Annotated in this window: 52 protein-coding genes (1 of these 52 only partly in view); 16 read left to right on the top strand and 36 right to left on the bottom strand. The window is 67.0% G+C overall.

Going from position 1 to position 56,748, the window contains the following annotated elements; all coding sequences use genetic code 11:
• Positions 1–352 carry the end of a cupin domain-containing protein gene (locus U4Y91_RS12945; protein ID WP_321805380.1) on the top strand. The gene continues 869 nt to the left of window position 1, outside the view, so 352 of the gene's 1,221 nt are visible here — the last part of the coding sequence; its start codon lies beyond the left edge, outside the window; its stop codon occupies positions 350–352.
• A 54-nt stretch (positions 353–406) separates the two neighbouring features.
• Positions 407–652 carry a hypothetical protein gene (locus U4Y91_RS36760; protein WP_011657350.1) on the top strand — a complete coding sequence of 82 codons (246 nt, stop codon included), beginning with the start codon at positions 407–409 and terminating at the stop codon, positions 650–652.
• 20 nt (positions 653–672) lie between these two features.
• On the opposite strand, the gene U4Y91_RS12940 is transcribed toward U4Y91_RS36760, so the two are convergent.
• The 11 genes from U4Y91_RS12940 to U4Y91_RS12890 all read right to left on the bottom strand — a co-directional run bounded on the left by U4Y91_RS12940 (position 673) and on the right by U4Y91_RS12890 (position 10,089).
• Positions 673–855 (bottom strand): hypothetical protein, encoded by a 183-nt coding sequence (locus U4Y91_RS12940; RefSeq protein ID WP_162499716.1) that lies wholly within the window; start codon positions 853–855, stop codon positions 673–675.
• A gap of 122 nt (positions 856–977) precedes the next feature.
• On the bottom strand, positions 978–1,754 hold the full coding sequence (locus tag U4Y91_RS12935; protein WP_321805379.1) for an MBL fold metallo-hydrolase: 777 nt from the start codon (positions 1,752–1,754) through the stop codon (positions 978–980).
• Positions 1,755–1,758: 4 nt separating this feature from the next.
• Positions 1,759–2,904 (bottom strand): outer membrane protein assembly factor BamC, encoded by a 1,146-nt coding sequence (bamC, locus tag U4Y91_RS12930; RefSeq protein WP_321805378.1) that lies wholly within the window; start codon positions 2,902–2,904, stop codon positions 1,759–1,761.
• 111 nt (positions 2,905–3,015) lie between these two features.
• Complete coding sequence (gene dapA, locus U4Y91_RS12925; RefSeq protein WP_044847991.1) at positions 3,016–3,921, bottom strand: 4-hydroxy-tetrahydrodipicolinate synthase; 906 nt, start codon at positions 3,919–3,921, stop codon at positions 3,016–3,018.
• 47 nt (positions 3,922–3,968) lie between these two features.
• Entirely contained in the window at positions 3,969–4,571 is a 603-nt protein-coding gene (locus tag U4Y91_RS12920) for a class I SAM-dependent methyltransferase (protein WP_321805377.1), read from the bottom strand.
• A 9-nt stretch (positions 4,572–4,580) separates the two neighbouring features.
• The gene (locus U4Y91_RS12915; protein WP_257771721.1) at positions 4,581–5,783 is read right to left on the bottom strand and encodes a tryptophan--tRNA ligase; all 1,203 of its coding nucleotides are present in this window, start codon (positions 5,781–5,783) and stop codon (positions 4,581–4,583) included.
• A gap of 8 nt (positions 5,784–5,791) precedes the next feature.
• Positions 5,792–6,454: a site-2 protease family protein gene (locus U4Y91_RS12910; protein WP_321805376.1), complete on the bottom strand. Its 663-nt coding sequence runs from the start codon at positions 6,452–6,454 to the stop codon at positions 5,792–5,794.
• 45 nt (positions 6,455–6,499) lie between these two features.
• A complete protein-coding gene (locus U4Y91_RS12905) occupies positions 6,500–7,132 on the bottom strand; it encodes an L-threonylcarbamoyladenylate synthase (RefSeq protein WP_321805375.1) in 633 nt (210 codons plus the stop codon).
• Positions 7,133–7,211: 79 nt separating this feature from the next.
• Positions 7,212–8,042, bottom strand: coding sequence for a 3',5'-nucleoside bisphosphate phosphatase (locus tag U4Y91_RS12900; protein WP_321805374.1), 831 nt, complete (start codon positions 8,040–8,042; stop codon positions 7,212–7,214).
• Positions 8,043–8,130: 88 nt separating this feature from the next.
• Positions 8,131–9,021, bottom strand: a complete 891-nt coding sequence (locus tag U4Y91_RS12895; protein WP_321805373.1) for an alpha/beta hydrolase — start codon at positions 9,019–9,021, stop codon at positions 8,131–8,133.
• A 210-nt stretch (positions 9,022–9,231) separates the two neighbouring features.
• Positions 9,232–10,089, bottom strand: coding sequence for a ferritin-like domain-containing protein (locus U4Y91_RS12890; RefSeq protein WP_321805372.1), 858 nt, complete (start codon positions 10,087–10,089; stop codon positions 9,232–9,234).
• A gap of 144 nt (positions 10,090–10,233) precedes the next feature.
• Here U4Y91_RS12890 and U4Y91_RS12885 point away from each other — a divergent pair, with 144 nt between their 5' ends.
• The 3 genes from U4Y91_RS12885 to U4Y91_RS12875 all read left to right on the top strand — a co-directional run bounded on the left by U4Y91_RS12885 (position 10,234) and on the right by U4Y91_RS12875 (position 12,231).
• Entirely contained in the window at positions 10,234–10,758 is a 525-nt protein-coding gene (locus U4Y91_RS12885; RefSeq protein ID WP_057925213.1) for a gamma carbonic anhydrase family protein, read from the top strand.
• A 25-nt stretch (positions 10,759–10,783) separates the two neighbouring features.
• On the top strand, positions 10,784–11,734 hold the full coding sequence (hslO, locus tag U4Y91_RS12880; protein ID WP_321805371.1) for an Hsp33 family molecular chaperone HslO: 951 nt from the start codon (positions 10,784–10,786) through the stop codon (positions 11,732–11,734).
• A gap of 137 nt (positions 11,735–11,871) precedes the next feature.
• Positions 11,872–12,231 carry a hypothetical protein gene (locus U4Y91_RS12875; protein WP_321805370.1) on the top strand — a complete coding sequence of 120 codons (360 nt, stop codon included), beginning with the start codon at positions 11,872–11,874 and terminating at the stop codon, positions 12,229–12,231.
• Positions 12,232–12,325: 94 nt separating this feature from the next.
• Here U4Y91_RS12875 and ftsB read toward each other — a convergent pair whose 3' ends face one another.
• From ftsB to U4Y91_RS12830, 9 genes are all read right to left on the bottom strand, one after another.
• The gene (gene ftsB / locus U4Y91_RS12870) at positions 12,326–12,751 is read right to left on the bottom strand and encodes a cell division protein FtsB (RefSeq protein ID WP_321805369.1); all 426 of its coding nucleotides are present in this window, start codon (positions 12,749–12,751) and stop codon (positions 12,326–12,328) included.
• 82 nt (positions 12,752–12,833) lie between these two features.
• Positions 12,834–14,117, bottom strand: coding sequence for a phosphopyruvate hydratase (eno, locus tag U4Y91_RS12865; protein ID WP_006478406.1), 1,284 nt, complete (start codon positions 14,115–14,117; stop codon positions 12,834–12,836).
• 106 nt (positions 14,118–14,223) lie between these two features.
• The gene (kdsA, locus tag U4Y91_RS12860) at positions 14,224–15,078 is read right to left on the bottom strand and encodes a 3-deoxy-8-phosphooctulonate synthase (protein ID WP_044848177.1); all 855 of its coding nucleotides are present in this window, start codon (positions 15,076–15,078) and stop codon (positions 14,224–14,226) included.
• Complete coding sequence (locus U4Y91_RS12855) at positions 15,075–16,733, bottom strand: CTP synthase (RefSeq protein WP_321805368.1); 1,659 nt, start codon at positions 16,731–16,733, stop codon at positions 15,075–15,077. Before U4Y91_RS12855 ends, kdsA begins: the two co-directional genes overlap by 4 nt.
• A gap of 175 nt (positions 16,734–16,908) precedes the next feature.
• Entirely contained in the window at positions 16,909–17,754 is an 846-nt protein-coding gene (locus U4Y91_RS12850; RefSeq protein WP_321805367.1) for an alpha/beta hydrolase, read from the bottom strand.
• Positions 17,755–18,084: 330 nt separating this feature from the next.
• Positions 18,085–20,592: a DNA internalization-related competence protein ComEC/Rec2 gene (locus U4Y91_RS12845; protein WP_321805366.1), complete on the bottom strand. Its 2,508-nt coding sequence runs from the start codon at positions 20,590–20,592 to the stop codon at positions 18,085–18,087.
• 57 nt (positions 20,593–20,649) lie between these two features.
• Positions 20,650–21,438, bottom strand: a complete 789-nt coding sequence (locus U4Y91_RS12840) for a TatD family hydrolase (RefSeq protein ID WP_321805365.1) — start codon at positions 21,436–21,438, stop codon at positions 20,650–20,652.
• A 64-nt stretch (positions 21,439–21,502) separates the two neighbouring features.
• Complete coding sequence (gene lolD / locus U4Y91_RS12835) at positions 21,503–22,261, bottom strand: lipoprotein-releasing ABC transporter ATP-binding protein LolD (RefSeq protein WP_081051465.1); 759 nt, start codon at positions 22,259–22,261, stop codon at positions 21,503–21,505.
• A complete protein-coding gene (locus U4Y91_RS12830; protein ID WP_044848183.1) occupies positions 22,254–23,507 on the bottom strand; it encodes a lipoprotein-releasing ABC transporter permease subunit in 1,254 nt (417 codons plus the stop codon). Before U4Y91_RS12830 ends, lolD begins: the two co-directional genes overlap by 8 nt.
• A gap of 146 nt (positions 23,508–23,653) precedes the next feature.
• Between U4Y91_RS12830 and U4Y91_RS12825 the strand changes: the two genes are divergently transcribed.
• The 5 genes from U4Y91_RS12825 to U4Y91_RS12805 all read left to right on the top strand — a co-directional run bounded on the left by U4Y91_RS12825 (position 23,654) and on the right by U4Y91_RS12805 (position 30,429).
• Positions 23,654–24,730, top strand: a complete 1,077-nt coding sequence (locus tag U4Y91_RS12825; protein ID WP_321805364.1) for a regulator — start codon at positions 23,654–23,656, stop codon at positions 24,728–24,730.
• A gap of 10 nt (positions 24,731–24,740) precedes the next feature.
• On the top strand, positions 24,741–26,438 hold the full coding sequence (gene recJ / locus U4Y91_RS12820) for a single-stranded-DNA-specific exonuclease RecJ (RefSeq protein ID WP_321805363.1): 1,698 nt from the start codon (positions 24,741–24,743) through the stop codon (positions 26,436–26,438).
• 183 nt (positions 26,439–26,621) lie between these two features.
• A protein-coding gene (gene prfB, locus U4Y91_RS12815) for a peptide chain release factor 2 (protein WP_321805362.1) occupies positions 26,622–27,726 on the top strand; the annotation gives its coding sequence in 2 pieces (ribosomal slippage) (positions 26,622–26,702 and positions 26,704–27,726; 1,104 coding nt in all).
• Positions 27,727–27,801: 75 nt separating this feature from the next.
• Positions 27,802–29,328, top strand: a complete 1,527-nt coding sequence (gene lysS / locus U4Y91_RS12810) for a lysine--tRNA ligase (RefSeq protein ID WP_321805361.1) — start codon at positions 27,802–27,804, stop codon at positions 29,326–29,328.
• A 345-nt stretch (positions 29,329–29,673) separates the two neighbouring features.
• Entirely contained in the window at positions 29,674–30,429 is a 756-nt protein-coding gene (locus U4Y91_RS12805) for a glycine zipper 2TM domain-containing protein (RefSeq protein WP_321805360.1), read from the top strand.
• A gap of 117 nt (positions 30,430–30,546) precedes the next feature.
• Here U4Y91_RS12805 and iscX read toward each other — a convergent pair whose 3' ends face one another.
• From iscX to U4Y91_RS12745, 12 genes are all read right to left on the bottom strand, one after another.
• Entirely contained in the window at positions 30,547–30,756 is a 210-nt protein-coding gene (gene iscX, locus U4Y91_RS12800; RefSeq protein WP_124614543.1) for a Fe-S cluster assembly protein IscX, read from the bottom strand.
• Between the two features lie 44 nt (positions 30,757–30,800).
• A complete protein-coding gene (gene fdx, locus U4Y91_RS12795; protein WP_040144570.1) occupies positions 30,801–31,142 on the bottom strand; it encodes an ISC system 2Fe-2S type ferredoxin in 342 nt (113 codons plus the stop codon).
• Between the two features lie 88 nt (positions 31,143–31,230).
• On the bottom strand, positions 31,231–33,099 hold the full coding sequence (gene hscA, locus U4Y91_RS12790; protein ID WP_321805359.1) for a Fe-S protein assembly chaperone HscA: 1,869 nt from the start codon (positions 33,097–33,099) through the stop codon (positions 31,231–31,233).
• Positions 33,100–33,153: 54 nt separating this feature from the next.
• Entirely contained in the window at positions 33,154–33,681 is a 528-nt protein-coding gene (hscB, locus tag U4Y91_RS12785; RefSeq protein WP_044848201.1) for a Fe-S protein assembly co-chaperone HscB, read from the bottom strand.
• 94 nt (positions 33,682–33,775) lie between these two features.
• Complete coding sequence (gene iscA / locus U4Y91_RS12780; RefSeq protein WP_014896627.1) at positions 33,776–34,099, bottom strand: iron-sulfur cluster assembly protein IscA; 324 nt, start codon at positions 34,097–34,099, stop codon at positions 33,776–33,778.
• A 64-nt stretch (positions 34,100–34,163) separates the two neighbouring features.
• On the bottom strand, positions 34,164–34,571 hold the full coding sequence (gene iscU, locus U4Y91_RS12775; RefSeq protein WP_009691729.1) for a Fe-S cluster assembly scaffold IscU: 408 nt from the start codon (positions 34,569–34,571) through the stop codon (positions 34,164–34,166).
• Between the two features lie 68 nt (positions 34,572–34,639).
• Complete coding sequence (locus tag U4Y91_RS12770; RefSeq protein ID WP_321805358.1) at positions 34,640–35,863, bottom strand: IscS subfamily cysteine desulfurase; 1,224 nt, start codon at positions 35,861–35,863, stop codon at positions 34,640–34,642.
• A gap of 63 nt (positions 35,864–35,926) precedes the next feature.
• A complete protein-coding gene (gene iscR, locus U4Y91_RS12765; protein WP_321805357.1) occupies positions 35,927–36,466 on the bottom strand; it encodes a Fe-S cluster assembly transcriptional regulator IscR in 540 nt (179 codons plus the stop codon).
• 117 nt (positions 36,467–36,583) lie between these two features.
• Positions 36,584–37,066 carry a low molecular weight protein-tyrosine-phosphatase gene (locus tag U4Y91_RS12760; protein ID WP_321805356.1) on the bottom strand — a complete coding sequence of 161 codons (483 nt, stop codon included), beginning with the start codon at positions 37,064–37,066 and terminating at the stop codon, positions 36,584–36,586.
• A gap of 101 nt (positions 37,067–37,167) precedes the next feature.
• A complete protein-coding gene (locus U4Y91_RS12755; RefSeq protein WP_321805355.1) occupies positions 37,168–37,395 on the bottom strand; it encodes a hypothetical protein in 228 nt (75 codons plus the stop codon).
• A 127-nt stretch (positions 37,396–37,522) separates the two neighbouring features.
• Positions 37,523–38,935, bottom strand: coding sequence for a lactate utilization protein B (locus U4Y91_RS12750; protein ID WP_321805354.1), 1,413 nt, complete (start codon positions 38,933–38,935; stop codon positions 37,523–37,525).
• A 34-nt stretch (positions 38,936–38,969) separates the two neighbouring features.
• Complete coding sequence (locus U4Y91_RS12745; protein WP_321805353.1) at positions 38,970–39,692, bottom strand: (Fe-S)-binding protein; 723 nt, start codon at positions 39,690–39,692, stop codon at positions 38,970–38,972.
• 182 nt (positions 39,693–39,874) lie between these two features.
• Between U4Y91_RS12745 and U4Y91_RS12740 the strand changes: the two genes are divergently transcribed.
• Positions 39,875–40,684 (top strand): IclR family transcriptional regulator, encoded by an 810-nt coding sequence (locus U4Y91_RS12740; RefSeq protein ID WP_124488314.1) that lies wholly within the window; start codon positions 39,875–39,877, stop codon positions 40,682–40,684.
• Between the two features lie 101 nt (positions 40,685–40,785).
• On the opposite strand, the gene pbpG is transcribed toward U4Y91_RS12740, so the two are convergent.
• On the bottom strand, positions 40,786–41,937 hold the full coding sequence (gene pbpG, locus U4Y91_RS12735) for a D-alanyl-D-alanine endopeptidase (RefSeq protein WP_321805352.1): 1,152 nt from the start codon (positions 41,935–41,937) through the stop codon (positions 40,786–40,788).
• A gap of 655 nt (positions 41,938–42,592) precedes the next feature.
• Between pbpG and U4Y91_RS12730 the strand changes: the two genes are divergently transcribed.
• A complete protein-coding gene (locus U4Y91_RS12730) occupies positions 42,593–43,159 on the top strand; it encodes a phasin family protein (RefSeq protein WP_044848197.1) in 567 nt (188 codons plus the stop codon).
• A 206-nt stretch (positions 43,160–43,365) separates the two neighbouring features.
• Here the strand turns inward: U4Y91_RS12730 and lpdA are convergent, their stop codons facing one another.
• The 3 genes from lpdA to aceE form a co-directional block, all read right to left on the bottom strand.
• The gene (lpdA, locus tag U4Y91_RS12725) at positions 43,366–45,135 is read right to left on the bottom strand and encodes a dihydrolipoyl dehydrogenase (RefSeq protein ID WP_321805351.1); all 1,770 of its coding nucleotides are present in this window, start codon (positions 45,133–45,135) and stop codon (positions 43,366–43,368) included.
• A gap of 275 nt (positions 45,136–45,410) precedes the next feature.
• Positions 45,411–47,045 carry a dihydrolipoyllysine-residue acetyltransferase gene (aceF, locus tag U4Y91_RS12720; RefSeq protein ID WP_321805350.1) on the bottom strand — a complete coding sequence of 545 codons (1,635 nt, stop codon included), beginning with the start codon at positions 47,043–47,045 and terminating at the stop codon, positions 45,411–45,413.
• Between the two features lie 70 nt (positions 47,046–47,115).
• Positions 47,116–49,812, bottom strand: a complete 2,697-nt coding sequence (aceE, locus tag U4Y91_RS12715) for a pyruvate dehydrogenase (acetyl-transferring), homodimeric type (RefSeq protein WP_321805349.1) — start codon at positions 49,810–49,812, stop codon at positions 47,116–47,118.
• A 273-nt stretch (positions 49,813–50,085) separates the two neighbouring features.
• Here aceE and fixL point away from each other — a divergent pair, with 273 nt between their 5' ends.
• The 4 genes from fixL (at position 50,086) to U4Y91_RS12695 (ending at position 56,700) form a co-directional block, all read left to right on the top strand.
• On the top strand, positions 50,086–52,602 hold the full coding sequence (fixL, locus tag U4Y91_RS12710) for an oxygen sensor histidine kinase FixL (RefSeq protein WP_321805348.1): 2,517 nt from the start codon (positions 50,086–50,088) through the stop codon (positions 52,600–52,602).
• The gene (gene fixJ, locus U4Y91_RS12705) at positions 52,599–53,237 is read left to right on the top strand and encodes an oxygen response regulator transcription factor FixJ (protein ID WP_006493245.1); all 639 of its coding nucleotides are present in this window, start codon (positions 52,599–52,601) and stop codon (positions 53,235–53,237) included. The genes fixL and fixJ overlap by 4 nt, the downstream gene beginning before the upstream one ends.
• 233 nt (positions 53,238–53,470) lie before the next feature.
• On the top strand, positions 53,471–54,328 hold the full coding sequence (gene folD, locus U4Y91_RS12700) for a bifunctional methylenetetrahydrofolate dehydrogenase/methenyltetrahydrofolate cyclohydrolase FolD (protein WP_321805347.1): 858 nt from the start codon (positions 53,471–53,473) through the stop codon (positions 54,326–54,328).
• Positions 54,329–54,612: 284 nt separating this feature from the next.
• On the top strand, positions 54,613–56,700 hold the full coding sequence (locus U4Y91_RS12695) for a M3 family metallopeptidase (protein WP_321805346.1): 2,088 nt from the start codon (positions 54,613–54,615) through the stop codon (positions 56,698–56,700).
• The last annotated feature ends 48 nt before the right edge of the window (positions 56,701–56,748 follow it).

The following is a 56,748-nucleotide window of genomic DNA, read 5'->3' as shown; positions in this document are numbered from 1 at the left end:
GCGCAAGCGCGACGTCGCCGAATTCCTCGGCTGCTACCTGAGCGAGCCCAAATCGAACGTCGTTTTCGAGCCGCCGGCGCGCCCGCTGTCCGAGGCCGCGTTCGTCGCGCAGGCGTCGCGCCGGGGTGTGCATCTCGACAGACGCGCCGCATTGATGTATAACGCGCGATCGTACTTCATTAATGGCGAGGAACAACCGCTCGAGCAAGCCGGCGAATGGCTGCCCGAACTGGCCAATCTCCGCCACATGGAGGCGAAACGGTTTGTAACACTATCCCGGGCTCCCTCGATGACAGCCTTGCTGCACGAATGGTATTGTGCGGGCTGGCTGCGGGTCGGATACCGGATTTAGTGGGCCGCCCCGTATGCCCGTGCAGATCAAATTCTGTATGGGAAAGACAACGTATTGACCCCGCATTTGTCGACGGTCGATAGGAAAGTGCATATAATTTCCGCCCAAGCCGTAGGGAAGATTCACGCTCTAGAAGTGCGTCTCCACCAGCGGCCCAGGTCGGTGTTGGAGCACATTACCGGTATTGTTTCGCGCTGTTGCTTACCTTTAACCATAAAAGGACGTGATCATGAAGAAATCCCTCCTCGTAGCTTCCCTGTTGGCTGCTGTTGCACTGGCTGCTTGCAACAAGAGCGCTGATCAAGCTGCTTCGTCGGCTGCTAGCGACGCATCGGCTGCTGCTTCGTCGGCTGCTTCGGCAGTTGCTGGTGCTGCGAGCGACGCTTCGGCTGCTGCTTCGTCGGCGACGGCTGCTGCGAGCGACGCAGCTGCTGCTGTGGCGTCGGCTGCTTCGGCAGCGACGGCTGCTCCGGCTTCGGGCGCAAGCCAGTAAGCCTCAGCATCAGCTGAAAAAAAACCGGCCCTTCGGGCCGGTTTTTTTACGTCTGTCGGTTCCGCGCATTGCGCCCGGCAGGCAAGCAGGCCAAGACGCCACCCGCCCCTTCCCGCGCCGCTCTGCGCCCGCTCAACCGAGCGTCAGCCAGTCGAAGCCCGCGTCCTGCTTGGCCACGACCACGTCCTCCCCGTCCGTTCCCAGCACGCCGGCCAACGCCTGACGGGCCAGCTCGGGCCGGTTGTTCTGCTGGCTCAGGTGCGCCGCGACCAGGTGCTGGAGGCGGCTGCGTTCGAGCGATGCGAGGATGCCGGCGGCGGCATCGTTGCTCAGGTGGCCATGATTGCCGCCGATCCGCGCCTTCAGCGACTGCGGATAGCGGCTCCCGGCGAGCATCGCGGTGTCGTGGTTGGATTCGAGCACCAGCGCGTCACAGCCGCTCAGGACGGTCGTGATGTGCGGCGTGGCCATTCCGACGTCGGTCAGCACGCCGAGCCGGCGGCAGCCGTCCATGAAGACGAACTGGAGCGGCTCCCGCGCGTCGTGGGGCACCGTATAGGGCATCACGGCCAGATCGCGTATCGCGGCCGTCTCGTCGCCCCACAACACGTGAAGATCGACATCGGCCTCGTCCGCGCCCACCGCGCGCGCCGTGCCCCAGCTCATGTAGAGCGGCAGCGACCCGCGCCGCGCGAGCGTCAACGCGCTGCCGACGTGGTCGCTGTGTTCGTGGGTGATGAGGATCGCATCGAGATCGTCGATGCCGAGATTCAGGCGGCCGAGGCGGCGCTCGACCTCCTTCGCAGAAAAACCGCAGTCGAGCAGCACGCGGGTGGTCGTCGTGCCACTCGAGACCTCGACGACCAGCGCGTTGCCTTCGCTGCCGCTACCAAGGCTGGCGAAGCGCACGCGGTCAGTTCAGCTGGGCCTGCAGCAGCGAAATGAGCCGCTGCGCGTCCGACGAGTTGTCGACCTTGCCGTTCGCGTCGACCACCGCGACCTGCGTGCCGCCATTGCCCTGCGCGCGCACGTTGACCAGGTATTCCTTGCCCGGCTTGGCCGCCGACGGGCCGCCGTAGAACAGCTTGCCGAACAGCCCGTCGCGCTTGAGCTCTTCCATCGTGTTCGCGTAGCGGACGGTGTACAGGCCCTTCTCGCGGTCGCGATTGTCGACCGCGAAGTTGGTACGGTCGAGCGCGAGACCGACGCGCAGCCACGCGCGGTCGAACGATTCGGCCAGCTGCAGCGTCGCGGCGCCGCCGCTCGTGTCAGCGACCTTCGCCGGCGCCGTCGCGGGACGCGCATCGGTCAGCAGCTGCTTCGCCTGCGCGTCGCTCAGGCCGAACTTCTGCATCAGCTTCGACAGGAACACGGCCTCGAGCACCGGGTTGCGCGGACGCTCTTCCCAGCGCGACGACGTGCCGCCCTGCGGACCGACCATCATTTCCTCCATCGCGCTGTGCGTGATCGAGATGTCGGTGTTGCCGTCCGGCGTGCGGTTCACGAGCGTGCGGAAACGGTCGCGCGTGCCCGACGAGTACGCGAAGTCGATGACCTTGCCGATCGTGCGGCGGAACCAGTCGTCCGGAATGTTCGCGCGGTTCTCGGCCCAGTCGGTGGCCATGATGCCGGTCGACGGTGCATCGGTCTTCAGCGAGAAGCCGTTTTCCTGCCAGAACTCCTTCAGGATCGGCCACAGCTGCTCGGGCGTGCGCCCGTCCACGACGAGCCAGCGGCGATCGCCGTCGCGCTCGATATGCATGCCGAGCGGATCCTGCGCGCTCGGGACGCCATCGGTCGCGTTGCCGGAGGCCGTCGTCGCCCGCGGCGGCAGCGTGCCGAGACCGGCGTTGCTCGGCGGCGCGACGAACTGCTGGGTCGTCGGCACCGGCTTCAGGTCGCTCGGCACCGCGAGCGGCGGCGCCGAACCCGTGTTCTTGTAGTTGACCCGATCAGGAGCCAGATAATCGTTCAGCGTATCGCAGCCGGCGAGCGCGCCCAGCGCCAGCGCCACCACCGAAACCTGGATGGCGCGAGAGGAAAAGGCGAAACGTTTCATGAAATCCTTCGTCTTGCTAGAACGCTCGTCAGGAGCGGCGCCGGACGGAGCCGGCCGGTGCGGGTTGATGAGGGGTCGAGCCGGCGGCCGCAGGACGCGGCCGCCTGTGCCTCAGGCGAGGACGCCGGCCTCGACGAGGGCCGAACGTACGACATCGTGGCAGCGCTCGTCGAGCGGCGTAAGCGGCAGGCGGATGCCGCCCTGCATCTTGCCCATCGCCTGCAGCGCCCACTTCACCGGAATCGGGTTTGCCTCGATGAACAGGTTCTTGTGCAGCGACAGCAGCTTCATGTGCAGCTCGCGCGCCGTTGCGACGTCACCGGCCAGCGCCGCACGGCACAGGTCGCTCATCGCGCGCGGCGCGACGTTCGCCGTCACCGAGATGTTGCCGTGGCCGCCGAGCAGCATCAGCGCGATCGCGGTCGGATCGTCGCCGCTGTAGATCGCGAAATGCTTCGGTGCGGCCTTGATCAGGTGCGCGGCGCGATCGATGTTGCCGGTCGCTTCCTTCACGCCGATGATGCCCGGCACCTGCGCGAGGCGCAGCGTCGTCTCGTGCGCCATGTCCGCGACGGTGCGGCCCGGCACGTTGTACAGGATCACCGGCAGGTCGACCGCTTCGGCGATCGCCTTGAAGTGCCGGTACATCCCTTCCTGCGTGGGCTTGTTGTAGTACGGCACGACCTGCAGCGTCGCGTCGGCGCCGACGGCCTTCGCGTGCTTGGTCAGCTCGATCGCCTCGGCGGTCGAATTGCCGCCTGCGCCCGCGATGATCGGGATGCGCTTCGCCGCATGCTCGACCGCCGTGCGGATCATCAGGATGTGCTCTTCGACGTTGAGCGTTGCCGACTCGCCGCTCGTGCCGACCACGACGAGTGCGTCGGTGCCTTCAGCAATGTGCCAGTCGATCAGTTTGCGAAACGCCGGCAGGTCGAGACTGCCGTCTTCGAGCATCGGGGTGACGATCGCGGGGATGCTGCCGCGGATTTGAATGCCGTCTTGGGTGCCGTTAGCCATGAAACGCGATTGATTGATGTACCGGTAAACGTTGAGATTGTAGCGGATTAGCCGGGCAGTTCGTAACGTGGAATTCCCGCCCCCGCCGTCGGGGTCGCGCCCTCGCGTACCGCGCAGATGCGCTGCACGAACGCCTCGCGCGGCGCGGCGACGAATCCGTCCTCGTACGCGACCACCCGCAGGCGGCCGCGCACCGCGTCCAGCAGCTCGCCCGGGGCGAGCAGGAACGCGGGGTTGGACGGTTTGCCGACCGTTTCGTTTCCTTGCGCGAAGGTTTCGTAGATCAGCACGCCGCCCGGCGCCACCGCATCGAGCAGATGGGGCCAGAGCGGACGATGCAAATAATGGGTGACGATCACCGCCGCGAACGACGCGCCGGCCGGCAGCGGCCAGGGCGCGCCTTCGAGATCGGCGTCGCACGCGTCGACGCCGGGAATCGCGCGCAATGCGGCCAGCGCGGCCGGATCGCGGTCGAGCGCGACGACCGGATGCCCGTGCGACGCAAACCAGCGCGCATGGCGGCCGCCGCCCGCGGCGACGTCGAGCACCGCGCCGCCCGCCGGGACGAGCCGCGACCACCGGGCGACCCAGCGCGACGGCTCGGTCTGGGCGACGTGGCCGCCCGCGGCGGCAATGAAGGGTTCGCGCATGCCGTCAGGTCAGGTGTACGACAGGCCCATCGCGTCGCGCACGTCGCGCATCGTCTCGACCGCGTGCTTGCGCGCCTTGTCGCAGCCGTCCGCGACGATCGCACGCAGCAGCGACGGATCGTCCATGTACTTCTGTGCGCGCTCGAGCATCGGCTGCTGTTCGCGCAGAATCCCTTCGACGACCGGCTGCTTGCAGTCGAGGCAACCGATGCCCGCCGAGCGGCAGCCGCTCTGCACCCACTGGTGCGTCGCTTCGTCCGTATAGACCTGATGCAGCTGCCACACCGGGCACTTGTCGGGATCGCCCGGATCGGTGCGGCGCACGCGCGCCGGATCGGTCGGCATCGTGCGGACCTTCTTCGTGATCGTCTCCGCGTCCTCGCGCAGGCCGATCGTGTTGCCGTACGACTTCGACATCTTCTGGCCGTCGAGGCCCGGCATGCGCGACGCTTCGGTCAAAAGCGCCTGCGGCTCGACCAGGATGATCTTGCGCGCGCCTTCGAGATAGCCGAACAGGCGCTCGCGGTCGCTCATCGACAGGCTCTGCGATTCCTGCAGCATCGCGCGCGCCTGTTCGAGCGCCTCGTCGTCGCCCTCCTGCTGGTACGCATTGCGCAGTTCGTGATAGAGCTTCGCGCGCTTGCCGCCGAGCTTCTTCGCGGCCTCGAGCGCCTTCTCCTCGAAGCCCGGCTCGCGGCCGTACAGGTAGTTGAAGCGGCGCGCGATCTCGCGCGTCATCTCGACGTGCGGCACCTGGTCTTCACCGACCGGCACGAGCGAGCCGCGATACAGCAGGATGTCGGCCGCCATCAGCACCGGGTAGCCGAGGAAGCCGTAGGTCGACAGGTCCTTGTCCTTCAGCTTCTCCATCTGCTCCTTGTAGGTCGGCACGCGTTCGAGCCAGCCGAGCGGCGTGCTCATGCCGAGCAGCAGCGCAAGCTCCGCATGCTCGGGCACCTTGCTCTGGATGAACAGCGTCGCCTGCGCCGGATCGATGCCGGACGCGAGCCAGTCGATCAGCACGTCCCACACGTTCTTCTCGATGACCTCGGGCGTTTCGTAGTGCGTCGTCAGCGCATGCCAGTCGACCACGCAGAAGAAGCACGGGTACTCGGACTGCAGCTTCACCCAGTTTTTCAGCACGCCGTGGTAGTGGCCGAGGTGCAGCGACCCGGTGGGTCGCATGCCGGAGAAAATACGATCTGGGAACATGATTGTCGTTAGAAAAGCGAGGCGAAGGGAGACAGGATGGCGCTCAGCACGCCGGCCGCGGCGTTCACGAGCGGACGCAGCCAGAAATTCGTCAGCACGCCCGTCGTGACCAGCACGAGGACGATGATGAAACCGTACGGCTCGATGCGCGACAGCGCGATCGATTGCTTCGGCGGCAGCAGTGCCGCCAGGATGCGGCCGCCGTCGAGCGGCGGCAGCGGAAACAGGTTCAGCACGCCGAGCACCAGGTTCGCGCTCACGCCCGCATAGGCCATCCGCGTGAAGAACGGCTCGTCGATGCCGGCCGCAGGCAGCACGATGGTCAGCACGCCCCAGACCAGTGCCTGCACGAAGTTGCAGGCCGGGCCCGCGAGCGCCACCCACAGGCTGCCCCAGCGCGGATCGCGCAGGTTGCCGAACGATACCGGCACCGGCTTCGCATAGCCGAACAGGAACGCGCCGCCGGTCAGGAAATACATCACAAGCGGAATCGCGATCGTGCCGATCGGATCGATGTGGCGCATCGGGTTGAACGACACGCGCCCCATCATGTAGGCGGTGTTGTCGCCGAGCAGGCGCGCGGCATAGCCGTGCGCAGCCTCGTGCAGCGTGATCGCGAAGATCACGGGCAGCGCGTAGACGGCGATGGTCTGAATCAGGGAAGCGTCCATATCGCGTTATTGTAACAAGCGCACTCGCGCAAAAATGAATGGCGCTTACGCGGCCGACAGCCCGAACGGTTCGAGCGCACCGCGCCCCGCGCGCACGAGCTGCGGCGCGTCGCCCGTCAGGTCGATCACCGTCGACGGCTCGCGCGGACACGCACCGCCGTCGATCACGAGATCGACCTGCTTCTCGAGCCGCGCGCGGATGTCGTCGGGATCGTTCAGCGGCTCGTCGTCCAGCGGCAGGATCAGCGTCGTGCCGAGCAGCGGCTGGCCCAGCGATTCGAGCAGCGCGAGCGTGATCGCGTGATCGGGCACGCGCAGCCCGATCGTCTTGCGCGACGGATGCGACAGCCGGCGCGGCACTTCCTTGGTTGCCTGCAGGATGAACACGTACGGGCCCGGCGTCACCGACTTGATCTGCCGGTACTGACGGTTGTCCACCATCGCGAAGTTGGCCAGTTCCGACAGGTCGCGCACGAGCAGCGACAGGTGCTGCTTCTCGTCGAGGCCGCGGATGCGGCGCACGCGCTCGACCGCGTCCTTGTCATCGAGGTGGCACGCGAGCGCGTAGCTCGAATCGGTCGGCATCGCGATCACGCCGCCCTTGCTGACGATGTCTGCGGCCTGCTTGATCAGGCGCGGCTGCGGATTATCCGGATGAATCCTGAAGAACTGGGACATGGGGACACGTAAAGAGGGAAAAGTCGGATGCGCGCCTCGCCGGCAGCGCGAACGGCGAACGGCACGCGGCCGCGACGCGTCAGAGCCAGCGCTCCCAGACCGGTTTCAGGTCGGGCGGCAACGGCGGCAGGCTGCCGAGTTCGACGCGGCCCTCGCCCGGCGCATGGAAATCCGAACCGCGCGACACCTCGAAGCCGAAGCGGCGCGCGACGTCCGCGTATTCGCGGTACTGGTCGGGCGTGTGGCTGCCCGTGATGACCTCGATCGCCCGGCCGCCGAGATCGATGAATTCGCCGAAGAATGCGTCGAATTCGACCGGCGTATAGCGGTAGCGGCCCGGGTGTGCGACCACGGCCTCGCCGCCCGCCGCGCGAATCCATGCGACGGCGTCGGACAGCGTCGCCCAGCGGTGCGGAACGAACCCCGGCTTGCCGTCGCCGAGCAGGCGGTCGAACACGTCGGACGTGGATACGGCATGGCCGTTCTCGACCAGGAAACGCGCGAAGTGGGTGCGCGAGATCAGGTCGGGATTCGATACGTACTTCAGCGCGCCTTCGTACGCGCCGCGGATGCCGAGCGTCTCGAGCTGCGCGGCGATCGCCTTCGCACGGGCCGCACGGCCGTGGCGCGTGCGGTACAGGCCGTCGACGAGCGTCGGGTTCGACGGATCGATGTGCAGCCCGACGATGTGCACGGTGCGCGACGCCCACGTGACCGAAATCTCGACGCCGCTCAGGTAGCGCATGCCGAGCGCTTCCGCCTCGCTGCGCGCCGCCGCCTGGCCGCCGATCTCGTCGTGGTCGGTCAGCGCCCACAGGGTCACGCCGCCGGCATGGGCGCGGCGCGCGACGTCGGCAGGCGACAGCAACCCGTCGGAAACATTGGAATGGCAGTGGAGATCAGCGTTCATTGTCGGTATGGCAGGTGAAGCCTCATTCTACTGCAACGCGGCAATTGCGCCGCCCGCCTGCCCCGCCGCTGCCGCCGCCGCTGCCGGCCTATGCGCAGAACGCCTCGATCAGCGCCGCGACCTGCTCCGGCTGGTCGTGATGGACCATGTGGCCGGCATCTTCGACGAGCTTTTCGCGCCAGTCGGGGAATGCGCCGAAGCGCGCCTTGAACTCCGGCAGCGGGATGTCGCTCGCGATGTAGGCGAGCGTCGGCGAATTGACGGCCTCGACGTGCAGCACCTTCGCGCGCACCTGCTTCCAGACAGCCATCACCTCGTCGAGCCGGTACAGCTGCGGGCCCGCCATCTTGTGCGCGGGGTCCGCCAGCAGGTGATACAGGCCGTCATCGCCGCGCTTCGACCAGTGCGCGGCGAGGAACGCCGCGCGGCGCGGATCGAGCCGCGGATTGGTCTTGGTCAGCCGGGCCGCCACGTCGTCGAGCGACGCGTACGGGCGCAACACCGGCGGCTCGCGCAGCTCGTCGAGCCAGCCGCGCAGCCGGCGCGGCGCCTGCTCGGCCCGCGCGGGGGCGAGCCCGAACCCTTCCAGGTCGACCACGCGCCGCACGCGCTCCGGCCGCGCGCCCGCGTACAGACATACGACGTTCGCGCCCATGCTGTGCCCGACCAGATTGACTTCGCCGGTCGGCGCATAGTGGTCGACGAGCGCGTCGAGATCGCCCAGGTACTCGTGGAACCAGTAATGACCGCCGCCCTGCCGCGCGACCGGCCAGTCGGACAGGCCGAAGCCGCGCGCATCCGGCGCGATCACCTGCCAGTCGCCCGCGAGCGCGTCGACGACGAACTGGAACGATGCCGCGACGTCCATCCAGCCATGCAGCATGAACAGCGTCGGCGCATCGGGCCGGCCCCAGCGCCGGACATGCAGCTGTACGCCGCGCACCGTGACGAAATCGGAAACAGAACTCGAGGCATTCATTGCAGCCGCCAAAAAAGAATGGTCGTTCGATTATAGCGATGGCACTTCCGTTCCGGCGGCCGGCAGTCGAGGCAGCGCTCTAGCGACGGGGAACCGACGGTACGTGGATCCGGCGGCATCGGCTGCCGCGGAAATGCGGCCGAGCGGCCCGTGTGGCCAGCCGGCGGCAGCTTTCGCCCGCCCGTCGGGAGCCGGCGGTGCCCGGTCGCCCTAACCCGCCGCCGTGCCGTCCGCCGTGTCCTGCGCGGCGAGTTCGTCCAGCTCCGCCTGCTCGAATCCCGCGGTGCGGCGCGCGTCGAAATTGAACGGACCGCGCAGCCGCGGCGCATGGTACTGCTCGGCAAGCTCGCGGTAGGTGGGAACCGGATCGCGGCCGGCGGCGTCGCACAAGTGCCGGAACCAGCGGTTCCCGATCGCGACATGGCCGATCTCGTCGCGCAGGATCACGTCGAGGATCGCCGCGGACGCGTCGTCGCCCGCCTGCACGAGCCGCGCACGGATCGGCGGCGACGCGTCGAGCCCGCGCGCCTCGAGGGTGCGCGGCACGAGCGCCATCCGCGCGAGCACATCGGCCTTGGTCCGCTCGCACATCTCCCACAGCCCGTTGTGCGCGGGGAAATCGCCGTACCCATGCCCGAACCCGGCCAGCCGGTCGGACAGCAGCATGAAGTGATAGGCCTCCTCGGCCGCGACCTTCAGCCAGTCCGCGTAGAACGCGTCGGGCATGCCGGCGAAGCGCCATACGGCGTCGAGTGCGAGGTTGATTGCATTGAATTCGATATGCGCGAGCGCGTGCAGCAGCACAGCGCGCCCCGCGGGTGAACGCATGCTGCGGCGCTCGAGCCGACGCGGCTCGACGAGCGGCGGGCGCGCGGGACGGCCGGGCAGGTCGGCCGGTTCGTCCAGCGCGCGCGCCGGCGCGATCGCGGCCTGTCCGGCCAGCAGTGCGTCGTACAGCGCGCGGACCCGCACGGCCTTCGCGGCCGGCTCGGACATCCGCAGCGCGTCGAGCGCGGCGCCGCGCACGCAGATCGGCGCGGCAGTGAAAGAAGAAGGCTCCATGCTCATCGAACGGGGACACCGCGCGGGCGCATCGCGGGAGCGCATGCACGCGACGGTTTACAATATGCGTTTGTGCCGCGACATCATGCGTCCGACACGCCAGACGCGCCATTCTACCGGCGCCCATCACCGAAGAGACCAGGAGACTCCGTGACGATCTACAAACTGGGCGAGACGGCCCCGACGATCCACGAAAGCGTATTCGTCGCCGATACGGCGGCCATCATCGGCAAGGTCGTGCTGGAGGAAAACGCGAGCGTCTGGTTCGGCGCGACGATTCGCGGCGACAACGAGACGATCACGGTCGGCACCGGCAGCAATGTCCAGGAAGGCGCGGTCCTGCATACGGACCCAGGCTTTCCTCTGACGATTGCCGAAAACGTGACGATCGGGCACCAGGCGATGCTGCACGGGTGCACGATCGGCGAGGGTTCGCTGATCGGGATTCAGGCGGTGGTCTTGAATGGAGCGGTGATCGGCCGCAACTGTCTAGTCGGTGCCGGCGCGGTCGTGACGGAAGGCAAGACGTTCCCGGACAATTCGCTGATTCTCGGCGCCCCGGCGAAAGTCGTGCGCGAGCTGTCGGCAGACGACATCGCGCGGCTGCGCGCCAATGCGAAGACGTACGTCGAGCGGCGTGCGCATTTCAAGGAGCAACTCGTGCGGATCGGCTGATTCGCGCGGATTTCAAGGAAGAAGAGTGAGCGACCAGTTACAGAAATTCATGTTCAATTCGGCACCCGTGCGCGGCGAGATCGTGTCGCTGCGCAACACGTGGCAAGAGGTGCTTTCCCGCCGTGACTACCCTGCCCCGGTGCGCACGGTGCTCGGCGAGATGATGGCCGCGTGTGCGCTGCTGTCCGCGAACCTGAAATTTCACGGCACCCTGATCATGCAGATCTTCGGCGACGGGCCGGTCCAGATGCTGGTCGTCCAGTGCGGCTCGGACCTGTCGATGCGCGCCACGGCCAAGTTCGCCGGCGACGCGGCACAGACGATCGGCGACGACATGCACTTCGCCTCGCTCGTCAACGCGAGCGGCCACGGCCGCTGCGTGATCACGCTCGACCCGGCCGAGAAGCTGCCGGGCCAGCAGCCGTACCAGGGCATCGTGCCGCTGAACGGCGTCGACGGCCCGCTCGAATCGGTGTCGCAGGTGCTCGAGCACTACATGCACCACTCGGAGCAGCTCGACACGCGGCTGTGGCTCGCGGCCGATCGCGACCGCGCGGTCGGCATGCTGCTGCAGAAGCTGCCTGGCGACGGCGGCATCGTGCCGCGCAACGCCGAAACCGACACCGACACCTGGGAGCGCGTCTGCACGCTCGGCGGCACGCTGTCCGCAAAGGAACTGCTCGAGGTCGAACCGGAAGTCGTGTTCCGCCGGCTGTTCTGGCAGGAAAACGTGCAGCACTTCGACCCGGCCGGGACGCGTTTCCAGTGCTCGTGCTCGCGCGAGAAGGTCGGCGCGATGCTGCGCATGCTCGGCCGCGACGAAGTCGACAGCGTGATCGTCGAGCGCGGTCACGTCGAGATCCACTGCGAGTTCTGCAACCAGCGCTACGAATTCGATCCCGTCGATGTCGCGCAGTTGTTCGCCGCGCCGGAACTCGCGACCGGCATCACGCCCGCGACCGACCAGCGTCACTGAGCGAGCCGCGCGTCCGTGCCCGCGATGCGGGCGCGGGCGCATAATGACGCACGAGCGTCGCCCGTACGGCTCACGCGCCGCAGGTCCCGCCTTCGGCGCAAACCGCTTTCCGCTGCGGCGCGCTGCTGGAGAAACACATGAATCGCCCGTTCCGCACCCTCGTCCTGGCCAGTGTCGCAGCCAGCACGCTGGCCCTCGCCGGCTGCGCGGTGCAGCCGCCTTCGTCGACGATCCTAAGTCGCCTGCCCGAGCCGGGCGCGTCGGGCGGCCGGCCGCCCGCCCTGTCGAGTGCGGAGCGCAAACGCTACGACGAGATCGACCGGCAGGTGCTGCGCGAGCAGAACGACGCGATGGCGGCCGAGGCCGCCGCGCGCGCGTGGTCGTATTACTCGCCGCCGCCCGTGACCGTCTACGGCGGCTATTACGGCGGCGGTTGGGGCAACCGGTGGGGCACCGGCATCGGTTATGGCTACGGTTACCCGGGCTGGTGGTGGTGACGCGACATCGCGTCGACCGCTCCGATTGACGACTGACAGGAAATAAAAAAGCGCGGCATTTCCCGCGCTTTTTCAATGGTTCGGACTCCCGCGCTCAGTGATGCGCGGCCTTGCCCTTCTCGCCGCCGTGATGCCGCGACGGTTTCGCGATCGACTGCGGGTTCGGCACCACACGCACGGGCGCCGCGGACACGGTACCGCGTGTCGACGTGCTCGAAGGTGTGTTGTTCAGCGGGCCGGCCGGCGCGTTCGGCGATACGAACTGCACGAATACTTCGCCGTCCTTCACCATGCCCATCTCGTAGCGCGCGCGCTCCTCGATGGCCGCGGTACCGCCCTGCAGATCCTGCACTTCGCCCGCGATCCGTTCATTGCGCAGCTTCTCGTCCGCATTCTTCTGCAGCTGATCGCCGAGCTGCTGGCGCAATTCGTGCACCCGCAACCAGCCGCCGTGTCCCCACCATAGGGGGTACTGAATGAGCGCCAGCAAGGCAATCAGGACGACAGTGACAAGCCGCATGTAAGAGACGCAGATATAAGAAGCGCCGCTCCGCGCGACATGCACAGAGCGGCGTCGAGATGACGAACCCGATAGTAGCGCGTTAGCGCAGGTTATAGAAAGCCGATTTGCCCGGGTAGCTCGCGATGTCGCCGAGATCTTCCTCGATGCGCAGCAGCTGGTTGTACTTCGAAATGCGGTCGCTGCGCGACAGCGAACCCGTCTTGATCTGACCGGCGTTCAGGCCGACCGCGATGTCCGCGATCGTCGAATCTTCCGTTTCGCCCGAGCGGTGCGAGATCACGGCCGTGTAGCCCGCGCGCTTCGCCATTTCGATTGCCGCGAACGTTTCGGTCAGCGTACCGATCTGGTTGATCTTGATGAGGATCGAGTTCGCGATGCCCTTCTCGATGCCTTCCTTCAGGATGCGCGTGTTCGTGACGAACAGGTCGTCGCCGACGAGCTGCACCTTCTTGCCGAGGCGATCCGTCAGCAGCTTCCAGCCGTCCCAGTCGCTTTCGTGCATGCCGTCCTCGATCGACACGATCGGGAACTTGTCGGCGAGCGTCGCGAGGTAGTCGGTGAATTCGGCCGACGACAGTTGCAGGCCTTCGCCCGCGAGCTGGTACTTGCCGTCGTGGTAGAACTCGGAGGCCGCGCAGTCGAGCGCGAGCAGCACGTCTTCGCCCGCACGGTAGCCGGCCTTCTCGATCGCCTGCAGGATCGTCGACAGGCACTCGTCGTTGCTGCCGAAGTTCGGCGCGAAGCCGCCTTCGTCGCCGACTGCCGTGCTCATGCCGCGGTCGCTCAGGATCTTCTTCAGTGCGTGGAACACTTCCGCGCCGCAACGCAGGGCTTCACGGAACGTCGGCTGGCTCACCGGGACGATCATGAATTCCTGGATGTCGAGGCTGTTGTTCGCGTGCGCGCCGCCGTTGACGATGTTCATCATCGGGACCGGCAGCTGCATCGCGCCCGAGCCACCGAAGTAGCGGTACAGCGGCAGGCCGGCTTCTTCAGCCGCTGCCTTCGCGACGGCCATCGACACGGCCAGCATCGCGTTCGCGCCGAGGCGCGACTTGTTGTCGGTGCCGTCCAGCTCGAGCAGCGTCTTGTCGAGGAACGCCTGTTCCGACGCGTCGAGGCCCATGATGGCTTCGGAGATTTCGGTATTGATGTGCTCGACCGCTTTCAGCACGCCCTTGCCGTTGTAGCGGCCGGCTTCGCCGTCGCGCAGTTCGATCGCTTCACGCGAGCCGGTGGACGCGCCCGACGGCACCGCCGCGCGGCCCATCGTGCCCGATTCGAGCAGCACGTCGCATTCGACGGTGGGGTTGCCGCGCGAATCCAGAATCTCGCGGCCGATGATATCTACGATTGCACTCATGGGTTTCCTCTGAGAATGACGATGGATTCTTCAAACTGCGACGGCATGCGCGCCGACACTGCTTACGCTACTGACGCGCGAAGCCGTCGCATGGTTCATTCGATCTTTAGTTGAAATCGTTTTCCAGGAACGGATTGCGCTTCACCGCCTGGTCGAGCGTGACGAGGGTCTCCAGCAGCGCGCCCATCCGGTTCAGCGGCACCGCATTCGGGCCGTCCGACTTCGCTTCGGCCGGATTCGGGTGCGTTTCCATGAACAGGCCCGCAACACCCGTCGCGACGGCAGCACGCGCGAGCACCGGCACGAATTCGCGCTGGCCGCCCGAGCTCGTGCCCTGCCCGCCCGGCAGCTGCACCGAGTGGGTCGCATCGAACACGACCGGCGCGTTCGTCTCGCGCATGATCGCGAGCGAGCGCATGTCGGACACGAGGTTGTTGTAGCCGAACGAGACGCCGCGCTCGCACGCCATGAAGCGGTCTTCCGACAACCCGGCTTCACGCGCCGCGTCGCGCGCCTTGTCGATCACGTTCTTCATGTCGTGCGGCGCGAGGAACTGGCCCTTCTTGATATTGACGGGCTTGCCCGAGCGCGCGCACGCGTGGATGAAGTCGGTCTGGCGGCACAGGAACGCGGGCGTCTGCAGCACGTCGACGACCGACGCGACCTGCTCGATCTCCTCGATCGAATGCACGTCGGTCAGCACCGGCAGGCCGAGCTGGCGCTTCACCTCGCCGAGGATCCGCAGGCCCTCGTCCATTCCGAGGCCGCGAAACGACTTGCCCGAGCTGCGATTCGCCTTGTCGTAGGACGACTTGTAGATGAACGGGACGTTCAGCTTTTCGCAGATCTCCTTCAGGCGGCCCGCCGTGTCGATCGTCATTTGCTCCGATTCGACGACGCAGGTACCCGCGATCAGGAAGAAAGGCTGGTCGAGACCGACCTCGAAATCGCACAGCTTCATGCTTGCACTCCGCGCGCTTGCTTGTTGGCAAGCGAGGCTTCGACGAACGATTTGAACAGCGGATGACCGTCACGCGGCGTGGACGTGAATTCCGGGTGGAACTGGACGCCGACGAACCACGGGTGCATCGAACGCGGCAGCTCCATCATTTCCGGCAGATCCTCGCTCGGGGTACGGGCGCTGATGATAAGGCCGCCGGCTTCGAGCTGGGGCACGAAGCGGTTATTGACTTCATAACGGTGGCGATGGCGTTCGTTCACGTCCTTGCCATAGATCTCTTCGGCCATCGTGCCGGGCTTGATCGGGCAGCGTTGCGAGCCGAGGCGCATCGTGCCGCCGAGATCGGATTCCTCGGTGCGCGTCTCGACCTTGCCTTCGCGGTCGTGCCACTCGGTGATCAGCGCGACCACGCGTTCCGGCGTTTCCGAATCGAATTCCGTGCTGTTCGCCTGCTTCAGGCCGACGACGTCGCGCGCGAATTCGATCACCGCGAGCTGCATGCCGAGGCAGATGCCGAGGTACGGCACCTTCGCCTCGCGCGCATAGCGGATCGCCGCGATCTTGCCTTCCGTGCCGCGACGGCCGAAACCGCCCGGCACCAGCACGGCGTCGAGATGCTTCAGGCTGTCGACACCGTTCGTCTCGATCTCTTCCGAGTCGATGTACTCGATGTTGACCTTGGTCGACGTGTGCAGCGATGCGTGGCGCAGCGCCTCGATCAGCGACTTGTACGACTCGGTCAGATCGACGTACTTGCCGACCATGCCGATCGTCACTTCGTGCTTCGGATGTTCCAGCTTCTCGACGAGCTCCGACCACATGCTCAGGTCGGCGTCCTTCGGCGACAGCTTCAGCTCTTCGCAGATGATCCGGTCGAGGCCCTGGTCGTGCAGCATCTGCGGAATCTTGTAGATGCTGTCGGCGTCCCACACCGAGATCACGGCGTCTTCCGGCACGTTCGAGAACATCGAGATCTTCTTCGATTCGTCGTCCGGGATGCGGCGATCCGCACGGCACAGCAGCACGTGCGGCAGGATGCCGATCTCGCGCAGCTTCTGCACGCTGTGCTGGGTCGGCTTCGTCTTCAGTTCGCCCGCCGTCGCGACGTACGGCACGAGCGTCAGGTGCACGAAGCACGCGCTGTTGCGGCCGAGGCGCAGGCTCATCTGGCGCGCGGCCTCGAGGAACGGCAGCGACTCGATGTCGCCGACCGTGCCGCCGATCTCGACGATCGCGACGTCCGGTTCGCCGCAGGTGGCCGATGCCGCCCCGCGCTCGATGAACGCCTGGATTTCGTTCGTGATGTGCGGAATCACCTGCACGGTCTTGCCGAGATAGTCGCCGCGGCGTTCCTTGCGGATCACCGATTCGTAGATCTGGCCGGTCGTGAAGTTGTTGGCCTTGCGCATCTTCGTGCTGATGAAGCGCTCATAGTGGCCGAGGTCGAGGTCGGTCTCCGCTCCGTCTTCCGTCACGAACACTTCGCCGTGCTGGAACGGGCTCATCGTGCCGGGGTCGACGTTGATGTAGGGATCGAGTTTGAGGAGGGTGACTTTCAGACCGCGCGATTCGAGGATCGCGGCGAGGGAGGCGGCGGCAATACCCTTGCCGAGGGAAGAAACTACGCCGCCGGTGACGAAAACATATTTGGTCATCGCTGGATGCTCGCGGGAAAAACGGATTATACCGTAAAGCCCGCCCTTCTCTCAGCAATTGGCGCGATGATCCAGCCCTTTCGCGCTGTGCCGCGCCAGCCGTGCGCGCCGGGGCGAACCGGCCGGACGGACGGTGCAACCGCGCACGCCGGACGCCGGGCACCTGACCGATGCGTCAGGCGCTGTTCGCGAGCGCAGCGCTGTCGCGCGGCACGCCGCCCTCCGCCGTTTTCAGCGAATTCAGCATCCGCTGCAATGCGCGGGCCGTCTCGATCGGCCGCTCCATCGGGAACAGGTGGCTGCCCTCGAGCCATTCGATGCGCCCGCGCGCGGCGCGGCGCGTCGCCTCGAGCCCGACCTGCCGCACCTCGCGCGAGCGCGTGCCGGCGAGAAAGCCGAGCGGCACCGGCGCGCCGTGCGCGAGCCGCGGGCCGAGCGTGTGCGGCAGCGTCCGGTAGATCAGGTATTCGACCTGCCGGTCGAATGCGAGCGCGCGTTCGCCGTCGCCGCCCGCCTGCGGGATGCCGTAGTCGATGTAGTCCGACAGCATCCGCTCGTCCCAGCGCGCGAACGCGGGTTTCTCGTGAAAGTGCCGCCAGACCTCGTCGCGGCTCGCCCAGCGCGTGCGCCGGTTGCGCGTCGCGGCCGCCGGCGACAGCCGCTCGTCGAGCCCGGCCCACTGGCTCGCGCGCAGCGCGCCGGCGCGCCATCCCGCGATGATCGGTGAATCGATCATCACCACGCCGCGCACCCAGTGCGGTTTTTTCAGCGCGGCCATCAGCGACAGGTAGCCGCCGAGCGAATGGCCGACGAGCCAGACCGGGCGCTCGTAGCGGCTGCCGATGTCGTCGAGCAGTTGCTCGACGAGATGCGGCCAGTCGCGCGTCACCGGGTAGCGGCGGTCGTGACCGATGCGCTCGATGTAACGCAGGTCATAGTCGTCTGCCAGCTCGGCGAAGATCGTCCGGTACGTCGAGGCCGGAAAACCGTTCGCATGCGAGAAGTGGAGGATGTCCTTCAAACGCCAATGTCTCCTTTGTCGACGGGAGTTGGCGCTTTAGCGCCTACTCCCGTCCCATGCTTCGCGGTCGACCGGAGTTGGTGCTTTAGCGCCTACTCCCGTCCCATGCTTCGCGGTCGACCGGAGTTGGTGCTTTAGCGCCTACTCCGGTCCCATGCTTCGCGGTCGGCGGGAGTTGGTGCTTCAGCACTTACTCCTGTCCCATGCTGCGCGGTCGATCGAAGTTGGTACTTCAGCACCTACCCCCGTCCCATGCTTCGCGGTCGGCGGGCTCCAGTGCTTCAGCACGTGATCCGGTCTCTTCGTTCCTGCCGCGAGCCATCGCGCTACTCACCGGTCCATCCAGTACCGTCGCTGCGCATCGCGATAACGCTCGAACGCAAAACCGCCGCCCGCCGGCGCGACGTCGAACCGCACGGCCCCGTCGCGATCGGTGCGCGGCAGCGGAATCCCGCGCGCCTCGTAGCGCGCGAGGACCGTCCGGTGCGGATGCCCGAAGCGATTGCGATAGCCTACAGGAAATACCGCGACGCGCGGCCCGACCGAATCGAGGAAAGGCTCGACCGACGACGTGCGGCTGCCATGGTGCGGCACGACGAGGATCTGCGCGGCCAGCGCGTCGCGCGCGTCGGCCACCAGGCGGCGCTCGGCGCCTGCCTCGATGTCGCCCGTCAACAATGCCGACGTGTCGCCCGCGTCGATGCGCAGCACGCACGATTGCTCGTTCGACGAGCCTGCAACCGCCACGCGCGGCGGCCACAGCATCGTGAAGACGACGCCGTCCCAGCTCCACCGCTGCCCGGCCGCACAAGGCAACCGATCGGTCACGCCGGCCGCCTGCGCGTCGCGCCATAGCCGGTGCCGCGGCGCGATGCCGGCGACCAGCTGGCGGACCTCGGCGGCCGCATAGACGGCCGCCGCGCCGCCCGCGTGATCGGCGTCCGCATGACTGAGCACGAGCGCATCGACGGTCCGGATTCCACGCGACCGCAACGACGGCGCAACGATCCGCTGACCGGCATGAGTCGACTCCGCCCCCGGCCCCGCATCGAACAGCAAGGTCCGGCGCGCGGTCTCGACCAGCACCGACGCGCCCTGCCCGACGTCGAGCACGGTCAGCCGGAAGCCGCCCGGCGGCGGTTTATCGGGCGCCGGCGCAAGCAGCGGCAGCCACGTGATCGGCGCCGCCCAGCGCAGCGGCCAGCCACGCGGCATCAGAACCCACGCGACGCCCGCGCACGCGAGCGCCAGCACCGGCCCGTCCGGCATGCGCAGCCAGAACACGCCGCCCGGCCAGTCGGCGAGATGCCGGAGCAGCGTCATCATCGGTTCGAGCGCAGCATGCGCGAGCCGGAACGCATGCGCGTCCAGCGGGGCGGGCAACCCGATACCGGCGAGCACGACCGGCGTCACGACGGCGCTGACCCACGGAATCGCGAACGCATTGCCGAACGGGCCGGACACCGAGATCTGCGCGAACCACGCGGCCGTCAGCGGCGCGAGACCGATCGTCACCGCGTACTGCACGCGCGTCGCCTCCGCGATTCGGCGCCCGGCACGCGCGCACCCTGCTCGCAGCCACCGCCAGCGGTCGACCGCGGCGGTGCCATCCCCCGCACCGTCGCCGCTGTCGTGCCTGTCGCCCCCGTCGAATTCGCGCACCGCGCGCCAGCCTGCGACCGCCATCAGGATCACCGCGACCGCGCCGAACGACAGCCAGAAACCAGCGGACAACACGGCCCACGGATCGGCGAGCAGCACGCCGCCGAGCGCCGCGCACAGCACCGCGGACGTCGGCACGCTGCGTCCGGCCAGATAGGCGGCCGCACCGGCCGCGATCATCCACCATGCGCGCTGCGCCGGCACGTTGAAGCCGGCGAGCGCCGCGTAGCCGGCGGCGGCCGTCAGCGCGGCAACGGAAGCCACGTAAGGCGCGGGTATCATCAGCGCCGCCGCACGTCCCCGCCAGCGCAGACGCCGCCAGACGATCGATGCGATCCCGCCGGCGATCGCGCCGACCAGCCCGACGTGCAGCCCCGAGATCGCGACCAGATGACTCGTGCCCGTATTGCGCAGCACGCGCCACGCGTCGTCGCCGATGCCGGATTGATCGCCGACCGCGAGCGCGGTCACGATGCCGCGATGGCGCGCGCCGCCGCCGAGCGCATCGCTGATACCGGCACGCAGCGCGTCGCGCAGCCGATCGATCGACGCGCGCCAACCCGACGCACGCGCGTCGAGCAGTTCCGCCCGCTCGGGCGCGACCACATAGCCGATCGCGCGTATGCCCGCGGCGAGCCATGCCGCCTCGCTGTCGCGCACGCCGGGATTCGCCTCGGCATGCGGACGCTTCAGGCGCACGACGAGGCGCCAGCGCTGCGCGGCGCGCAAATCGGGCATCGCGTCGCGTGCCGCGGGCGCGCCGTACGTGCGCCACGACAACCGGATCAGGGGAGGAAACCGGGCCAGCGCCGCATCGTTCGATTCGACGGCAAACAGCAGTCGCGCACCGGTGTCGTCGATCACCGGCAACCCGCGGATCACCCCCGTGACGACGATGTTGCGCCCTTCCCGCTCGACGGGCAGGCTGTCACGCAGCCGCCATTCGGCGCGCGCGGCCGCATAGCCGAATCCGATCGCACCGGCGGCGCATGCGCACAGCACCCACCGGAGCGCGACGATCGCGCGGGTTCGACGGCGCCGCGCACACCATGCGAGCAGCGCGCCGCAACCGGCCAGCACGGCCGCCCCGCCCGCCCAGACGCCCGCGCCCGGCAACGCCGCCTGCCGCTGCAGCACGACGACGCCGAGCGCGAACGCGATCCACCACACGCGCATCGCGCCTCCTCGTCGACCTGGCGCCGCCGCTGTCGATACGGCGCCTTCCGGCAACGATTATGCGGACGAAAGGGCGAGGCGCGGCAGCGCGGCGAGCGCGTTAGCCGTTGTGGATAGGGACAGCGCGTGCGCGTCGATCCCGCGCAGCTCGGCGAGCACGGCACCGATGCGCGGCACCTGGTCGGGCGCGTTGCGGGACTTGTACGCCCATTCGGGCGCGATGTCGGGCGCGTCGGTCTCGACGACGATCGCGTCGAGCGGCAACTGCGCGGCGAGCCGGCGGATCTGCAACGCGCGTCCGAACGTCACGTTGCCGCCGAAACCGAGATGCAGCCCCTGTGCGAGATACGCGTCGGCCTGCTGGAAACTGCCGTTGAACGCATGCGCGATGCCGCGCCGCACGCCGAAGCGGCGCAGCCCGGCGAGCACGCGGTCCTGCGACTTGCGCACGTGGCACAGCACCGGCAGCTCGAATTCGCGCGCGAGCTTGAGCTGCCCCTGATAGAAGAATTGCTGCCGCGCTTCGTCGAGCCCCGGCACGAAGTAGTCGAGCCCGATCTCGCCGATCGCGACGAAGCGCGGATCGTCGAGGCTCGCCTCGATCTCCATGCGCAGCCGGTCGAGATCCTCGTCGCGTGCGTGCGGCGTATACATCGGGTGGATGCCGAGCGCATAGACCGCGCCCGGGGTGCGCTGCGCCAGTTCGCGCACGGTCGAGAAATTGTCGCGCCCGACACTCGGGATCACGATGCGCGACACGCCGGCCGCACGCGCCGCCTGCGTGACCGCGTCGCGGTCGGCGTCGAATTCGGCGGCATCGAGATGGCAATGCGTATCGATCCACATGGCGGCTTTCCTGCGCCCCGCCGCAACGCCGGGACTCGCCCGGCGGCACGGCGGAGGCGTTCGTTCACACCGGCAGCGCCGGCTCCTCGTGCAGCACGCCGTCGCGCAGGCGCATGATGCGGTCGCAGCGCGCGGCGAGCTCGGGATCGTGCGTGACGATCACGAAGCTCGTTTCGAGCGTCTCGGACAATTCGAGCATCAGGTTGAACACGGTATCGGCCGTCGTGCCGTCGAGGTTGCCGGTCGGCTCGTCGGCGAGCACGCAGGCCGGCTTCGTCACCAGCGCGCGCGCGATCGCGACGCGCTGCCGCTCGCCGCCCGACAGCTCGCCCGGCCGGTGCTTCGCACGCGGACCGAGACCGACACGTTCGAGCATCGCCTGTGCCTGTGCGCGCGCGTCCTCGGTCGTCATCCGGCGGATGCGCAGCGGCATCGCGACGTTGTCGAGCGCGGTGAATTCCGGCAGCAGGTGATGGAACTGATAGACGAAGCCGAGCGCGCGGTTGCGCAGCTCGTTGCGCTCGCGCTCGGCGAGCTGCGTAAACGGCTTGCCGAGCAGCGACACTTCGCCCGCGCTCGGTTCGTCGAGGCCGCCCAGCACGTGCAGCAGCGTGCTCTTGCCGGAGCCCGACGCGCCGACGACCGCCAGCTTCTCGCCGCGCCGCACCGTCAGCTCGGTGTTGTTGAGCACCTGCACGTTGAAGCCGCCCTGCACGAACGCCTTCGTGATCCCGCGCGCCTGAAGCACGTATTCCTGCATACCTGCCGAATCCTGTCTGATGGGTTGTCGTGAATCCGCGAATGCGGTCGCGCGATCATTCATAGCGCAGCGCCTCCGCCGGCTTCACCTTCGCGCCGCGCCAGCTCGGATAGAGCGTCGCGACAGCCGACAGCACGAACGCGATCAGGCCGATCTTGATGACGTCGCCCGCGACGAGCTCGGACGGCAGCTCGCTGATGAAGTACACCGATGGCGGCAGGAACTGCACGCCGAACAGGTGCTCGATCATCGGGATCAGCCACGGAATGCTCCACGCGATCAGGCAGCCGAGCGCGACGCCCGACGCGGTGCCGACGAAGCCGATCGTCACGCCCTGCACGACGAAGATCTTCATGATCGAGCCCGGCTGCGCGCCGAGCGTGCGCAGGATCGCGATGTCGGCCTGCTTGTTGGTCACCGTCATCACGAGCGACGACACGAGGTTGAACGCGGCCACCGCGATGATCAGCGTGAGGATGATGAACATCATCCGCTTCTCGATCTGCACGGCCGAGAACCAGGTCTTGTTCTGCTGGGTCCAGTCGCGGATGTACAGGCTGCCCGACAGCGTATGCGACAGCTCGACCGCGACCTGCGGCGCCTTCTGCATGTCGGTGAGCCGCAGCCGCACGCCGGTCGGCGCGGCCATCCGGAACAGCGCCTCCGCGTCGCGGATGTTGATCATCGCGAGCGTGCTGTCGTATTCGTAGTGGCCCGACTCGAACACGCCGACGACCGTGAACTGCTTGAGCCGCGGCATCATCCCGGCCGGCGTGATCGTGCCTTCGGGTGCGACGAGCGTGACCTTGTCGCCGACCGTCACGCCGAGATTGCCGGCGAGCGCGTCGCCGAGCACGATGCCGAACTGGCCGGGCACGAGCGCGGCGAGCTGGCCCGCCTTCATGTCCTTGCCGATGTCCGACACCTGCGGCTCGAGCGACGGCTCGACGCCGCGCAGCATCACGCCGCTCACCGCGTCCTGGCGCGTGAGCAGCGCCTGCGCGTCGACGTACGGCGCCGCGCCCGTCACCGACGGATTGCGGCGCGCTTCCTGCGCGGTCAGTTGCCAGTCGGGCATCGAGCCGGTCGGCGAGAACACCTCGACGTGCGCGAGCACCGACAGCATGCGGTCGCGCACTTCCTTCTGGAAGCCGTTCATCACGGACAGCACGACGATCAGCGCCGCGACGCCGAGCGCGATCCCGAGCATCGACACGAGCGCGATGAAGGAAATGAAGCCGTTGCCGGTCGTGCGTTTGCCGGCGCGCGTGTAGCGCCAGCCGATCTGCCATTCGTACGGAAGTTTCAAGCGAATCCTTTCTGCTGGTTACGGCGGGGATGGCGGCCCGAGGCCGGAGCGCCGCCCGGGGCGCGGTCGAAAAAAGCGGTCGCCGGACGCAATCGGGCCCAATCGGACCGTCAGCCGGCCCGATCACGCGCGCAGTTTGCCATACAATGCGCACCATCATGCATGACCGACGCCTCCATTTTCTCGTTCCGTTCGCGCTGCCGTCGGCGGCCGATGCGGCCTCGTCCCTGCACACGCTGGACAGCCCCGCGCTCGAAAAGTTGCTCGCCCGCGCGAGCCTCGTCGAACGCGTGGCCGGCGAGGACTTCCAGCGCACGCTGCCGCACGAGCGCTGGCTGGCCCGCCGGTTCGGCGCGACCCAGGGCAACGCCGCCGACGAGGCGCCGCTCGCGCCCTACATGCTGCTGGCGGACGGCGGCGCCCCGGGCACCCAGGCCTGGGCGTGCGTCGAGCCCGTCCATGTCGAAATCGCGCACGATCACCTCGTGCTCGTCGACCCGGCGAGCCTCGCGCTCGACGATGGCGACGCCGCCGCGTTGCTGGCGGTCGCGCGCCCGCTGATCGAGGAACTCGGCGTGCAACTGGAAGCGCCGCATCCGGCGCGCTGGTACCTGTCCAGCGAGCAGCTCGCCCGCCTCGCCGGCGCCGCGCCGCTGCGCGCCAGCGGCCGCAATATCGAAATCTGGCTGCCGCACGAGGCGCACACCGGCGAACGCTCGCGGATGTGGATGAAGCTGCAGAACGAAGTGCAGATGGCGTGGTTCCAGCATCCGGTCAACGAAGCGCGCGAAGCGCGCGGGTTGCCCGCCGTCAATTCGATCTGGTTCCACGCGCAGGGCACGCTGAAGCCGGTCGGCAAGCCGTTCGCGCGCGTGCTGTCCGTGTCGCCCGCCGCGCTCGGCCTCGCGCGCGCGGCGCAGGCCGAGGCCGGCGCCGTGCCGGCCGCATTCGGCACATTGCACGCCGCCGCCGGCGCGACGCTCGTCGAGCTGCCCACGCTGTCCGCCCCGTTCATCGAACAGGACTGGGCACGCTGGCACGACGCGCTCGCCGCGCTCGAGCGCGACTGGTTCGCGCCCGCCCTCGCCGCGTTGCAAGACGGTGAGCTGGCCGGCGTCGACTTCACGCTGTGCGGCGACACCAGCTCCGTGACGCTGCACGCGACGCGCGGCGACCTGCGCAAGTTCTGGCGCCGCCGCGCGCTGGCATCCCTGTTCGAATAACCCGACCTGTATGACCCGGATCGTTACCCGCCCCGTCGCGCCCGCCGACGCCGAAGCGCTCGCGCGCCACGGCCTGCACCCCGTCCTCGCACGCCTGTATGCGTCGCGAGGCGTGCAGTCCCCGACCGACATCGAGACGGCGCTCGCGCGCCTCGTGCCACCCACCGAACTGAAAGGCTGCGCGGACGCCGCGGCGCTGCTCGCCGACGCGATCGCCGACCAGCGGCGCCTGCTGGTCGTCGCCGACTACGACTGCGACGGCGCGACCGCCTGCGCGGTCGCGGTGCGCGGCCTGCGGATGTTCGGCGCGCAAATCGACTACCTGGTGCCGAACCGCTTCGAATACGGCTACGGGCTCACGCCCGAGATCGTCGAACTCGCGGCCGCGCGCAAGCCCGACCTGCTGATCACCGTCGACAACGGGATCGCGAGCGTCGCGGGCGTCGAGGCCGCGAACGCACGCGGCATCGACGTGCTCGTGACCGATCACCACCTGCCCGGCGATGCGCTGCCCGCCGCGCGCGCGATCGTCAACCCGAACCAGCCCGGCTGCGCGTTCCCGAGCAAGCACATCGCCGGCGTCGGCGTGATGTTCTACGTGCTGCTCGCGCTGCGCGCCGAGCTGCGCCGCCGCGGCGCGTTCGCGAGCAAGGAAGCCGAGCCGCGTCTCGACGGGCTGCTCGACCTCGTCGCGCTCGGCACCGTCGCCGACGTGGTGCGGCTCGACGGCAACAACCGCGTGCTCGTCGCGCAGGGGCTGCAGCGCATCCGCAACGGCCGCATGCAGCCCGGCATCGCCGCACTGTTCCGCGCCGCCGCGCGTGAAGCGCGCACCGCGTCGGGCTTCGACCTCGGCTTCGGCCTCGGCCCGCGCCTGAACGCCGCGGGGCGGCTGTCCGACATGTCGCTCGGCATCGAGTGCCTGATCACCGACGACATCGGCCGCGCCTGGGACCTCGCGCAGCAGCTCGACGTGATGAACCGCGAGCGCCGCGAGATCGAGGCCGGCATGCAGCAGCAGGCGCTCGCCGATCTCGCCGACGTCGATCCGGCCGACGCGTGCACGATCACGCTGTTCAATCCCGAATGGCACCAGGGCGTGATCGGCATCGTCGCCGGACGGCTCAAGGAGAAATTCCACCGCCCGTCGTTCACGTTCGCGCATGCGGACGAGGCCGGCACGCGGGTCAAGGGTTCGGGCCGCTCGATTCCCGGCTTCCACCTGCGCGATGCGCTCGACCTCGTGTCGAAGCGCGAACCCGACCTGATCGTCGCGTTCGGCGGCCACGCGATGGCGGCCGGCCTCACGCTCGACACCGACAACGTGCCGCGCTTCGCGGCCGCGTTCGAGGCCGTCGCGCGCGAGTGGCTGTCCGACGACGCGCTCGCGCGCGTGATCGAGACCGACGGCGAACTGGAGGAAGCGTATTTCACGCCGCAGTTCGTCGGGCTGCTCGACGAAGCCGTCTGGGGCCAGGGCTTTCCGGCCCCGCTTTTCTCCGGCGAATTCGACGTCGTGTCGCAGTCGCTCGTGAAGGAAAAGCACCTGAAGCTGCAACTGGCGCGCGGCCGCCAGCGCTTCAACGCGATCTGGTTCAACCACACCGAGCCGCTGCCGGCGAGCGCGCTGATCGCGTACCGCCTCGTGGCCGACACGTGGAATGGCGTGACGCGCGTCCAGCTGATCGTCGAACACGCGGCCGGCTGAGCGCCGACCGCCCTGCCACCCGGCCCGCGGCGCCCGCGGGCCATATGCGGCGCACATGCGGACCACATGCGCGCCGCGCCGGACGGGGCCGCGGCGCGCGCGCAAGCACACTCCGCGTCACCGGGAAACCCTGCCGATCGGCTATAATTCCGCTTTTTTACGAAGCAAGAACAGCGAACGATCATGGAAGCGGAACGTCTCAACGCGATCGAAAGCTCCCTGCTCGACCTGCGCAACCGCGCGGGCGAGCTTCGGGGGTATCTTTGACTACGACGCCAAAGCTGCGCGTCTGACCGAAGTCAACAAGGAACTCGAGGACCCGAACGTCTGGAACGATTCGAAGAACGCCCAGGCGCTCGGTCGCGAGAAGAAGCTGCTCGATGGCGTCGTCACGACGCTCACCGTGCTCGATAGCGACCTGCGCGATGCGCTCGACCTGTTCGAGCTCGCACGCGAGGAAGGCGACGAAGACACCCTAGTCGCGTCGGAAGACGACGCGAAGAAGCTCGAAGCGCGCGTCGGCGACATCGAGTTCCGCCGGATGTTCTCGAACCCGGCCGACCCGAACAACTGCTTCATCGACATCCAGGCCGGCGCCGGCGGCACCGAGGCGTGCGACTGGGCATCGATGCTGCTGCGCCAGTACCTGCGCTATTGCGAACGCAAGGGCTTCAAGGCCGAGGTGCTCGAAGAGTCCGACGGCGACGTCGCCGGCATCAAGAACGCGACGGTCAAGGTCACGGGCGAATACGCATACGGCTTCCTGCGCACCGAAACGGGCATCCACCGCCTCGTGCGCAAGTCGCCGTTCGACTCGTCGGGCGGCCGTCACACGTCGTTCTCGTCGGTGTTCGTCTATCCGGAAATCGACGATTCGATCGAAGTCGAGATCAACCCGGCCGACCTGCGCATCGACACGTACCGCGCATCGGGCGCGGGCGGCCAGCACATCAACAAGACCGACTCCGCGGTGCGGATCACGCACATGCCGACCGGGATCGTCGTGCAGTGCCAGAACGACCGCTCGCAGCACCGCAACCGCGCCGAAGCAATGGCGATGCTGAAATCGCGCCTGTACGAAGTCGAAATGCGCAAGCGCCAGGCCGAACAGGACAAGCTCGAATCGAGCAAGACCGATGTGGGCTGGGGCCACCAGATCCGTTCGTACGTGCTCGACCAGAGCCGCGTGAAGGACCTGCGCACGAACGTCGAAATGAGCAACACGAGAGCCGTTCTCGACGGCGATCTCGACGACTTCATCAGCGCGAGCCTCAAACAGGGCGTGTAAGCGCCGCGGCGCGGCCCCTCCGGTCGCGCCGCCCTTCCCGTTGCGTTGCCGCACCCACTCCGAATTCCGACCATCATGACCGAACCGACCCAAACGCAGCCCGCCGTCGCGGCGGACGAAAACCAGATCATCGCCGAGCGCCGCGAGAAGCTGCGCGCCTTGCGCGAGCAAGGCGTCGCCTATCCGAACGATTTCCGGCCGACGCATCACGCCGCCGATCTCCAGGTGAAATTCGCCGACTCGGACAAGGCCGCGCTCGAAGCGAACCCGGTCGAGGTGTCGGTCGCCGGCCGCATGATGCTCAAGCGCGTGATGGGCAAGGCGAGCTTCGCGACGGTGCAGGACGGTTCGGGCCAGATCCAGTTCTTCGTGACGCCGAACGACGTCGGCGCGGAAACCTACGACGCATTCAAGAAGTGGGACCTGGGCGACATCGTCGCCGCACGCGGCGTGCTGTTCCGCACCAACAAGGGCGAGCTGTCCGTCCAGTGCAAGGAACTGCGCCTGCTGTCGAAGGCGCTGCGTCCGCTGCCGGACAAGTTCCACGGCCTCGCCGACCAGGAAATGCGCTATCGCCAGCGCTATGTCGACCTGATCGTCACGCCGGAAACGCGCGACACGTTCCGCGCGCGCACCAAGACCATCGCGTCGATCCGCAAGTTCATGGACAACGCCGAGTTCATGGAAGTCGAGACGCCGATGCTGCACCCGATCCCGGGCGGCGCCGCGGCCAAGCCGTTCGTCACGCACCACAATGCGCTCGACATGCAGATGTTCCTGCGCATCGCGCCGGAGCTGTACCTGAAGCGCCTGATCGTCGGCGGTTTCGAACGCGTGTTCGAGATCAACCGCAACTTCCGGAATGAAGGCGTGTCGCCGCGCCACAATCCGGAATTCACGATGATGGAGTTCTACGCCGCGTACACCGACTACCGCTGGCTGATGGACTTCACCGAGCAGCTGATCCGCCAGGCGGCGATCGATGCGCTCGGCACCGCGACGATCCAGTACCAGGGCCGCGAGCTCGATCTCGCGAAGCCGTTCCACCGCCTGACGATCACGCAGGCGATCCAGAAGTTCGCGCCGCAGTACACCGACGGCCAGCTGTCGGACGACGCGTTCCTGCGTTCCGAACTGAAGCGCCTCGGCGTCGACGTGTCGCAGCCGGCCTTCCTGAACGCCGGCATCGGCGCGCTGCAGCTCGCGCTGTTCGAGGAAACCGCCGAATCGCAGCTGTGGGAGCCGACCTACATCATCGACTACCCGGTCGAAGTGTCGCCGCTCGCACGCGCATCGGATACGATGCCGGGCATCACCGAGCGTTTCGAGCTGTTCATGACCGGCCGCGAGATCGCGAACGGCTTCTCGGAGCTGAACGATCCGGAAGACCAGGCCGCGCGCTTCAAGAAGCAGGTCGAGCAGAAGGATGCGGGCGACGAGGAAGCGATGTTCTTCGACGCCGACTACATCCGCGCGCTCGAACACGGGATGCCGCCGACGGGCGGTTGCGGGATCGGCATCGACCGTCTCGTGATGCTGCTGACCGACAGCCCGACGATCCGCGACGTGCTGCTGTTCCCGCACCTGCGCCGCGAAGACTGACGGCCGTGCCCGCGTGTGCGCCGCGCCCTCGGCGCGCACGCGTCAGCTTTGTAACCACGCGTAAATCCCGCCTGCCGGCGTTCGCCGGTTTTCGATCCTCCCCCGTTTTATCTCCTCGTCGCAACGGCCTTCTCCGGGTTTTCCCGGTAACGCCTGCGGGCCCTCTGCTGCAATTCGTTACACCTTGATACGGTGCGCCGCTCGCTCGTGGACGACACTCCTGTTGCGTCACCACGCATGACCACGGGACCAGAACGAGGCGCCGGAACGCCAAGTCTGCTCGCTCCCGAGCGTGGGATCCGGCCAGCGCCAACGTGCGAAACCGGGTCGACACCGGAGAAGAAAATGGACAACCAGAATCAAACCACGCCGCAAAAGCAACGCCTGCACCCGCTCATCGCGACCGCCGCAGGCGCCGTCATCGTCGCCAGCCTCGCCGCCACCGCCGCGATCACGGGCATCTTCCCGAAGGCCAGCAGCAACAACGCGCAGAACGGCCAGACCCAGGCCGCGCTGATCGCGTCGCAGCCGGCCGTCGATACGGCCGCGGCAGCCAGCGCCGCGCTCGCCGCGCAAGCGCAGCAGCAGGCAGCCGAACAGGCCACGCAGAAGGCGGCGGCCGAGAAGGCCGCTGCGGAGAAAGCGGCTGCGGCACAAGCCGAGCCGAGGCCCGCGCCGCGCCCGGCAGCCACGCACCACCGCCATACGCCGGCGCCGCAACCGCCGCAATACGCGCAACAGTCGTCCGCACCCGCGCAGCCGGCCTATTGCCAGACCTGCGGCACGGTCGTCGCGATCACGCAGACGCGTACGCCGGGCCAGAGCTCGGGGATCGGCGCGGTCGGCGGCGCAGCGGCCGGCGGCCTGCTCGGCAACCAGTTCGGCCACGGCAACGGCCGCACCGCGATGACGATCATCGGCGCGCTCGGCGGCGGTCTCGCCGGCAACCAGGTCGAGAAGCAGGTGCGCGCGGAAACCGACTACCAGGTGCAGGTCCAGATGGAAAGCGGCGCGACGCGTACGTTCACGTACCACAACCCGCCGCCGTTCGGCCAGGGCCAGCGCGTGCGGATCGAGAACGGCACGCTGGTCGGCGCATAGCGCACGACGAATCGCCGGGCGGCCGTGCGCCGCGCCGGAAACGAAAAAGGCTCGTGAAGCATCACGAGCCTTTTCTTTTTTGGCGGACGCCACGCGGTGCGGGCGTCGGCGCGAACCTCAGTCTTCGTCGTCGAAATCCGATTCGTCGATCCAGTGAGCCTGGATCGCTTCGAGGATCTTCTCGCCCGAGTGCGCCGGGTCGTCGGTGAAGCCGTCCAGTTCGATGACCCATTGGCGCAGGTCGACGAAATTGATCCGCTGCGGATCGACGTCCGGATGCTTGTCTGCCAGCGCGATGGCGATGTCGCGCGAATCGGTCCATTTCATGGCCTGCTCTCCCGTATACGTGGCGAGTCCGCCCCGCCGATCCGTCAGTGATTTTCCTTCGCGTGGTTGATCGAGTACTTCGGGATCTCGACCACCAGGTCCGAATCTTCCTTCACGATCGCCTGGCACGACAGGCGCGATGTCGGCTCGAGGCCCCACGCCTTGTCGAGCAGGTCGTCTTCGTCCTCCTCGGACGGCTCGAGATCGTTGAAGCCCTCGCGGATCACCACGTGGCAGGTCGTGCAGGCGCACGACTTCTCGCACGCATGCTCGATCTCGATGCCGTTGTCGAGCAGGTTGTCGCAAATACTCTTGCCGGGCGTCGCGTCGATCACTGCGCCGTCCGGGCACAGTTCGACGTGAGGCAGCACCACCAGTTGAGGCATGTCCGTTCCGTCAGTCAGGGTGCGGCGGCTGGCGCCGCACGGTTCAATATCGCGCGGGCCGTCGCCGGCCCGCGTGCAGTTCGTTCGTTCAGATCTCGTCGAGGCGGCGGCCCGACAGTGCGCGCTTGATGCTCTTGTCCATCCGGCGCGCCGCGAATTCGTCGGTGCCGTCGGCCAGCGTCTTGGTCGCGGTTTCGATCGCGTCCGTGTCGTCGCCCTGCGCGATCGTGCGCAGCGCCGCGACGAGCGCGTCGACCTGCGTGCGTTCGGCGTCGTCGAGCAATTCGCCGTCGGCCGCCAGCGCCGCCTGCGTCGCCTCGATCATCCGCTCGGCCTCGACCTGCGCTTCGCGCAGCGCGCGTGCCCGCATGTCGATCTCGGCGGTCTTGAAGCTGTCCTCGAGCATCTTCGCGATGTCGTCGTCGGCGAGGCCGTACGACGGCTTCACGACGACCGACGCCTCGACGCCCGAATGCTGCTCGCGCGCGAACACCGACAGCAGCCCGTCCGCATCGACCTGGTAGGTCACGCGGATGCGCGCCGCACCGGCCGTCATCGGCGGGATGCCGCGCAGCTCGAAGCGCGCGAGCGACCGGCAGTCGGCGACGAGTTCGCGCTCGCCCTGCACGACGTGGATTGCCATCGCGGTCTGGCCGTCCTTGAAGGTCGTGAATTCCTGCGCACGCGCGATCGGAATCGTCGAATTGCGCGGGATGATCTTCTCGACGAGACCGCCCATCGTCTCGACGCCGAGCGACAGCGGGATCACGTCGAGCAGCAGCCAGTCGTCGCCGCTGCCGCGATTGCCGGCGAGCAGGTCGGCCTGGATCGCCGCGCCGAGCGCGACGACCTGGTCCGGATCGAGGTTGACGAGCGGCGGCTGGCCGAAATACTTCGCGACCGCCTCGCGGATCACCGGCATGCGCGTCGCACCGCCGACCAGCACGACGCCCTTGATGTCGGCCGGGCTCACCTGCGCATCGCGCAGCGCCTTGCGGGTCGGCGTCAGCGTACGCTGCACGAGCGGCTCGACGAGCGCGGCGAACGTGTCGTGCGAGATCGTCTGCACGAGGTGTGCACCGGTCGACAGCGTCACGTCGAGCGACGCCTGCGGCGCGGACGACAGCGCTTCCTTCAGCACGCGCACGCGATCGAGCAGCAGACGCACGTCCTCGGGCGCGAGCGCCTTCGCGTCGATGCCGGCCTGTGCGAGCACCTGGCCGAACAGCGCGTGGTCGAAATCGTCGCCGCCGAGTGCGGAATCGCCGCCCGCGGCCAGCACTTCGAACACGCCCTTCGTCAGCTTCAGGATCGACAGGTCGAACGTGCCGCCGCCCAGGTCGTACACCGCGTAAAGGCCTTCGGCCGCGTTGTCGAGACCGTAAGCGATCGCGGCCGCGGTCGGTTCGTTCAGCAGGCGCAGCACGTTGAGGCCCGCGAGGCGCGCGGCGTCCTTCGTCGCCTGGCGCTGCGCGTCGTCGAAGTACGCGGGCACCGTGATCACCGCGCCGACCAGGTCGTCGCCGAGCGTGTCTTCCGCACGGTAACGCAGCGTCGCGAGAATCTCGGCCGACACTTCGACCGGGCTCTTCACGCCGTCGATCGTGCGAATCTGCACCATGCCGGGTGCATCGACGAATTCGTACGGCGCATTCGCCGCGCCTTCGACCTCGGCCTTGCCGCGGCCCATGAAGCGCTTGACCGACACGATCGTGTTGCGCGGATCGGTCGCGGCCTGCTCCTTCGCTTCGTGACCGATGCGGCGGCCGCCCTTCTCCAGATAACGGACCACCGACGGCAGCAGCGCGCGGCCCGCTTCGTCCGGCAGCACTTCGGGCACGCTGTTGCGCACGGCCGCGACGAGCGAGTTCGTCGTGCCGAGATCGATCCCGACAGCGAGTCGCCGCTGGTGCGGCGCCGGCGCCATGCCCGGTTCGGAAATTTGCAGTAAAGCCATCTTGGTTCGTTCGGGCGCTCGGCCCGTTTGCTGCGCGTGCCGCGAGGCACGCGGTTAAGTTTCGAGGCGCTCGATCTGCGCGCCCACTTCCGACGCGACCCGTTCGATGAACATCAGCTGGCGCACGGCCTCGGCGGCGGCCTGGTCGGCCGCGCTGTCCAGCAGCGTGCCGAGGCGCTCGAGGCGCACGCGCTTTTCGTCGCGCAGTTCGGCGAGCAGCGCATCGAGCGCGTCGACGTTGCGGGCAGCCGCGGCATCCTCGATGCCTTCGCGCCACTCCATCTGCTGCATCAGGAACGCGGGCTCCATCGCGGTGTTGTTTTCGGCACCGATGTCGACGCCGCGCAGCGACAGCAGATAGGTCGCGCGCTTCAGCGGATCGCGCAGCGTGCGGTAGGCTTCGTTCGCACGGGTCGCCCATTGCATCGCGATGCGCTTTTGCGCGTCGCCGGCCGCCGCGAAGCGGTCCGGGTGCACCTGCGTCTGCACCGTGCGATAGGCGCTGTCGAGCGCCGTCTCGTCGAGCGCGAATTGCGCGGGCAGGTGAAACAGATCGAAGTGGCTGTCTTTCAGCGAAACCATCGTCGCGTTCAATTCCGGTTCGTCGCGCGGCAAACGCCGCACATTAAAAAGGCGGCCCGTGCCGCCTCTTGCCCGCATCGTGCGGAAACCCGCGTCACACGCGGAACGATTCGCCGCAGCCGCACTCGTCCTTCACGTTCGGGTTGTTGAACTTGAACCCTTCGTTCAGGCCTTCGCGGGCGAAGTCGAGCTCGGTGCCGTCGATGTACGCGAGGCTCTTCGGGTCGACGATGACCTTCACGCCATGGCTCTCGAACACCTGATCCTCGGGGGCCAGCTCGTCGACATACTCGAGCTTGTACGCGAGCCCCGAGCACCCGGTCGTGCGAACGCCAAGCCGCAGGCCCACACCCTTGCCGCGACGGACGAGGTATTTCTGGACGTGCTGTGCTGCTTTTTCGGTCAGTGTAATTGCCATGATGTCCTTGCCGCGGCGCGCCCCCCGGGCCCGCCGCGATCCTTCACAAGCCGCTCGATGCCGCTCAGGCTGCTGCCTGATCGCCTTCCTTGGTGTCGTGGCGCTTCTTGTAGTCAGCCACGGCTGCCTTGATTGCGTCTTCCGCGAGAATCGAGCAGTGAATCTTCACCGGCGGCAGGGCCAGCTCTTCGGCGATCTGCGTGTTCTTGATCGACAGCGCCTCGTCGAGGGTCTTGCCCTTCACCCATTCGGTCACGAGCGAGCTCGACGCGATGGCCGAACCGCAGCCGTACGTCTTGAACTTCGCGTCTTCGATCACGCCGTCCGCGCCGACGCGGATCTGCAGCTTCATCACGTCGCCGCAGGCCGGCGCGCCGACCATGCCCGTGCCGACCGCGTCGTCGTCTTTCGCGAACGAACCGACGTTACGCGGGTTTTCGTAGTGATCCAGAACCTTGTTGCTGTATGACATGACTCAGACTCCTTGACTCGTTACGTCTGCGTGCGCAAATCCGCCCGCGAAAGTATTCAATGCGGTGTTCAGTGTGCTGCCCATTCGATCGTCGACAGATCGACGCCTTCCTGGTGCATTTCCCAGAGCGGCGACAGTTCGCGCAGCTTTGCAATCTTGCTGTTCAGCAGGTTGATCACGAAGTCGACGTCCTGCTCCGTCGTGAAGCGGCCGACCGTGAAACGAATCGAGCTGTGCGCGAGTTCGTCGTTGCGGCCGAGCGCACGCAGCACGTACGACGGCTCCAGCGACGCCGACGTGCACGCCGAGCCCGACGACACCGCGACGTCCTTGATCGCCATGATCAGCGACTCGCCTTCGACGAAGTTGAAGCTGATGTTCAGGTTATGCGGGACACGGTGCTCCATGTCGCCGTTCACGTAGGTTTCCTCGATCTGCGACAGGCCGCGCAGCAGCTTGTCGCGCAGCATGCGGATGCGCTCGTTCTCGGTCGCCATTTCTTCACGCGCGATGCGGAACGCTTCGCCCATGCCGACGATCTGGTGCGGCGCCAGCGTGCCCGAACGCATCCCGCGCTCGTGGCCGCCGCCGTGCATCTGCGCTTCGATGCGCACGCGCGGCTTGCGGCGCACGTACAGCGCGCCGATACCCTTCGGGCCGTAGGTCTTGTGCGCCGAGAACGACATCAGGTCGACCTTCAGCTTCGCGAGGTCGATCTCGACCTTGCCGGTCGACTGTGCGGCGTCCACGTGGAACACGATGCCCTTCTCGCGGCAGATCTCGCCGATCGTCTCGATGTCCTGGATCACGCCGATCTCATTGTTCACGTGCATCACGGATACGAGGATCGTGTCCGGGCGCAGCGCGGCCTTGAACACGTCGAGGTCGATCAGGCCGTCTTCCTTCACGTCGAGATAGGTGACTTCGAAGCCGTCGCGCTCGAGCTCGCGGCAGGTGTCGAGCACGGCCTTGTGCTCGGTCTTCACCGTGATGATGTGCTTGCCCTTGCCCTTGTAGAAGTTCGCGGCACCCTTGATGGCGAGGTTGTCCGATTCCGTTGCGCCGGACGTCCAGATGATCTCGCGCGGATCCGCGTTCACGAGTGCAGCCACCTGTTCGCGCGCTTCCTCGACCGCGCGTTCCGCATCCCAGCCGTACGCGTGGCTGCGCGATGCCGGGTTGCCGAACTGCTCGCGCAGGTACGGCACCATCTTGTCGACCACGCGCGGGTCGACCGGCGTCGTCGCGCTGTAATCCATGTAGATGGGCAGGTGGAGAGTCTCTTGGGTCATCTGTCGCTCCGGGTATTCTGTGCAGGGACTATGTGCGTTATGGGGTGTGCGGCGCGTTCGCGCTCACGAACTCGCGATGTTGAACACCGAATTGGGACCGAGCGGCATCGTGCGCACCGGTTCGGCCGGCGCTGCGGCGGGCTCCGGCGCGCGCCGGTCGCGCAGCACCGAGGGCGCGCCCTCGCGTGCGCGCTGCTGATCGACGAGATCCTGCAGCGATACCGAATCGAGGTATTCGACCATTTTCTGGTTCAGGGTCGACCACAGCTCGTGCGTCATGCAATGGCCGTCGGGCTGCTTCGAGCCGTCGCACGTGCCTTTGCCGCCGCACTGCGTGGCGTCGAGCGGTTCGTCGACCGCGATGATGATGTCGGCGACGGTGACGTCCTGCGCGCGGCGCGCGAGGTTGTAGCCGCCGCCCGGGCCGCGCACGGATTCGACGATTTCATGCCTGCGCAGCTTGCCGAACAGCTGTTCGAGATACGAGAGCGAAATCCGCTGGCGCTGGCTGATGCCTGCAAGCGTCACCGGGCCCTGCTCCTGGCGCAGTGCCAAGTCAATCATCGCCGTGACGGCGAAACGGCCTTTGGTGGTGAGTCTCATGGTGTCTAGGGGACTGCAATCTTGACGATTTTGGTCAAGTATAAATATTTGACGATTTTAGTCAAGTATCCATGTCTTCGACAGGGTATTCGCAGATCGCTGAATACCCCGCCGCGATCAGCGTGCGGTGCCGCTCCGGAGGGTGTCCAGCAGGCCCGCGCACGCGCGCTCGACCTGGTCGAGCACCTGTTCGAAGCCCTGCGCGCCGCCGAAATAAGGATCGGCCACTTCGGTCTCGGCCGCGCCCGGCGCAAATTCCATCAGGAGGCGCACCTTGTCGCGATGCCCGGGCGGGCAGCGCCGCCGCAATTCCGCGAGATTGGCTTCGTCCATCGCCAGCAGCAGGTCGAACCGCTCGAAATCCGCCGTGCTCACCTGCCGCGCCCGCAGCGCCGACAGGTCGTAGCCGCGGGTGCGGGCCGCCGCCTGCGCGCGCGTGTCGGGCGGCTCGCCGACGTGCCAGTCGCCGGTACCGGCCGAATCGACCTCGATCCGGTCGGCCAGCCCGGCCGCGTCCACCTGGTGGCGCATCACGCCTTCTGCGGTGGGCGAACGGCAGATATTGCCGAGACAGACGAAACAGATCGCAACGCGGGTCATCGCACTATCGGAAAGCCGCGGCGAACCGCGCGGGAGAAGAACGCGCCATTATACAAAGGCGCCCGGAATCGCGCCGCCGCGCGAAGCGACGGCGGCGTGCCTTACAGCGCCTTGGGTGCGGCGAGCACGACGTCGCCGGATGCGGCCGGCAACGGTTTCGTCGCGTCGTCGACCAACCCGAACGACACCGCGCGCGCGAGTTCGGCCGATGCCTGATGAACGGCGATCGGTCCACGCGCCGGCGCGTCGGCCATCGCGTGCAGATAAGCGACCGCGGCGAGCGGGACGACGATTGCCAGCGGCCAGTACATCGATATTGTCTTTTTCATGATGCGGCTCCTTGACCTCATGCCCCGAAACCCGATTTCGGGGACTACAGGCAGGATTCTATAGACCGCGCCTATCAAGATAAATACATGAATAGCGAACGCACTGTTGCCGCCCGATGAACAGTCGTCAGCCCAGGTGGCTTTGCGAGGCCGCGTACAGTTCGCGGAACGTACGGCCGGTCGGCGTCGGCATGTCGCGCGTGTCCATCCAGCCGCCCATCATCGGCAGGCGCCGCAGCGTGCCGCCGTTGCCGCCCAGCCGCTCGAGGATCCGTACCGCGAGCTTGGTCGTCAGCGCGTAAAGGAGCGGCCGGCGCGCGACAAAGCCCCACGCGGCGAGCAAGGCGCGCTCGCGCCACGGCCGCAGGTGCCGCTCGACCTGTTTCTCGCGCAGCGTGCGCAGCAGGTGCGACAGCGGGATCCCGGCCGGGCACACGCTGTCGCATTCGCCGCACAGCGTCGCGGCCTGCGGCAGGTCGAGCGCACGGTCGATCCCGACGTAGCTCGGCGTCAGCACCGACCCCATCGGGCCCGGATAGACCCATCCGTACGCGTGCCCGCCGACCTTCTGGTACACCGGGCAATGATTCATGCACGCGCCGCAGCGGATGCAGCGCAGCATCTCCTGGAATTCGCCGCCGATCAGGCCCGTGCGGCCGCCGTCGACGAGCACCACGTAGTTGTGCTCCGGGCCGTCCTCGTCGCCGGGGCCGCGCGGCCCGGTGAGCAGCGAGAAGTAGTTCGAGGTCTTCTGCCCGGTCGCCGAGCGCGGCAGCAGACGCATCGCGGTCGCGAGATCCTCGAGCGTCGGCAGCACCTTCTCGATGCCCGTCACCGCGACATGCACGCGCGGCATCACCGTGCACATCCCTTCATTGCCTTCGTTCGTGACGAGCGCGACCGACCCCGTCTCGGCGATCACGAAGTTGCCGCCCGTGACGCCCATGTCGGCCGACAGGAAATGCGGGCGCAGCACCTCGCGCGCCTCGCGCGTCATGTCCGGAATCTCGGTCAGCCGCTCGCGGTGGTGCGTGCGCGCGAACAGGTCGGCGATCTCGTCCTTGTCCTTGTGCACGACGGGCGCGATGATGTGGCTCGGCGGCTCGTTGTCGTTGATCTGCAGGATGTATTCACCGAGGTCCGTCTCGATCGACTGCACGCCCATCTCGGCGAGCACCGCGTTCAGGCGCATTTCCTCGGACACCATCGATTTCGTCTTGATGACCTTCTTCACGTCGTGGCGCCGCGCGATGTCGGCGACGAGCCGCGCGGCGTCCGCGGTCGTTTCCGCGAACAGCACCGTCGTGCCGCGCCGCGTCGCCTCGCGCTCGAACGCCTCGAGCCACACGTCCAGGTTCTCCAGCGCACGGTTGCGGCGCGCTTTCAGCGCGGCGCGCGTCGCCGGGAAGTCGATCGCGGTCATCGCATCGGCGCGCGCGGACACGAACTTCGTCGACAGCTTCTTCAGGTTCTGCTGCAGGCGCTGGTCGGCCAGCTTCTGGCCGGCGCGCGCCTTGAAATGCATCGATTGAACTTGCATCGCGGTTTCGGGGAAAAGTAAGCGGAACCGGGCGTCAGACGTCGCCCGCCAGCACCTGCGCGACGTGCAGCACGCGGGTGTCGCGGTCGCCCGTGCGGCGCAACCGCCCTTCGATGTTCAGCATGCAGCCGAGATCGCCGAGCACGACGGCGCCCGCACCGGACGCGCGCACGTTCGCGCACTTTTCGTCCGCGATGGCCGCCGAAATGTCGCCGTACTTGACCGCGAACGTGCCGCCGAAGCCGCAACAGTGCTCGCAGTCCTTCATCTCGGTGACGGCCACGCCGCGCTGCGCGAGCAGCGCGCGCGGCTGCGCCTTCACGCCGAGCTCGCGCAGGCCCGAGCATGAGTCGTGATAGGTGACGGGCCCCGTGAATTCGCCGGGGGCGAGCGTCACCTTCGCGACGTTCGCGAGGAAATCGGTCAGTTCGTAGACTTTCTGCTGGAATCGCGCATAGCGCCCCATCAGTTCGGGGTCGTCGCGGAACAGGTCGCCGTAGTGCGCGCGGATCATGCCGCCGCACGAGCCCGACGGCGCGACGAGGTAATCGAACTGCTCGAACTCGCGCAGCGTCTTTTCGGCGAGATCCCGCGCGAGCGCGCGGTCGCCCGAGTTGTAGGCCGGCTGGCCGCAACACGTCTGCGCGGGCGGCACGAACACTTCGTAGCCGGCGTCGCGAATCAGTTTCAGCGCGGAAAAGCCGATTTCCGGACGCATCAGGTCGACCAGGCAGGTCACGAACAAACCGACTCGCATACGCGCTCCTTCGAGAAAACGGCTCTCATTATCCGCCGTTTGGCCGGCAAGACCAACGCCGGCACGCGCGCAAGTGCGCAATGCCGGAAACGAGGATTTCCTCGAACGGCGTTCGCTTTTTTCACGATACGAGATACAATCGACGCAATACCGCTTGACGCGTCAACCGATTCTCCCCCGACATGAGCCAACCCACCCCGGATTCCAAAACGTCGATCCAGGTGATCGAACGCATGATGCGGCTGCTGGACGCGCTCGCCGCGCACAGCGACCCCGTCAGCCTGAAAGAGCTTGCGCAGCGCACGGAGCTGCATCCGTCGACCGCACACCGCATCCTCAACGACATGGTGACCTGCCGCCTCGTCGACCGCTCCGATCCCGGCACCTACCGGCTCGGCATGCGGCTGCTCGAGCTCGGCAACCTCGTGAAGGCGCGCCTGTCGGTACGCGACGCTGCGCTGATGCCGATGCGCGAATTGCACCGCCTGACCGGCCAGACCGTGAACCTGTCGGTGCGCCAGGGCGACGAAATCGTCTATATCGAGCGCGCGTATTCCGAACGCTCGGGGATGCAGGTCGTCCGCGCGATCGGCGGCCGCGCGCCGCTGCACCTGACGTCGGTCGGCAAGCTGTTTCTCGCGGTCGACGAAACGTCGCGCGTGCGCGCCTATGCGACGCGCACCGGGCTGTCCGGCCATACGCAGAACAGCATCACCGACATCGCGAAGCTCGAGCGCGAGTTGACACTCGTGCGCCAGCAATCGTGCGCGCGCGACAACGAGGAACTGGAGCTGGGCGTGCGCTGCATCGCGGCCGGCATCTACGACGACTCGGGCAAGCTCGTCGCGGGCCTGTCGCTGTCGGCACCGGCCGACCGCCTGCAGGATGCGTGGCTCGGCCAGTTGAGCCGCACCGCGCTGACCATCTCGGAATCGCTCGGCTACCGGCCCGCGCCCACGAAGGATGCTGAAGGGCTGCAACGGCACGCATGAGCCGCGCCGCGCGCCGCATGGCGGCCGGACGAAAAAAAGCCCCGCATCGCGGGGCTTTTTCTTTGCGGCGATCGGCACGGCGGCGAACCGCCGTGGCGCGCTCAGGTGCCGCCGTTCGCCGTGTTGGCGGCCGTCAGGCGTTCGCCGCCGCCGGCATCGAGCCAGTTGCGCAGGCGTGCCGCGTCGGCGAAGCGCGAATACTTGCCGAACGAATCCAGCAGCACCATCACCATCGGCCGACCATGGATCGTCGCCTGCATCACGAGACATTCGCCCGCCTCGTTGATGAAGCCCGTCTTCTGCAGACCGATGTCCCACGAGCCGTTGCCGCGGATCAGCGCGTTCGTGCTGTTGTAGACCAGGTTGCGCTTGCCCGTATTGACGTCGTACGTGCGGTCGGTCGAGAACTGCCGGATCGTCGGGTACTGGTACGCCGCGTTGACCATCTTTACGAGGTCGCGTGCGCTCGACACATTCGAGCTCGACAGGCCCGTCGAATTCTCGAAGTGGGTGTCGTTCATGCCCAGCGACTTCGCCTTCGCGTTCATCGCGGCGATGAACGCCGGACGGCCGCCCGGGTAGTAGCGCGACAGCGCGGCGGCCGCGCGGTTTTCAGACGCCATCAGCGCGATGTGCAGCATGTCCTCGCGCGACAGCACCGAGCCGACCGACAGGCGCGAACCCGTGCCCTTCTCGTAGTCGCGGTCTTCGTCGGTGACTTCGATCTGGTCGGTCATCGGCGACTTCGAGTCGAGCACGACCATCGCCGTCATCAGCTTCGAGATCGAGGCGATCGGCACGACGGCGAGCGAATTCTTGTCGAACAGCGACTCGCCGGTGTTCTGGTCGACGACGTACGCGACGCTCGAGCGCAGCGCGAGCGCGTCCGGCGTGTCGTGCAGGCCGAATGCCTGGCCGACGGTCGGGCGACGCGGCTGGAACGCGACCTTGCGCACCGCGCCGCGGTGGCCGTGCACGTTCGACGCGAGCGTCGCGCGCTTGCGCGATGCCTTCGGCGCATCGGCCGACGCGACGTTGGCGGATTTCGCGGAGGCGGCCTTCACCGTCTTCTTCGTTGCCGAAGAAGTGGAAGCGGCTTTCCTGGCGGCCTGGTGGGTCTTCGCAGTGGCGGCAAAGGCGTCAGCGGGCGCGACGGACGCGGCGGTCGCCAGCAAGGCGACGGCGACCGACACAGCCGTGCCGAGCGTCATGCTCTGCAACAATCTGCGCGGTGAAAACGATTCGGCTTTCATTGGGGTCTGGACAAAGCGGGCGGGGTTTCCGCAAGTGTAGTTAAAGCTGAAAAAAAGAGCAATATTAGGCACTTACCGATCGTCGTTAAACCGGAATGTAAGGGTCGACCAACGATGACTCGATCACCCCCCGCGCTCCCATCGAAAAAATTCATGGGATGCGCCGCCCGACAGTACCCGTCTCCCGAATTACCACGCGGTTAATTGAGATAACGTCACTTTGGCGACGAATTAAAGCGGGGAAAGTACGTATCCGGCGTTCGGTGTGCCAGCGGCACCGGTCTCGACCGCGGCGGCGGCACGTCGCCACGGCACGCGCATCGAAACGGCGCGCTTTTCGACAGGAACAGAAGCATAACGTTCCACATGCCTGTCAGGTTTACCTGTGCATGATCACAGTGCGGCGCGCCTGCCCCGGCCAAGTGCGCACCATGTGGGAACACGTCTGAAACCGATTCCGAATCGGTCGCGATAACTTGTTGTTTTATCGATAATTTGTCGTGATTGTGCAATGCACAAAAAGTGCTTGACAAGACTTTTCTCTGCCCTAAAATATGACTCATTGCTGCGTTGCACAAAGCACGCGGCGCCGAGGTTCCCCATCGTAGTGCCCTTTACCCTTGCGATCGACGCGATCGCTTTTCAGGAGCTTGACATGTCCTTGCTGACCCCCGAGCAAATCGCCGCCGCACAGAAAGCCAACCTCGAAAGCCTGTTCGGTCTGACGACCAAGGCGTTCGAAGGCGTCGAAAAGCTGATCGAACTCAACCTGCAGGTCGTGAAGTCGACGCTGACCGAAAGCCAGGAAAACGCGCAGCGCCTGCTGTCGGTGAAGGACGCACAGGAACTGATCGCGCTGCAAGCAAGCCTGTCGCAGCCGGTCGCGGAAAAGGTGCTGTCGTACAGCCGTCACCTGTATGAAATCGCGTCGTCGACGCAAGCCGAGTTCGCGAAGGTTGCCGAAGCGCAATTCGAAGAGCAGAACAAGAAGGTCCAGGCACTCGTCGACAACGTCGCGAAGAACGCTCCGGCCGGTTCGGAAACGGCTGTCGCCGCACTGAAGTCGGCACTGAACGCTGCGAACACGACATACGAAACGGTCCAGAAGGCTGCCAAGCAAGCCGTCGAGATCGCCGAAACGAACTTCAACGCGGCTGCCGCTGTCGCGACGAAGGCTGCGAGCGCTGCTGCATCGCGCCGTTCGAGCAAGCCGGCCGCGTAAGCGTCCCCTGCTCCTGACAAAGCCGCGCACTGCGCGGCTTTTTTGTTTCCGGCGACGGAACATCCGGGCATCCGGTCGGCGCCGATGCGATGGCGCGATACGGACGGGGCACTGCCGCCGGCCGCGGGCAAAAAAACGCCGCCGTCCGGGTATCCCGGGCGGCGGCGTTTTTTGTGGCCGGCGCGAGGCCGGCCGAGCCGATTGCGTTACTTCTTGCGTTGCGGCGGCAGGTCCGTACAGACGCCTTCGTACAGCTCGGCGGCCATGCCGATCGATTCGCCGAGCGTCGGGTGCGGATGGATCGTCTTGCCGATGTCTTCCGCGTCCGCGCCCATCTCGACGGCGAGACAGACTTCGCTGATCAGGTCGCCCGCGTTCAGGCCGACGATCCCGCCGCCGATCACGCGATGGGTTTCCTCGTCGAAGATCAGCTTCGTGAAGCCTTCGTCGCGGCCGTTCGCGATCGCGCGGCCCGATGCGGCCCACGGGAACACCGCCTTGCCGTACTTGATGCCTTCGGCCTTGCACTGGTCTTCCGTCTTGCCCGCCCACGCCACTTCCGGATCCGTGTACGCCACCGACGGGATCTGCAGCGCGTCGAAGTACGCCTTTTCGCCGTGCGCGGCTTCCGCTGCGACGTGGCCTTCATGCACGGCCTTGTGCGCGAGCATCGGCTGACCGACGACGTCGCCGATCGCGAAGATGTGCGGGACGTTCGTGCGCATCTGCTTGTCGACGTCGATGAAGCCGCGGTCGGTGACCGCGACGCCTGCCTTGTCGGCACCGATGTTCTTGCCGTTCGGGCTGCGGCCCACCGCCACCAGCACGAGGTCGTAGCGCTGCGCTTCCGCCGGCGCCTTCTCGCCCTCGAACTTCACGTAGATGCCGTCTTCCTTCGCTTCCGCGCCGACCGTCTTGGTCTTCAGCATCACGTTGCCGAAGCGCTTCGCGTTGTACTTTTCCCAGACCTTCACGAGATCGCGGTCCGCGCCCATCATCAGGCCGTCCATCATTTCGACAACGTCGATCTCGGCGCCGAGCGTCGCGTACACCGTCGCCATTTCGAGGCCGATGATGCCGCCGCCGATCACGAGCATCCGCTTCGGCAACTGGCGCAGTTCGAGTGCGCCCGTCGAATCGACGACGCGCGGGTCCTCAGGCATGAACGGCAGCTTCACCGCCTGCGAGCCCGCGGCGATGATTGCCTGCTTGAACTTGACGACCTTCTTGCCGTTTTCGCCCTGCACTTCCATGTGATACGGATCGACGAACGCGCCGACGCCGGTGACCACTTCGACCTTGCGCGCCTTCGCCATGCCGGCGAGGCCCGTCGTCAGCTTCTTGACGACGCCGCCCTTGAAGTCGCGCAGCTTGTCGAGATCGACTTCCGGCTTGCCGAACGAGATGCCGTGCGACGCGAGCGCCGCGGCTTCGTCGATGACGAGTGCCGTGTGCAGCAGCGCCTTCGACGGGATGCAGCCCACGTTCAGGCAGACGCCGCCGAGTGTCGAGTAGCGTTCGACCAGCACCGTCTTCATGCCGAGGTCGGCTGCGCGGAACGCGGCCGAGTAGCCGCCGGGGCCGGCGCCGAGCACGAGCATGTCGCATTCGATGTCGGCGGAGCCGCTGTAGCTGCCTGCTTGCGGCGCGGCGGCCGGGGCGGCGGCGGGCGCGGCGGCCGGAGCCGGTGCTGCGGCCTTCGCGGGTTCGGCTGCTTTCGCGGGCGCGGCGGCGCCTGCCGATGCTTCGACGATGGCGATCACGGTGCCTTGCGAGACTTTCTCGCCGGCCTTGACCTTGACTTCCTTGACCGTGCCGGCGACGTCGCTGGGCACTTCCATGGAGGCTTTGTCCGATTCGAGCGTGATGAGCGTCTGCTCTTTTTCGATCACGTCGCCCGGCTTCACGTTGACTTCAATGACATCGACGCCGCTGAAATCGCCGATATCCGGAACCTTGACTTCGATGAGACTCATTACTGTCCCCTTCTTGATTAGCTGCAGACAGAGGGGGAGAAACCCGCAAGAACCGACTACGGCCTGACAAAAGAACGCGAACCTGGGCAGAACCACCTTTGCTGTCCGCCCAAGGACGCGCCTTTCTTTTGGTTACTTTTCTTTGGAAGACAAAGAAAAGTGACCGCCGCCCCGCGCAGGGGCGACGCTAGCAGACCGTTAGCGAAACAGGTTCAACGACAGGGCGAGGATCACAGACATCAACCCCACGCCCCCGCGAGCCACTCCCACGCTCATCAAAGAATGATGCGACGGAAATCGGCAAGCAACGCGCCGAGATACGCATTGAACCGCGCGGCTTCCGCGCCATCGATGACGCGATGGTCATACGACAGCGACAGCGGCAGCGTGAGCCGAGGCACGAACTGCTTGCCGTCCCACACCGGCTTCATCTGGCCGCGCGACAACCCGAGGATGGCGACTTCCGGCGCGTTGATGATCGGCGTGAAGTTCGTGCCGCCGATCCCGCCGAGCGACGAGATCGAGAAGCAGCCGCCCTGCATCTGGTCCGGCTTCAGCTTGCCGTCGCGCGCGGCCTTCGACAGCTCGGCCATTTCCTTCGCGATGTCGACGAGACCCTTCTTGTCCGCGTCGCGGATCACCGGCACGACGAGGCCGTTCGGTGTGTCAGCCGCAAAACCGACGTGGTAGTACTGCTTGAACACCAGGTTGTCGCCGTCGAGGCTCGCGTTGAAGGTCGGGAACTTCTTCAGCGCGGCGACGACCGCCTTGATCACGAACGCGAGCATCGTGAACTTCACGCCCGCCTTCTCGTGCTCCTTGTTCAGCTGCACGCGCAGCGCTTCGAGCTCGGTGATGTCCGCTTCGTCGTTGTTCGTGACGTGCGGGATCATCACCCAGTTGCGATGCAAGTTCGCGCCCGAGATCTTCTTGATGCGCGACAGCGGCTTCGCCTCGAACGGGCCGAACTTCGCGAAGTCGACCTTCGGCCACGGCAGCAGATTCAGCTCGCCGCCGCCTGCCGGCGCGGCTGCTGCGGCCGGCGCTGCACGCTGGCCCGTCATCACGCCCTTCACGAAGCCCGTGATGTCTTCCTTCGTGATGCGGCCCTTCGGACCGCTACCCTGCACGCGTGCGACTTCCACGCCGAGTTCGCGCGCAAACTTGCGCACGGACGGCGATGCGTGGCTTGCGCGGTACTCGCCCGACGCTGCGGCGGCCGGCGCGGCAGCAGCCGGAGCCGGTGCAGCCTTCGCGGGTGCCGGTGCGGCGGCGGGTGCCGGCGCGGCAGCGGCCGGAGCCGGTGCGCTCGCCTGCGGCGCGGCGGCAGGCGCGCCGCCAGCGGCGTCGAGCAGCACGATCAGCGTGCCTTCCGACACCGAATCGCCCACCTTGACCTTGATTTCCTTCACGACGCCGGCGGCCGGGCTCGGCACGTCCATCGTCGCCTTGTCGGACTCGAGCGTGACGAGCGACTGCTCCTTCTCGACCGTGTCGCCGACCTTCACGCCGATCTCGATCACCGGGACGTCCTTGTAGTCGCCGATGTCGGGCACCTTCACCTCGAGCGTGCCGCCCGATGCTGCCGGCGCGGCTGCAGCCGGTGCCGGCGCTGCCGCCGGAGCCGGGGCTGCTGCCGGCGCGGCCGCGCCGTTCACCTGCGCCGCGGCGCCGCCGTCGAGCAGGATGATCAGCGAGCCTTCCGACACGGAATCGCCCACCTTGATCTTCACTTCCTTGACCGTGCCGGCTGCCGGGCTCGGGACGTCCATCGTCGCCTTGTCCGACTCGAGCGTGACGAGCGACTGCTCGGGCTCGACCGTGTCACCCACCTTCACGAGCACCTCGATGACGGGCACGTCCTTGTAATCGCCGATATCCGGCACCTTCACTTCGATCGCTTGACTCATCTTTTTGTGTCTCCATGGCCGCGCGCGCCCCTCCCGGAAGCGGCGCGCGGCATCACACGGCGCGTGTGCGTTAAACGGTCATCGGGTTGGGCTTGGACGGATCGAGGTTGTACTTGGCAATCGCGTCCGCGACCACCTTGCGCTCGATCGTGCCTTCGTCGGCCAGCGCGTTCAGCGCGGCGACGGTGACCCAGTGACGGTCGACTTCGAAGAAGTGACGCAGCTTCTCGCGGGTGTCCGAACGACCGAAACCGTCCGTGCCCAGCACGACGAAGCGGCGATCGATCTGGCCGCGGATCTGGTCGACCAGCGCGCGCACGTAGTCGGTCGATGCGATGACCGGACCCTGCGTGTCCTTCAGGCACTTCTGCACGTGCGACAGACGACGCTCCTCGGTCGGATGGAGCAGGTTCCAGCGCTCGACTTCGTGGCCTTCACGCGCGAGTTCGGTGAAGCTCGGCACGCTCCACAGGTCGGCCGCGACGCCCCAGTCGTTCTTCAGCAGGTCGGCGGCAGCGATCACTTCGTTGAAGATCGTGCCCGCGCCGAGCAGCTGCACGCGCGGCGCCTTCGCGTCCGCGTCGGCCTTCTTGAACGCGTACATGCCCTTGATGATGTCGGCCGCCACGTGCTCGCCCTGCGGAATCGCCGGGTGCTCGTAGTTCTCGTTCATCACCGTGATGTAGTAGTACACGTCTTCCTGGTCCTGCACCATGCGGCGCAGGCCGTCCTGGATGATCACCGCGAGTTCGTAGCCGAACGTCGGGTCGTAGCTCACGCAGTTCGGCACCGATGCGGCCCACAGGAGCGAGTGACCGTCTTCGTGCTGCAGGCCTTCGCCGTTCAGCGTCGTGCGGCCTGCGGTGCCGCCGAGCAGGAAGCCGCGCGAGCGCATGTCGCCCGCCGCCCATGCCAGGTCGCCGATCCGCTGGAAGCCGAACATCGAATAGAAGATGTAGAACGGCACCATGATCTCGCCGTGCGTCGAATACGACGTCGCCGCCGCGATCCAGTCGCACATGCCGCCCGCTTCGTTGATGCCTTCCTGCAGGATCTGGCCGGTTTCCGATTCCTTGTAGAACATCAGCTGGTCGGAATCTTCCGGCACGTACTTCTGGCCCTGCTGGTTCCAGATGCCGATCTGGCGGAACAGGCCTTCCATGCCGAACGTACGCGACTCGTCCGGGACGATCGGCACGACGCGCTTGCCGAGCGCCTTGTCCTTCAGCAGGATGTTCAGGATCCGCACGAACGCCATCGTCGTCGAGATCTCACGGCCTTCGCCCGTGCCCTTCAGCAGCGGCTCGAACGCGTCGAGCGCCGGCACCGGCAGCGACGTCGCCTTCTCGCGGCGCTGCGGCAGGTAGCCGCCGAGATCCATGCGCTGCTTGCGCATGTATTCGAGTTCCTTCGAGCCTTCCTCGAACTTGAGGTACGGCACGTCGGCGATCTGCTCGTCGGTGATCGGCAGGCGGAACTGGTCGCGGAACTTCTTCAGTTGCTCGACCGGCAGCTTCTTCTGCTGGTGCGTGATGTTCATCGCCTGGCCCGACTCGCCCATCCCGTAGCCCTTGATGGTCTTCGCGAGGATGACGGTCGGCGCGTCCTTGGTGTTGCTGGCTTCGTGGAACGCCGCGTAGATCTTGTGCGGATCGTGGCCGCCGCGGTTCAGCGCCCAGATGTCGTCGTCCGACCAGTCGGCGACCAGCGCCTTCAGTTCAGGCGAGTTGAAGAAGTGCTCGCGGACGAACGCGCCCGATTCCGACTTGTAGGTCTGGTATTCGCCGTCGACGACTTCCATCATGCGGCGCATCAGCGCGCCCGTCTTGTCGCGTGCGAACAGCGCATCCCAGCGGCTGCCCCAGATCACCTTGATCACGTTCCAGCCGGCGCCGCGGAATTCCGATTCCAGTTCCTGGATGATCTTGCCGTTGCCGCGCACCGGGCCGTCGAGACGCTGCAGGTTGCAGTTGATCACGAACACGAGGTTGTCGAGCTTCTCGCGGCTCGCCATGCCGATCGCGCCGAGCGATTCCGGCTCGTCGGTCTCGCCGTCGCCGAGGAACGCCCACACCTTGCGGCCCTGCGTCTTCGCGATGCCGCGCGCTTCGATGTACTTCATGAAGCGTGCCTGGTAGATCGCCATGATCGGGCCGAGACCCATCGACACGGTCGGGAACTGCCAGAAGTCCGGCATCAGCCACGGGTGCGGATACGACGAGATGCCGTTGCCGCCGACTTCCTGACGGAAGTTGTCGAGCTGGTTCTCCGTCAGGCGGCCGAGCAGGAACGCGCGCGAGTACACGCCCGGCGACGAGTGGCCCTGCACGAACACGAGATCGCCGCCGTGGTTCTCGGACGGCGCGTGCCAGAAGTGGTTGTAGCCGACGTCATAGAGCGTCGCGGCCGATGCGAACGACGCGATGTGGCCGCCGACGTTCGTGTCCTTGCCTGCGCGCAGCACCATCGCCAGCGCGTTCCAGCGCGTGTACGAACGGATGCGGTGCTCGACGTCCTGGTCGCCCGGAATCTTCGCCTGGGCTTCGACCGGGATCGTGTTGATGTACGGGGTGTTGGCGGAGAACGGCAGGTGTTCGCCGTGCATGCGGGCGAACTCGATCTGCTTTTCGATCAGGTAGTGCGCGCGGCCGGTGCCCACGGAGGAGATCACGCCGTCGAGCGACTCGAGCCATTCAACGGTTTCTTGCGGGTCGTCGTCACGTTCGGCGGCGACATATTTCATCACTTCGTTCGGTACAGCGGACATTCTCGTCTCCTGGGTCCTGGAATGTGAAGATCGCTCTCGTGCAGACGACGCGACGCGACCGGCTGCGGGCAAGCTCCGACGGATTGTAATGAGCGTGCCCGGCCCCGCGCAACAGAATTTTCGAATTATGAGATCTTTTCTCGTAATGCGGAATATTGCTGCGCTGCACCCTTGCGGCGGGCCTCTCCGGCACGCGCCGCGGGCACAAATCCGTTTCCGTTCAACATATCCGGTATCGGTTTTCCATGTATTGCGCTGCGCTACAATCCTGCCATGTTGACCGATCGGCTTTTCGCACGCTCGGCGCGACCGTCGGGCCCGCCGGCGGAGTCGCAGCCGTCCCGCTGGCACCACGGACCGTGGTGGTCCAACTCCTATTTGCTGACGCCGCTGCTGTCGATCCTCGTGTTCCTCGTGGTGATGAGCCTGATTCTATGGAGCCTCAATCGCCGCGAACAGCAGCAGCAGGAAGACACCCTGTTCCGTAACGTCGCGTGGGCGCAGCAGCAGATCCGCCTGTCGATGACGGGCGCGCAGGAGCAGTTGCAGGCGCTGTCGCGCGATCTCGCGTCCGGCCGCCTCGACCAGAACGCATTCCAGATGGCCGTCGCGGACGTGATGCAGACGCATCCGGAAATCCTCTATCTGAACTGGTACACCGCACCCGGCGTGCAGCGCTGGCCGACCGTGCACCCGCCGCTGCTCGGCCAGCGGCTCGCGAAGCCCGGCGACGCGCAGATGCAGGACGCCGTGCGCGGCGCGTACGACGAAGCGCGCAGCACGCGCCGCCAGGCCTATTCGCCGCTGATCTACGACGACTTCGGCAACGGCTTCATCACGCTGCAGACGCCCGTGATGCGCGGCGACCGCGAATATCTCGGCGCGATCGCCGCGGTGTTCTCGGTCGAAGGGATCCTGAAGCACGACATCCCGCAGGAGCTGTCGTCGAAGTACAAGATCTCGATCACCGACTCGAACAACCGCGAGCTGTCGTCCACGTCGACGCGCCCGCGCCTGCCGCGCGACTCCCACTACGACCTGCCGCTCGACCCGCCCGGCCAGGGGCTGACCGTGCGCGTGTACGCGTTCCCGCAGCTCACGAACCTGACCAACAACACGCTCGTGTGGCTCGTGGCCGGCCTGTCGTGCTTCGTGCTGTGGAGCCTCTGGAGCCTGTGGAAGCACACGCGCCAGCGCTTCGAGGCACAGCAGGCGCTATACGCGGAGGCGTTCTTCCGCCGCGCGATGGAGAACTCGGTGCTGATCGGCATGCGCGTGCTCGACATGCACGGCCGCATCACGCACGTGAACCCCGCGTTCTGCCGGATGACGGGTTGGGACGAGTCCGACCTCGTCGGCAAGGTCGCGCCGTTCCCCTACTGGCCGCGCGACTCGTATCCCGAAATGCAGCGCCAGCTCGACATGACGCTGCGCGGCAAGGCACCGAGCTCGGGCTTCGAGCTGCGCGTGCGGCGCAAGAACGGCACGCTGTTCCATGCGCGCCTCTACGTTTCGCCGCTGATCGACAGCTCCGGCCGCCAGACCGGCTGGATGTCGTCGATGACCGACATCACCGAGCCGAAGCGCGCGCGCGAGGAACTCGCGGCTGCGCACGAGCGCTTCACGACGGTGCTCGAAAGCCTCGACGCCGCGGTGTCGGTGCTGGCCGCCGACGAAGCCGAGCTGCTGTTCGCGAACCGCTACTACCGCCACCTGTTCGGGATCCGCCCGGACGGCCACCTCGAGCTGTCGGGCGGCGGCTTCGACCGCGCACAGGCGTCGTCCGACTCGATCGACATGGTCGATGCGTTCGCGGGCCTGCCGGCCGCCGCGCTGACGAGCAGCACGGCCGACGCGCAGGAGGTGTACGTCGAGAGCATCCAGAAGTGGTTCGAGGTGCGCCGCCAGTACATCCAGTGGGTGGACGGCCACCTCGCGCAGATGCAGATCGCGACCGACATCACGACCCGCAAGAAGGCGCAGGAACTCGCGCACCAGCAGGAAGAGAAGCTGCAGTTCACGAGCCGATTGATGACGATGGGTGAAATGGCGTCGTCGATTGCGCACGAATTGAACCAGCCGCTCGCCGCGATCAACAACTATTGCTCGGGCACGCTCGCGCTCGTCAAGAGCGGCCGCGGCACGCCCGAGACGCTGCAGCCCGCGCTGGAAAAGACCGCGCAGCAGGCGCTGCGCGCGGGGATGATCGTCAAGCGGATCCGCGAATTCGTGAAGCGCAGCGAGCCGAAGCGCCAGCCGGCGCGGGTCGCGGACATCGTCGCCGACGCAGTCGGGCTCGCCGAAATCGAGGCCAGGAAGCGCAGGATCCGGATCGTCACGGAAATCCTCGCAAGAATGCCTATTATTTATGTCGACCCCGTGCTGATCGAGCAGGTGCTCGTGAACCTGATGAAGAACGCGGCCGAGGCGATGGCCGACGTGAAGCCGGCATCGGCGGACGGCGTGATCCGCGTCGTCGCCGACATCGATGCGGGTTTCGTCGATATCCGCGTGATCGACCAGGGTCCGGGCGTCGACGAAGCGACCGCCGAACGCCTGTTCGAACCGTTTTACAGCACCAAGTCCGACGGCATGGGCATGGGGCTGAACATCTGCCGTTCGATCATCGAATCGCATCGGGGGCGTCTGTGGGTGGTCAACAATGTCGAACCGGACGGCCGCATTTCCGGCGCGACATTCCACTGCAGCCTGCCCATTGGGGAACCCGCTGATCTCGGCCAAGGGGGGCGCGAGGCATCGGCATCACACACCGTTACGGGAGAACTATGAATAGCCCTGTCACCACCACTCAGGAAACTGTCTTCGTCGTCGACGACGACGAAGCCGTACGGGACTCGCTGCGCTGGCTACTGGAGGCGAACGGCTATCGCGTGCAATGTTTCTCGAGCGCCGAGCAGTTCCTCGATGCATATCAGCCGGCGCAGCAGGCCGGCCAGATCGCCTGCCTGATCCTCGACGTGCGGATGTCGGGCATGAGCGGCCTCGAGCTGCAGGAGCGCCTGATCGCCGACAACGCCGCGCTGCCGATCATCTTCGTCACGGGCCACGGCGACGTGCCGATGGCGGTGTCGACGATGAAAAAGGGTGCGATGGACTTTATCGAGAAACCGTTCGACGAGGCCGAACTGCGCAAGCTCGTCGAGCGGATGCTCGACAAGGCCCGAAGCGAAAGCAAGAGCGTCCAGGAACAGCGCGCCGCGAGCGAGCGCCTGTCGAAGCTGACCGCACGCGAGCAGCAGGTGCTCGAGCGGATCATCGCCGGCCGCCTGAACAAGCAGATCGCCGACGATCTCGGGATCAGCATCAAGACGGTCGAGGCGCACCGCGCGAACATCATGGAAAAGCTCAACGTCAACACGGTCGCCGATCTGCTGCGCCTCGCGCTGTCGAAGAAGCAGGCCTGAACGTTGCGCGGCCGCGGGCACCTGCCCGGCCGGCCGCGCCACCGCGCCGCGCGATGCGGCCCACTCGCGCGGCACGGCCCGGCGCCGCCTCCCGGGGCGCCGGCACCGCCGCCATGACGCTTTCCTTGTATTCGCTGTCGGACGACAGCAGGCGACCGGTATAATTGCGTGTTTTGCTGCGGCGTTTCGCGCGCCGCACGCTCGCATTTCAACTTCCCGGCAGGACCACCACCATGACAGCCCTCCTCATCGACGGCAACGCCCTCTCGAAGACCTTGCGCGCGCAGGCCGCCGAACGCGCCGCCGCCCTGACCGCACGCGGCCACCAGCCCGGCCTCGCGGTGATCCTCGTCGGCGCCAACCCGGCGAGCGAAGTCTATGTGCGCAACAAGATCAAGGCGTGCGAGGACAACGGCTTCTTCTCGCAGAAGGATGCGTACGCGGACACGCTGTCGGAAGCCGACCTGCTCGCGCGCATCGACGAACTGAACCGCGACCCGAAGATCCACGGCATCCTGGTCCAGCTGCCGCTGCCCGCGCACATCGACAGCCACAAGGTGATCGAGGCGATCGCGCCGGAGAAGGACGTCGACGGTTTCCACGTCGCGAACGCCGGCGCACTGATGACGGGCAAGCCGCTGTTCCGCCCGTGCACGCCGTACGGCGTGATGAAGATGTTCGAAGCGCATGACATCCCGCTGCAAGGCGCCAACGCCGTCGTGATCGGCCGCTCGAACATCGTCGGCAAGCCGATGGCGATGCTGCTGCTCGAAGCCGGCGCGACCGTGACGATCTGCCACAGCAAGACGCGCGACCTCGCCGCGCACACGCGGCAGGCCGACATCGTGGTCGCCGCGGTCGGCAAGCGCAACATCCTGACGGCCGACATGGTCAAGCCGGGCGCAACGGTGATCGACGTCGGCATGAACCGCGACGACGCGGGCAAGCTGTGCGGCGACGTCGACTTCGCCGGCGTGAAGGAAGTCGCCGGCCACATCACGCCGGTGCCGGGCGGCGTCGGCCCGATGACCATCACGATGCTGCTGATCAACACGATCGAAGCCGCCGAGCGCGCCGCCGCTGCCGCCTGAGCGCCTTCGACCCTCTCGCCCGTCCAGCCGGCGCGCATGCGTGCGCCGGCGTCCCGCCGGCCGCCTGTCGCGGCCGCGTCAGCGCCCTGCCATACTGCCGCGCTCCGCTTCATTCCGCCCCTTTCGACCCTTTCCGGCTCCGCATCACACACCGCCAATCGCATCGTTAGAAACTAACGATTGGAAAGCGCGCGATGCGCCCCAATAATGTCGATATCGGGCGCCGCCGCATCGCGCCTCACCCTTTTCACCCCGGTTCATCCGGCAACAGACAGGGAGTCTTAATGTCCGCCAGCGCCAATACCAATCCGCTCCTCGATTTCTCCGGCCTGCCCCGCTTCGGCGAGATTCGTCCGGAACACGTGACGCCCGCGCTCGACACGCTGCTCGATGCCGCCAACCGCGCGGTCGACACGGCGAGCGCACCCGCGACGCCGGCGACCTGGGCCGCGATCGTCGAGACGGTCGAGCAGGCGACGGAGCCGCTCGGGCGCGCTTGGGGCGTCGTCGGCCACCTGAACGCGGTCGCCGATACGCCGGAACTGCGCGCCGCCTACGGCGAAAACCTGCCGCGCGTGACCGAATTCTGGTCGAGCGTCGGCCAGAACCTCGCGCTGTACGAGAAGTACAAGGCGATCACCGCGAGCGCCGAATACGCGACGCTGTCCGCCGAGCGCAAGAAGATCCTCGACAATGCCCTGCGCGATTTCCGCCTGTCGGGCGCCGAGTTGCCGGAAGACCGGAAACCGCGCTTCGCGGAACTGCAGGAGCAGCAGGCCGCGCTGTCGAAGGCGTTCTCCGACCACGTGCTCGACGCGACCAACGCGTATGCGTATTACGCGCAGGACGAAGCCGAGCTGGCCGGCCTGCCGGGCGACGCGATCGAAGCGGCCCGCGAGGCCGCGCAGAAGGAAGGCAAGGAAGGCTGGAAGTTCACGCTGCACTTCCCGTCCTACTTCCCGGTGCTGCAGTACGCCGAGAACCGTGCGATGCGCGAGACGCTGTACCGCGCGTATGCGACGCGCGCGTCCGAACTCGGGCCGCAGTACGGCGGCGGCAAGGCCGAATGGGACAACACGGCGATCGTCGCGGACGAGCTGAAGCTGCGCCGCGAAGAAGCGCAGATGCTCGGCTACCGCAACTTCGCCGAAGTGTCGCTCGCGCCGAAGATGGCCGAATCACCGCAACAGGTGATCGCGTTCCTCGAGGATCTCGCGACGCGCGCGCGCCCGCACGCGGACAAGGACTGGGACGAACTGCGCGCGTTCGCCGCGAAGGAACTCGGCCTGACCGAGCTCGCCCCGTGGGACGTCGCGTTCGCGGCCGAGCGGCTGCGTCAGCAGCGCTACGCGTTCTCGGAAAACGAGGTCAAGCAGTACTTCCCGGAACCGGCCGTGCTGAAGGGCCTGTTCAACGTCACCGAAACGCTGTTCGGCGTGCGGATCAAGCCGGACGACGCACCGGTGTGGCACAAGGACGTGCGCTTCTTCCGCGTGGAGAACCGCGACGGCTCGCTCGTCGCGCAGTTCTATCTCGACCTGTACGCACGCGAAGGCAAGCGCGGCGGCGCGTGGATGGACGATGCGCGTGCGCGCGCCAAGCGCGGCGACACCGTGCAGACGCCGGTCGCGTACCTGACCTGCAACTTCTCGGCACCCGTCGGCGGCAAGCCCGCGTGCTTCACGCACGACGAGGTCATCACGCTGTTCCATGAATTCGGCCACGGGCTGCATCACATGCTCACGCGCGTCGACGAGCTCGGCGTGTCGGGCATCAACGGCGTCGAATGGGATGCGGTCGAGCTGCCGTCGCAGTTCATGGAAAACTTCTGCTGGGAATGGGACGTGCTGTCGTCGATGTCGTCGCACGTCGATACGGGCGCCGCGCTGCCGCGCGAGCTGTTCGACAAGATGATCGCCGCGAAGAACTTCCAGAGCGGCCTCGGCACGCTGCGCCAGATCGTGTTCTCGATGTTCGACATGCTGCTGCACGTCGACTTCGACCCGGCCGGCACGACCGGCGTGAACGCGTTCGCGCGCGAGATCAACGAGCGCTACCACGTGATCCCGCAGGCCGCGTTCTCGCGCTGGCCGAACACGTTCAGCCACATCTTCGCGGGCGGCTATGCGGCCGGCTACTACAGCTACAAGTGGGCCGAGGTGCTGTCGGCCGACGCGTACGCGGCGTTCGAGGAAGCGGCGGCCGCCAGCGGCAGCGTGCTCGACGCGGCGACCGGCACGCGCTATCGCCGCGAAATCCTCGAAGTCGGCGGCAGCCGGCCGGCGATGGATTCGTTCAAGGCGTTCCGCGGCCGCGAGCCCGAAATCGACGCGCTGCTGCGTCACAACGGGATGGCCTCGCCCGCGCACTGAGCGCGCGCTGTCCGGCTTGTCCGGCTGCGTCGAAAGGCATCGCTGCGG

This window comes from Burkholderia sp. BCC1993, assembly GCF_905339865.1.
Classification (GTDB): domain Bacteria; phylum Pseudomonadota; class Gammaproteobacteria; order Burkholderiales; family Burkholderiaceae; genus Burkholderia.
Note: the sequence above shows the minus strand (reverse complement) of the source record. Positions and strands in the feature narration are given on the sequence as shown.

Excerpts from the sequence above, each read along its gene's own strand:
- lpdA (WP_321805351.1), bottom strand. The coding sequence starts at position 45,135 with ATGAGTCTCATCGAAGTCAAGGTTCCGGATATCGGCGATTTCAGCGGC.
- iscA (WP_014896627.1), bottom strand. The coding sequence starts at position 34,099 with ATGGCAATTACACTGACCGAAAAAGCAGCACAGCACGTCCAGAAATAC.
- U4Y91_RS12760 (WP_321805356.1), bottom strand. The coding sequence starts at position 37,066 with ATGACCCGCGTTGCGATCTGTTTCGTCTGTCTCGGCAATATCTGCCGT.
- U4Y91_RS12855 (WP_321805368.1), bottom strand. The coding sequence starts at position 16,733 with ATGACCAAATATGTTTTCGTCACCGGCGGCGTAGTTTCTTCCCTCGGC.
- U4Y91_RS12750 (WP_321805354.1), bottom strand. The coding sequence starts at position 38,935 with ATGCAAGTTCAATCGATGCATTTCAAGGCGCGCGCCGGCCAGAAGCTG.
- U4Y91_RS12875 (WP_321805370.1), top strand. The coding sequence starts at position 11,872 with ATGAATCGCCCGTTCCGCACCCTCGTCCTGGCCAGTGTCGCAGCCAGC.
- kdsA (WP_044848177.1), bottom strand. The coding sequence starts at position 15,078 with ATGAAGCTGTGCGATTTCGAGGTCGGTCTCGACCAGCCTTTCTTCCTG.
- U4Y91_RS12730 (WP_044848197.1), top strand. The coding sequence starts at position 42,593 with ATGTCCTTGCTGACCCCCGAGCAAATCGCCGCCGCACAGAAAGCCAAC.
- recJ (WP_321805363.1), top strand. The coding sequence starts at position 24,741 with ATGACCCGGATCGTTACCCGCCCCGTCGCGCCCGCCGACGCCGAAGCG.
- U4Y91_RS12900 (WP_321805374.1), bottom strand. The coding sequence starts at position 8,042 with ATGAACGCTGATCTCCACTGCCATTCCAATGTTTCCGACGGGTTGCTG.
- U4Y91_RS12745 (WP_321805353.1), bottom strand. The coding sequence starts at position 39,692 with ATGCGAGTCGGTTTGTTCGTGACCTGCCTGGTCGACCTGATGCGTCCG.
- pbpG (WP_321805352.1), bottom strand. The coding sequence starts at position 41,937 with ATGAAAGCCGAATCGTTTTCACCGCGCAGATTGTTGCAGAGCATGACG.
- lolD (WP_081051465.1), bottom strand. The coding sequence starts at position 22,261 with ATGAATGATCGCGCGACCGCATTCGCGGATTCACGACAACCCATCAGA.
- iscR (WP_321805357.1), bottom strand. The coding sequence starts at position 36,466 with ATGAGACTCACCACCAAAGGCCGTTTCGCCGTCACGGCGATGATTGAC.
- aceE (WP_321805349.1), bottom strand. The coding sequence starts at position 49,812 with ATGTCCGCTGTACCGAACGAAGTGATGAAATATGTCGCCGCCGAACGT.
- iscU (WP_009691729.1), bottom strand. The coding sequence starts at position 34,571 with ATGTCATACAGCAACAAGGTTCTGGATCACTACGAAAACCCGCGTAAC.
- U4Y91_RS12895 (WP_321805373.1), bottom strand. The coding sequence starts at position 9,021 with ATGAATGCCTCGAGTTCTGTTTCCGATTTCGTCACGGTGCGCGGCGTA.
- aceF (WP_321805350.1), bottom strand. The coding sequence starts at position 47,045 with ATGAGTCAAGCGATCGAAGTGAAGGTGCCGGATATCGGCGATTACAAG.
- U4Y91_RS12840 (WP_321805365.1), bottom strand. The coding sequence starts at position 21,438 with ATGTGGATCGATACGCATTGCCATCTCGATGCCGCCGAATTCGACGCC.
- U4Y91_RS12695 (WP_321805346.1), top strand. The coding sequence starts at position 54,613 with ATGTCCGCCAGCGCCAATACCAATCCGCTCCTCGATTTCTCCGGCCTG.
- U4Y91_RS12770 (WP_321805358.1), bottom strand. The coding sequence starts at position 35,863 with ATGACCCAAGAGACTCTCCACCTGCCCATCTACATGGATTACAGCGCG.
- fixJ (WP_006493245.1), top strand. The coding sequence starts at position 52,599 with ATGAATAGCCCTGTCACCACCACTCAGGAAACTGTCTTCGTCGTCGAC.
- U4Y91_RS12805 (WP_321805360.1), top strand. The coding sequence starts at position 29,674 with ATGGACAACCAGAATCAAACCACGCCGCAAAAGCAACGCCTGCACCCG.
- U4Y91_RS12890 (WP_321805372.1), bottom strand. The coding sequence starts at position 10,089 with ATGAGCATGGAGCCTTCTTCTTTCACTGCCGCGCCGATCTGCGTGCGC.
- U4Y91_RS12825 (WP_321805364.1), top strand. The coding sequence starts at position 23,654 with ATGCGCACCATCATGCATGACCGACGCCTCCATTTTCTCGTTCCGTTC.
- eno (WP_006478406.1), bottom strand. The coding sequence starts at position 14,117 with ATGAGTGCAATCGTAGATATCATCGGCCGCGAGATTCTGGATTCGCGC.
- U4Y91_RS12905 (WP_321805375.1), bottom strand. The coding sequence starts at position 7,132 with ATGTCCCAGTTCTTCAGGATTCATCCGGATAATCCGCAGCCGCGCCTG.
- U4Y91_RS12740 (WP_124488314.1), top strand. The coding sequence starts at position 39,875 with ATGAGCCAACCCACCCCGGATTCCAAAACGTCGATCCAGGTGATCGAA.
- ftsB (WP_321805369.1), bottom strand. The coding sequence starts at position 12,751 with ATGCGGCTTGTCACTGTCGTCCTGATTGCCTTGCTGGCGCTCATTCAG.
- U4Y91_RS12920 (WP_321805377.1), bottom strand. The coding sequence starts at position 4,571 with ATGCGCGAACCCTTCATTGCCGCCGCGGGCGGCCACGTCGCCCAGACC.
- hscA (WP_321805359.1), bottom strand. The coding sequence starts at position 33,099 with ATGGCTTTACTGCAAATTTCCGAACCGGGCATGGCGCCGGCGCCGCAC.
- lysS (WP_321805361.1), top strand. The coding sequence starts at position 27,802 with ATGACCGAACCGACCCAAACGCAGCCCGCCGTCGCGGCGGACGAAAAC.
- fixL (WP_321805348.1), top strand. The coding sequence starts at position 50,086 with ATGTTGACCGATCGGCTTTTCGCACGCTCGGCGCGACCGTCGGGCCCG.
- fdx (WP_040144570.1), bottom strand. The coding sequence starts at position 31,142 with ATGCCTCAACTGGTGGTGCTGCCTCACGTCGAACTGTGCCCGGACGGC.
- U4Y91_RS12755 (WP_321805355.1), bottom strand. The coding sequence starts at position 37,395 with ATGAAAAAGACAATATCGATGTACTGGCCGCTGGCAATCGTCGTCCCG.
- U4Y91_RS12940 (WP_162499716.1), bottom strand. The coding sequence starts at position 855 with ATGCTGAGGCTTACTGGCTTGCGCCCGAAGCCGGAGCAGCCGTCGCTG.
- U4Y91_RS12845 (WP_321805366.1), bottom strand. The coding sequence starts at position 20,592 with ATGCGCGTGTGGTGGATCGCGTTCGCGCTCGGCGTCGTCGTGCTGCAG.
- U4Y91_RS12910 (WP_321805376.1), bottom strand. The coding sequence starts at position 6,454 with ATGGACGCTTCCCTGATTCAGACCATCGCCGTCTACGCGCTGCCCGTG.
- U4Y91_RS12915 (WP_257771721.1), bottom strand. The coding sequence starts at position 5,783 with ATGTTCCCAGATCGTATTTTCTCCGGCATGCGACCCACCGGGTCGCTG.
- folD (WP_321805347.1), top strand. The coding sequence starts at position 53,471 with ATGACAGCCCTCCTCATCGACGGCAACGCCCTCTCGAAGACCTTGCGC.
- hscB (WP_044848201.1), bottom strand. The coding sequence starts at position 33,681 with ATGGTTTCGCTGAAAGACAGCCACTTCGATCTGTTTCACCTGCCCGCG.
- iscX (WP_124614543.1), bottom strand. The coding sequence starts at position 30,756 with ATGAAATGGACCGATTCGCGCGACATCGCCATCGCGCTGGCAGACAAG.
- bamC (WP_321805378.1), bottom strand. The coding sequence starts at position 2,904 with ATGAAACGTTTCGCCTTTTCCTCTCGCGCCATCCAGGTTTCGGTGGTG.
- dapA (WP_044847991.1), bottom strand. The coding sequence starts at position 3,921 with ATGGCTAACGGCACCCAAGACGGCATTCAAATCCGCGGCAGCATCCCC.